General features: G+C 36.2%; 39 protein-coding genes and 1 other annotated feature. Of the genes, 16 read left to right on the forward strand and 23 right to left on the reverse strand.

What is annotated here, in order from left to right; translation table 11 throughout:
* The first annotated feature begins 10 nt into the window (after window positions 1-10).
* Window positions 11-230: a binding site (T-box leader), on the forward strand.
* A 60-nt stretch (window positions 231-290) separates the two neighbouring features.
* A complete protein-coding gene (gene proS, locus H131_RS18535) occupies window positions 291-1,727 on the forward strand; it encodes a proline--tRNA ligase (protein ID WP_010860657.1) in 1,437 nt (478 codons plus the stop codon).
* A gap of 272 nt (window positions 1,728-1,999) precedes the next feature.
* Here proS and H131_RS18540 read toward each other — a convergent pair whose 3' ends face one another.
* The 7 genes from H131_RS18540 to H131_RS18570 all read right to left on the reverse strand — a co-directional run bounded on the left by H131_RS18540 (window position 2,000) and on the right by H131_RS18570 (window position 9,202).
* A complete protein-coding gene (locus H131_RS18540; protein WP_010860658.1) occupies window positions 2,000-2,602 on the reverse strand; it encodes a class I SAM-dependent methyltransferase in 603 nt (200 codons plus the stop codon).
* A 93-nt stretch (window positions 2,603-2,695) separates the two neighbouring features.
* Window positions 2,696-4,579, reverse strand: coding sequence for a CotH kinase family protein (locus H131_RS18545; RefSeq protein WP_010860659.1), 1,884 nt, complete (start codon window positions 4,577-4,579; stop codon window positions 2,696-2,698).
* Window positions 4,580-4,621: 42 nt separating this feature from the next.
* Window positions 4,622-5,305: a DUF4956 domain-containing protein gene (locus tag H131_RS18550; protein WP_010860660.1), complete on the reverse strand. Its 684-nt coding sequence runs from the start codon at window positions 5,303-5,305 to the stop codon at window positions 4,622-4,624.
* Between the two features lie 24 nt (window positions 5,306-5,329).
* A complete protein-coding gene (locus tag H131_RS18555) occupies window positions 5,330-6,031 on the reverse strand; it encodes a polyphosphate polymerase domain-containing protein (RefSeq protein ID WP_010860661.1) in 702 nt (233 codons plus the stop codon).
* 12 nt (window positions 6,032-6,043) lie between these two features.
* On the reverse strand, window positions 6,044-6,928 hold the full coding sequence (locus H131_RS18560) for a peptidyl-prolyl cis-trans isomerase (protein ID WP_010860662.1): 885 nt from the start codon (window positions 6,926-6,928) through the stop codon (window positions 6,044-6,046).
* 179 nt (window positions 6,929-7,107) lie between these two features.
* Window positions 7,108-8,532, reverse strand: a complete 1,425-nt coding sequence (locus H131_RS18565) for a sensor histidine kinase (protein WP_010860663.1) — start codon at window positions 8,530-8,532, stop codon at window positions 7,108-7,110.
* Window positions 8,516-9,202 (reverse strand): response regulator transcription factor, encoded by a 687-nt coding sequence (locus tag H131_RS18570; protein ID WP_010860664.1) that lies wholly within the window; start codon window positions 9,200-9,202, stop codon window positions 8,516-8,518. The genes H131_RS18565 and H131_RS18570 overlap by 17 nt, the downstream gene beginning before the upstream one ends.
* A gap of 255 nt (window positions 9,203-9,457) precedes the next feature.
* On the opposite strand from H131_RS18570, the gene H131_RS18575 reads away from it, so the two are divergent.
* Window positions 9,458-9,793 (forward strand): heme oxygenase, encoded by a 336-nt coding sequence (locus H131_RS18575; protein ID WP_010860665.1) that lies wholly within the window; start codon window positions 9,458-9,460, stop codon window positions 9,791-9,793.
* Window positions 9,794-9,899: 106 nt separating this feature from the next.
* Here H131_RS18575 and H131_RS18580 read toward each other — a convergent pair whose 3' ends face one another.
* Window positions 9,900-10,916, reverse strand: coding sequence for a YeiH family protein (locus H131_RS18580; protein ID WP_010860666.1), 1,017 nt, complete (start codon window positions 10,914-10,916; stop codon window positions 9,900-9,902).
* Window positions 10,917-11,033: 117 nt separating this feature from the next.
* On the opposite strand from H131_RS18580, the gene H131_RS18585 reads away from it, so the two are divergent.
* A complete protein-coding gene (locus H131_RS18585; protein ID WP_010860667.1) occupies window positions 11,034-11,915 on the forward strand; it encodes a LysR family transcriptional regulator in 882 nt (293 codons plus the stop codon).
* Between the two features lie 46 nt (window positions 11,916-11,961).
* Here H131_RS18585 and H131_RS18590 read toward each other — a convergent pair whose 3' ends face one another.
* Window positions 11,962-12,876, reverse strand: coding sequence for a LysR family transcriptional regulator (locus H131_RS18590; RefSeq protein WP_010860668.1), 915 nt, complete (start codon window positions 12,874-12,876; stop codon window positions 11,962-11,964).
* Window positions 12,877-12,996: 120 nt separating this feature from the next.
* Here H131_RS18590 and H131_RS18595 point away from each other — a divergent pair, with 120 nt between their 5' ends.
* Window positions 12,997-14,187, forward strand: a complete 1,191-nt coding sequence (locus H131_RS18595) for a coenzyme F420-0:L-glutamate ligase (protein WP_010860669.1) — start codon at window positions 12,997-12,999, stop codon at window positions 14,185-14,187.
* Window positions 14,188-14,236: 49 nt separating this feature from the next.
* Here H131_RS18595 and H131_RS18600 read toward each other — a convergent pair whose 3' ends face one another.
* From H131_RS18600 to H131_RS18630, 7 genes are all read right to left on the reverse strand, one after another.
* A complete protein-coding gene (locus H131_RS18600; protein WP_010860670.1) occupies window positions 14,237-15,406 on the reverse strand; it encodes a M20 metallopeptidase family protein in 1,170 nt (389 codons plus the stop codon).
* Between the two features lie 52 nt (window positions 15,407-15,458).
* Window positions 15,459-16,871: a YfcC family protein gene (locus tag H131_RS18605; RefSeq protein ID WP_010860671.1), complete on the reverse strand. Its 1,413-nt coding sequence runs from the start codon at window positions 16,869-16,871 to the stop codon at window positions 15,459-15,461.
* Window positions 16,872-17,305: 434 nt separating this feature from the next.
* Window positions 17,306-18,061: an amino acid ABC transporter ATP-binding protein gene (locus H131_RS18610; protein WP_010860672.1), complete on the reverse strand. Its 756-nt coding sequence runs from the start codon at window positions 18,059-18,061 to the stop codon at window positions 17,306-17,308.
* Between the two features lie 13 nt (window positions 18,062-18,074).
* Window positions 18,075-18,776, reverse strand: coding sequence for an amino acid ABC transporter permease (locus tag H131_RS18615; RefSeq protein ID WP_010860673.1), 702 nt, complete (start codon window positions 18,774-18,776; stop codon window positions 18,075-18,077).
* A gap of 12 nt (window positions 18,777-18,788) precedes the next feature.
* On the reverse strand, window positions 18,789-19,496 hold the full coding sequence (locus tag H131_RS18620; RefSeq protein WP_010860674.1) for an amino acid ABC transporter permease: 708 nt from the start codon (window positions 19,494-19,496) through the stop codon (window positions 18,789-18,791).
* Window positions 19,497-19,613: 117 nt separating this feature from the next.
* Window positions 19,614-20,483: a transporter substrate-binding domain-containing protein gene (locus tag H131_RS18625; protein ID WP_010860675.1), complete on the reverse strand. Its 870-nt coding sequence runs from the start codon at window positions 20,481-20,483 to the stop codon at window positions 19,614-19,616.
* A gap of 13 nt (window positions 20,484-20,496) precedes the next feature.
* A complete protein-coding gene (locus H131_RS18630; RefSeq protein WP_010860676.1) occupies window positions 20,497-21,669 on the reverse strand; it encodes an acyl-CoA dehydrogenase family protein in 1,173 nt (390 codons plus the stop codon).
* 446 nt (window positions 21,670-22,115) lie between these two features.
* Here H131_RS18630 and H131_RS18635 point away from each other — a divergent pair, with 446 nt between their 5' ends.
* Complete coding sequence (locus H131_RS18635; protein WP_010860677.1) at window positions 22,116-22,862, forward strand: hypothetical protein; 747 nt, start codon at window positions 22,116-22,118, stop codon at window positions 22,860-22,862.
* Window positions 22,863-23,095: 233 nt separating this feature from the next.
* Here the strand turns inward: H131_RS18635 and H131_RS18640 are convergent, their stop codons facing one another.
* Window positions 23,096-23,470, reverse strand: coding sequence for a VOC family protein (locus tag H131_RS18640; protein ID WP_010860678.1), 375 nt, complete (start codon window positions 23,468-23,470; stop codon window positions 23,096-23,098).
* A gap of 323 nt (window positions 23,471-23,793) precedes the next feature.
* Between H131_RS18640 and H131_RS18645 the strand changes: the two genes are divergently transcribed.
* Window positions 23,794-25,743, forward strand: a complete 1,950-nt coding sequence (locus H131_RS18645) for a methyl-accepting chemotaxis protein (RefSeq protein WP_010860679.1) — start codon at window positions 23,794-23,796, stop codon at window positions 25,741-25,743.
* 222 nt (window positions 25,744-25,965) lie between these two features.
* Here the strand turns inward: H131_RS18645 and H131_RS18650 are convergent, their stop codons facing one another.
* Window positions 25,966-26,385: a VOC family protein gene (locus H131_RS18650; protein ID WP_010860680.1), complete on the reverse strand. Its 420-nt coding sequence runs from the start codon at window positions 26,383-26,385 to the stop codon at window positions 25,966-25,968.
* Window positions 26,386-26,694: 309 nt separating this feature from the next.
* Here H131_RS18650 and guaC point away from each other — a divergent pair, with 309 nt between their 5' ends.
* Window positions 26,695-27,678: a GMP reductase gene (guaC, locus tag H131_RS18655; RefSeq protein ID WP_010860681.1), complete on the forward strand. Its 984-nt coding sequence runs from the start codon at window positions 26,695-26,697 to the stop codon at window positions 27,676-27,678.
* Between the two features lie 201 nt (window positions 27,679-27,879).
* Window positions 27,880-29,613: a methyl-accepting chemotaxis protein gene (locus H131_RS18660; protein WP_010860682.1), complete on the forward strand. Its 1,734-nt coding sequence runs from the start codon at window positions 27,880-27,882 to the stop codon at window positions 29,611-29,613.
* Between the two features lie 591 nt (window positions 29,614-30,204).
* Here H131_RS18660 and H131_RS18670 read toward each other — a convergent pair.
* On the reverse strand, window positions 30,205-30,429 hold the full coding sequence (locus tag H131_RS18670) for a hypothetical protein (RefSeq protein ID WP_010860684.1): 225 nt from the start codon (window positions 30,427-30,429) through the stop codon (window positions 30,205-30,207).
* A 267-nt stretch (window positions 30,430-30,696) separates the two neighbouring features.
* On the opposite strand from H131_RS18670, the gene psiE reads away from it, so the two are divergent.
* From psiE to H131_RS18685, 3 genes are all read left to right on the forward strand, one after another.
* Window positions 30,697-31,149 (forward strand): phosphate-starvation-inducible protein PsiE, encoded by a 453-nt coding sequence (psiE, locus tag H131_RS18675; RefSeq protein WP_010860685.1) that lies wholly within the window; start codon window positions 30,697-30,699, stop codon window positions 31,147-31,149.
* Window positions 31,150-31,792: 643 nt separating this feature from the next.
* Window positions 31,793-32,815 (forward strand): HAAS signaling domain-containing protein, encoded by a 1,023-nt coding sequence (locus H131_RS18680; RefSeq protein WP_010860686.1) that lies wholly within the window; start codon window positions 31,793-31,795, stop codon window positions 32,813-32,815.
* Window positions 32,816-33,065: 250 nt separating this feature from the next.
* Entirely contained in the window at window positions 33,066-34,202 is a 1,137-nt protein-coding gene (locus tag H131_RS18685; protein WP_010860687.1) for a fused response regulator/phosphatase, read from the forward strand.
* 56 nt (window positions 34,203-34,258) lie between these two features.
* Here the strand turns inward: H131_RS18685 and H131_RS18690 are convergent, their stop codons facing one another.
* Both H131_RS18690 and H131_RS18695 read right to left on the reverse strand, forming a co-directional pair.
* Window positions 34,259-35,119, reverse strand: a complete 861-nt coding sequence (locus H131_RS18690) for a CheR family methyltransferase (RefSeq protein ID WP_010860688.1) — start codon at window positions 35,117-35,119, stop codon at window positions 34,259-34,261.
* A gap of 5 nt (window positions 35,120-35,124) precedes the next feature.
* Window positions 35,125-37,875 (reverse strand): ATP-binding protein, encoded by a 2,751-nt coding sequence (locus H131_RS18695; protein WP_010860689.1) that lies wholly within the window; start codon window positions 37,873-37,875, stop codon window positions 35,125-35,127.
* A 408-nt stretch (window positions 37,876-38,283) separates the two neighbouring features.
* Between H131_RS18695 and H131_RS18700 the strand changes: the two genes are divergently transcribed.
* Window positions 38,284-39,471 carry a M14 family metallopeptidase gene (locus H131_RS18700; RefSeq protein ID WP_010860690.1) on the forward strand — a complete coding sequence of 396 codons (1,188 nt, stop codon included), beginning with the start codon at window positions 38,284-38,286 and terminating at the stop codon, window positions 39,469-39,471.
* Window positions 39,472-39,606: 135 nt separating this feature from the next.
* Here H131_RS18700 and H131_RS25045 read toward each other — a convergent pair whose 3' ends face one another.
* The gene (locus H131_RS25045) at window positions 39,607-39,756 is read right to left on the reverse strand and encodes an ATP-binding protein (RefSeq protein ID WP_010860691.1); all 150 of its coding nucleotides are present in this window, start codon (window positions 39,754-39,756) and stop codon (window positions 39,607-39,609) included.
* A gap of 416 nt (window positions 39,757-40,172) precedes the next feature.
* Here H131_RS25045 and H131_RS18710 point away from each other — a divergent pair, with 416 nt between their 5' ends.
* The 4 genes from H131_RS18710 to H131_RS18725 all read left to right on the forward strand — a co-directional run bounded on the left by H131_RS18710 (window position 40,173) and on the right by H131_RS18725 (window position 42,495).
* Window positions 40,173-40,502, forward strand: a complete 330-nt coding sequence (locus tag H131_RS18710) for a PadR family transcriptional regulator (RefSeq protein WP_010860692.1) — start codon at window positions 40,173-40,175, stop codon at window positions 40,500-40,502.
* Window positions 40,499-40,906 carry a permease prefix domain 1-containing protein gene (locus H131_RS18715; RefSeq protein ID WP_010860693.1) on the forward strand — a complete coding sequence of 136 codons (408 nt, stop codon included), beginning with the start codon at window positions 40,499-40,501 and terminating at the stop codon, window positions 40,904-40,906. Before H131_RS18710 ends, H131_RS18715 begins: the two co-directional genes overlap by 4 nt.
* Before the next feature lie 2 nt (window positions 40,907-40,908).
* Entirely contained in the window at window positions 40,909-41,568 is a 660-nt protein-coding gene (locus tag H131_RS18720) for a hypothetical protein (protein ID WP_010860694.1), read from the forward strand.
* A 513-nt stretch (window positions 41,569-42,081) separates the two neighbouring features.
* Window positions 42,082-42,495 carry a MarR family winged helix-turn-helix transcriptional regulator gene (locus H131_RS18725; protein ID WP_010860695.1) on the forward strand — a complete coding sequence of 138 codons (414 nt, stop codon included), beginning with the start codon at window positions 42,082-42,084 and terminating at the stop codon, window positions 42,493-42,495.
* A 297-nt stretch (window positions 42,496-42,792) separates the two neighbouring features.
* Here the strand turns inward: H131_RS18725 and H131_RS24645 are convergent.
* On the reverse strand, window positions 42,793-43,081 hold a 289-nt coding region (locus H131_RS24645), incomplete at its 5' end, for a hypothetical protein (protein WP_010860696.1).

Below are 43,081 nucleotides of genomic sequence, written 5' to 3' on the forward strand. Positions count from 1 at the left end.
ATATTAAAAATATATTTCGATGATGTGACCAAGTAAGTAAAGGAAGTGTTACAGAGAGTATAGTAATTGCTGAGAGCTATACCACCGATTCTTTACCGAAACCTACCACGGAGAAGTTATGAAAACATAACCGGTTCGTTTCCGTTACAAAACGCTAGAGAGTTTTATTTATTTTATAAAACTAAAAATAGGTGGTACCACGTTTGCTAAAGCATAAAGACGTCCTTAGTTAGAAGGATAGCTTTGTGCTTTTTTATTTTACATTTATCAATAACTAAGGAGGAGCAATTATGACGATTCAGCAAAATGAGTTTACAAAATGGTATATAGAAACAATTCAAAATGCAGATTTAATGGACTATACACCAGTGAGAGGATGTATTGCATTTAAACCTGATGGCTATGAAATTTGGGAGCATATTCAAGCAGAAATGGATTATCATTTTAAAGAAACTGGACATCGAAATGCGTATTTTCCAATGCTAATTCCAGAATCATTTTTTCAAAAAGAAAAGGATCATATAGAAGGTTTTTCACCTGAATTACCTTGGGTTACTGAAGCCGCTGGAGAACAATTAGAAGAGCGCTTAGCATTGCGTCCAACTTCTGAAACAATGATAGGTTATTTGTATTCAAATTGGATTAAAAGTTATCGCGATTTACCACTGTTACTTAATCAATGGGCGAACGTTTTTCGCTGGGAGAAGAAAACCTTACCTTTTATTCGTACTTCAGAATTTTTATGGCAAGAAGGGCATACAGCTCATGCAGAGGAAGAAGAAGCGCGGCATGAAACGTTGCAAATGCTAAATATTTATAAAAAAGTAGTAGAAGATTTACTAGCTATTCCTGTACTTGATGGAACAAAAACAGAATCAGAGCGCTTTGCAGGCGCAATTGATACATTTTCAATTGAAGCGATGATGAAAGATGGAAAAGCTGTACAAGCAGGGACATCCCATTATCTTGGCACAAAATTTGCCGAGGCATTTGATATAAAATATTTAAATAAAAACAACCAACATGAATATGTTCACACTACTTCTTGGGGCACATCTACTCGCTTAATAGGCTCTGTTATTATGGTACACGGGGATGAACGAGGTCTGGTATTACCACCTAAAATTGCTCCAACCCAAGTCGTTTTAATTCCAGTTGGTCCATTTAAAAAGCATCCTGAGATACTAGAGAAGTTAGAGGACATATACAAGGTATTAAAAGCTAAAGGAATTCGTGTAAAATTAGATGATTCCGATTTAACACCAGGGTTCAAATTTAATAAATGGGAACAAAAAGGGGCATCACTTCGCATAGAATTTGGTCCTCGTGATTTTCAAAACCATCAAGTAGTAGTAAAGCTTCGTGATGAAGAAGAAAAAATAACAGTTGAGCTTGATCGATTAAATGATGTCATTGAGGAAGAATTAAATGTGATGCAAAAGCGCCTACTCGAAAAGGCCCGACAATTTCGAGATGCTAATTCACATATAACAATTGATTCACTACAACAGTTACAAGATCATATTACAAATAGTAAAGCCAATAAAAATATTCCTGGGTGGATTTTGGCTGGATGGTGTGGTAAAAATATTTGTGAACAAAAAGTAAAAGATGAAACAAAATTTACATCTCGAAATATTCCATTTAATCCTCCAATAAAAAAGTCGAATTGTATTTATTGCGGAAACGAGGCAAAACACACAGTTTGGTTTGCTCGCGCATACTAAACATCATAGAATTAGCATAATTTCACTAATTTTTATCCCTCCAGCTACAATCTTAGCTAGAGGGATTTTTCATAATAAGAAGTAAGAGTAAATTTGTACGCCGCTATTACATACATTGTCCAACCTCCCTAAAAATATCTTCATATGTCACATAACGCACCAGAACGATTGTGAAACAGATAATTCTTATATTGAACTAGGTGAAGCTTATCCACCTTCCTGTCATTGACACACAACACTAAAAAGCTTGGAGATGGGATCGTAGGCACACTCTAAGCTTTTTTCAATGCAAAAACGCAAAGTCGTTCATTGACATTTGTTTCATTTTCTAGATGGACCTCGTGGAGTAATTCAAAAGGGGTACCCTGGTGTAAAAATTGTAAATAATCATAGGGTGGATAATATAAAATAATATGAATTTCACGCCTATTCCGTTCATACGATTCCCATATATTGTGAATGACTGTACAAAAAATATTGATGGAAAACGGGTTAAAAAAGAAAAACACATTGTCTTTTGGTTTAATAGGGTATGCCTCTGCAATTGAATGAACAAAGGAAATAGAAGCTCGCGGACCCTTTCTTTTGCGGTAGCTTTCCTTATTGTGCTCCGCTTCTGCATAAAAACCTGCATCCATTTCGATACCTACCGTTGGAATATGGAACTTATCGTTAATATAAATAGGGACACGCCCTTTTCCACATCCTATATCGATAAATACTGGATTTTTAGGTAACTCATACTGCTGAAATAGTTGGTCAAGTCCTGTATATGGGGTAGGTTCATAGCGATGGTAATGGGCAAGTTTTGGAAAACCATATTGATCGCCTACCGTATTAATATGCAAATATTTATCAAATTGTTGATCATTCATAACTTTGTAGGACTCCCTCGAAAAATGAATGCTTTATTTTAGCATGTGAAGCGCTAAAAACCATACCCTAAAGTTTCGGATATGGTTTATTTTTTATATGCCTCTTCGATTGAAACGGAAAACAAATGTAAGTGCTAGAAGTAATACAATACATAAAACACCTGACGTAATGGTTGTATTCTTATCAATCCCTGATGGTTGTACCACTTGTTCATTACCTTTGTTGGGACCTATCTTGCCACCTACTTGCCCTTGCTTATGAATGTCTCCATCTTGATTACCCTCCACATTCATTTGCGGGGGTCCTTGGGGCATTTGTGATGGATCAAAGTCTTCTGGTAATTGAGAGTCAAATTTAAACGCAAAATCCTCCGGAAATGGTTCTCCCCCCTGCATATCGTTGCCTGGGTTCGCTTCTATGACTAATTCACCTGAGAGTTGCTTTAAAATAGACGCTGACCGTTGTTTAGCAAATTCAGGTAGGCTATTCTCTCCTTGTACACCCTCTAGAAATTGTGCTGTTGTTGAAAACTTAGTTGGATCCGCTTCTACATACGTTGTCAGCATAGCAGATAATCCATTCGTTATATTCTGGAAATATTCCTCTGTTAAATACTTTTTCGCTAGTTCTTCCAAATAGTTTTCATAGACCTTACGATATTCGTCATTTGAAAGAAGCACGTTTAATAAAGGACGCTCTTCTAACGTCACACCAAACACTGGATCCTTTATGCTAAAATTAATAGCACTATCAGACATTAAGTTGGATGACATATCCATGAGCATATCCATGTTCATAGTACCTTGTGGAAGACCTCCATTTTGTTGTGAACCATCCTGTGGCGTGCCATCATCTTGATTAAGATTATCTTGACCAATATTCCAACCGTCTTGATCATTTATCAGCGGTGGTGTATCGTTAGCTGGAAATTGTTGTTTTTGTTGGATGGTATCCTTGTTAACTATAGAATCAGCTGAATCCATACTCTCCATTTCAAATGTTTCATCATTATCAATTGATTTGTTTAAAATATTTGCACCACCAGCCGTTTTTATATCTCCACCAAGGCCTCCAAATGACATATTATAATCCCATGGAATAATTGAGAATACACCCTTATCCTCATACAAATAGTAATTGTGCTTCAATCTCCCTTGATAGCTATCTAAATTTACAATAGCAGTGTTGACAGCAAAATATCGAAGCATTTCATCGACATCGATATATTTCTCAATATCACCGTCATTATTAATAGCATCTAGCATTTCAACTAATTTTGACTTATCACTATTTCCCTCATTTGTTTTTAAGTTTATTCCCTTATAATCTGAGATATTGTCACTAATATATTGCAAATCACTGCCTACACCGTCTGGCTTGAAGAGGAAACCACTATTTGAACCGTAGTTATTTGCGAGAAAAGTTTCATCCACTGCTTCTACACCTAAATATAAACCACGTTCCTCACCATTAACTGTAATGTACATATACGAATGTGCCGGAGTTGGTAGCCCCATTTTTTCCATTAATTCATATGAAATGTATTCACGCATTAATGTTGAATCACTATAGTTATTGTTTAAATTCATTTTTTTTAAGCCAAATAGGCTCTTTGTATGATCATAGTAGTCAAAGTCAATTTTTAAACTATAACGATCTGAATCGCTATTAACAACTGAACTCAGTGAGATATTGCCTTTTGTACGAATAGCTACGTTTTCAACTCTTTTCCCATTCACAGTGATATTTGCTTGCTTAAATTCCTCTTCCTCAGCATTTTCAAGCATATCTTCCCAATCTTCTTCAGCGATTTCAATGTCTACTGTTGTAACTTTATTCTTATTAAAAACAAGTGTTTCATAGGAAAATTCATTGCTTTTTGTTTTTATTCCTATATTCGGGAGTATTGCTAACATCACGATAAAGAGCGCGAGTAGAATTGCCATACATGAATAAACAACTCGGTTTTTAATCATAATGTGTTACCCCTTTCTCTTTATTTAAACATACTTTACTTACTAAGCTGTAAAGTTGCCATCATAGCTAAGCATTACTGCTGATTTAACACCAGGCACTTTAGTAATTAGTGCCATCATTTGGGCATCGTTTTGTTTAACGCGAACCTCATATGTTGTTTCAATTTCATAATCTTGAATAATCGATTTTGATTTTAATGCATATTTTTTAGATTCCGTTGAAATAATATGTTCTACTTCTTCACAAGCAATGTCTTCTTCAAATTTCACAACTAATAAGTAGGGATTTTCAATAGTAATTTTGTTTACGAACACTAGTAATACTAGACCGATTAAAATAGCACCCACAATAACAAGTGGAATGAAGCCAGCACCGCATAAAATACCTGAAACTATTGCCCAGAAAATATACACTAAATCCATAGGATCTTTAATGGGTGTACGGAAACGCACAATGGATAATGCACCGACCATACCTAGAGATAATAAAACATTCGAGCTTATTCCCATAATGACCAGTGAAGTTGCCATGGTCATAATTAACAGTGAGATATTAAAAGAATGAGAATATATAACCCCATTGAATGTTTTTTTGTATACAGCATAAATAAATAATCCTACAAAGAAAGCTACCACTAATCCAATAATAGAATCCGTTAAAGAGAACGAAGTGGTCTTTTCTAAAAAGCTAGATTTAAATATGTCGCTAAAATTTACTTTGTCCATTGTCACTTGCTCCTTTTTCAGTAATTAGCCAAACATACGGCTAAGTTGATATTTTGAATATGCTTCAGCGCGTGTATCAACGGCTTGCAGCATAAATTTAATAATGTCAGGCAAATATTCATCATACTTCACCTCTAAAATAACGAGGTTTGGTTCAAGTACATCCACCATAGGGAGGTTTTGATTAAACATATCTGTATTGCGCATGCTCGACTGTACTTTACTATCAAATGTCACTCGTACATTGCCATACGGGAATGTATATGCTTCACGCTCATAATCGACAACGGTCATGGGCTTTAATTGGTTATATTTTATTTCATAGAATAAGTCACGGATTAAAACTCGATTATCTGTTTCCATCCATTCAACATCATTTACACGTATTTTTTCAAACTCAGTTCTTGTCACCGAGCATTTCGATTTATATGTTAAATTATTGCGTTTACTTTTACGTTCTAGATTCACTATATCTAACGATTTGCCATAAATACGTACTCGGTATTTATCACGATTTAAAAACCCCTCTTTCTTTTCAATAAGAACTTTGTTCATGAAGTTATCAAAATACGTACTCCTAATAAAATATTTACCATTTAAATCTGCATTGACATCTAACTTCATGACATGTTTTAGTTTGCTTTTTAAAATTGCGTAATCTGTATAAGAAATGGCATGCTTAATTTCTTTACGGCCATTGGGGTTAAAGGAAGTTTGTTCCGACATGCTTAACACTCCTTACATTAATAATTTGTTTTCGATATCATACTGCTCTAATTTTTCTGCAATCCATGTTGAATATTGTTCATCAATACGTGATTCAAGCACGGTTGCAAATATTTCATCCTTCACGTTTTCAAATATTGCTTCTTCAGCAGGCACCTTAGCTGTCACCTTTATCACGTGATAGCCCTCTGCAGATTGCACAATATCGCTAACACCATTCACTTCAAGTACAAATGCCGCTTCTTCAAAAGCCTCATCCATTTGACCTTTGCTTATGTAGCCTAAATTTCCACCATCTTCACTTGTTACAGTATCTATAGAATAGTCTTTAGCAAGTGTTGTGAAATCCTCGCCGGCTTGTACTTTTTTCAGTACCTCTTGAGCTGTGACCTCATCCTCCAATAAAATATGACGCACCTCAACTTGCTCTTCCTGACTATAACTATCCTTGTTGTCTTTGAAATATTGCTCTACCTCTTCATCAGTAATTTCTATACTTGCTGAAATAACCTTTTTTCCCAACTGATATGTGCGGATATTATCTTTTACAGCGGCCTCTGTTAAACCATTTGACTTTAATACTTCTTTAAATGTATCTCCATCACCATAGGATTGAATAAGCTCTTCATACTCACTTTGAATCACTTCATCTGGTACCGTTATATTTTGCTTTGCTGCTTCAAGTTCAATGATTTTATGTGATATTAAAGTTTCGAGTACTTCCGCTCCATATTGAATACGTAGCTCCTGATCTAAATCCTTTTGTGAAATCTTGATTCCATCCACTTTTGCAACATAGTTACTACCGCTTTTACTATCTGAACAGCCTGTTGACAATATGGTTAATGCTACTAGAGCCAACATTAGGAATTTCCTTTTCATGGTTGAGTTTTCCATGCCCTCCTCCTTCACTTATATTGCTATTTCTTATATTTCCCACTATAGGGAGCCAATGTGTCAGCAAGATGTCAAAACGATCTTTTCTTAAATTTGTTTACAATTTTTGATTTTTCTATTTTGGTTTACAATAAAAAAGTTATTTGCAGATTCACTTATCATGAATCCACAAATAACGTTTATCGTACTTTTATCAGTGTTATTTCAAAGGTTGTACCATTATCGCTGCTCTCAATTAAACGCAGGTCACCATCAACAGACTGCGCCATCATTTTACTTAGAGGCAGGCCCAGACCTAAACCTCGTACCGTATATTTTTTATTTTCCCCTCTGTAAAAACGCTCAAAAATGAAGGCCTGATCCTCTTTCGGAATGCCTACACCTGTATCCTGTACTGTTACCTTCACTGCTGAATCTGTTTCCTGCAGCCTAATCATAATGACCCCTTCTTGCATTGCCTGTATCGCATTTGTCAAAAGGTTCGTTAAAATTTGTTGAAAACGCACAATATCTACATGCACGTAAATAGGCTTATCAAGTAATATAGCATCTACTTGTACAGTGTCTTCCTCCTGCATCACTTCCCATTGTGTTACAGCATCCTTCACTAAACGATTAATATCAGACTTCACCAACTTCACAGGAATTGCGTCAACTGCAAAAGTATTAAAGGCAAGTAAATCCCCTACCATAGTTTTCATCTTCGTCGTCTCTATGAGCGCCATTTTAATAAACTCATCTGCATCCTTCCCTGTGATAATGCCATCCTTAACAGCTTGCAGCAAGCCACTAATAGATGTAACAGGTGTTTTTAGCTCATGCGTGACTCCCGCAAGGAGCTCTGTGCGCGTTTTTTCTAATTGTTCAAGTTTTGTTGCCATCTCCTTAAAAGAAGCAACCAGTTCATATACTTCTTCTTCCTTAATATGAATTGGCAAATCAATTTTATAATTACCTTCTTGGACTTGCCTTGCTGCAACTGCGACTTTCTTAATTGGACGAGCCAATCTTCTTGTTAAAAAATATATCGCCAGCCAGCCAAGCAGAGCCATACCCACTATTAAAATAGCTAATTGTCCATACGCTTGATTAACCTTCGTCAGATTATTTTTTTTCTCTAACACAAGTACCCAGCCGACAACACGTTCATTCTGCTCAATTTTCTTGCGCACTACATATTGAACGGTTGCACCTTTCCCTTCACCCGCTGTAAACTTTTTCACACCTTCTTGTCCATCTAGTACGTCCCCTATATTTTTACTACTTCCTGGGGGAATCAATCGATTGCTCGTTATAATGTTTCCCTCTGTGTCTAAGATATACAGTATGGGATCAATATCACTCATGTTGAAACGCTCACGATCACCTATAAAATCCGGATTAGTCGGCCCTCCTGCCCAACCAATTTGTCTACTTGTATCAGTCAACCTATAAACGTATTCATCTGCAAGAAACTCCATCATTTCTAATCGTGTTTCCAATGCTGTATGGCGAATCCAAAAGGCAAAGATAAGTGAAATAATAGCCAAACCAACAAAGAGTGTTAGTAAATAGCGACTTGTCCAATAGTTAAGTAAAGAGATTCGTTTATTTTTTGTGAACACTTAATTGATACCCCAATCCACGCAATGTTTTAATTTCGCCCTCTGATTCATCCCAGTTTACAAGTGCTTTACGTAGTCGTTTTACTGCTAAATCAACAGCTCTATCGCTTCCTTCATATTCCCAGCCCCATACTTGTTCAATAAGCTGATCACGTGTGAATGTTTGATTCGGATGCTCTGCTAAAAATAGAAGCACCGATAAATCCCTCGGTGTTAACACAATTTCTTGCCCATTAAGAACAACCTGATGCGCCTGCATATCAATTTCAAGCTGTCCAAATTGCTTCTTTACAGTAGTTTCATTTTTACTTTCAGATCTCCTTAGTACAGCTTTAATTCGGGCCACTACTTCATCTGCTATAAAAGGTTTTGCAATATAATCGTCTGCCCCTTGATGAAAACCATCTAAACGGTAATTCACATCACTTAACGCTGTTAACATAATCACTGGACAAGCGCTAACCGCTCTAATTTCCTTTAAAATAAGCCAGCCATTTTTCTCCGGTAACATAATGTCTAATAATACTAAATCGGGCTGATACTCCTTATATAATTCCATCGCTTGCCTACCATTAAAACACTGCTCAACATCATAGCCAACCTTCTTCAAATACACCTTTAGTACTTGGCTAATTGCAAACTCATCTTCAATTACTAAAATTTTCGCCATTCATTCTCCACCTTGTTCATAGCTCGTTCTAGTTTTTGTTGATTATAGCATTCAATTATGTCAGGTCCATGTCAAGCGACATAATGGTTAACGCTGAACCCTTTCGCCCTATAAAGAATATCTCAAATTTATAGGCTATCTATTGACAATGACTTCCTATGCCACTTATCATTGATTGCGAATGATAATCATTGATAATTCATTCAAATAGCAGATTTTTTCTATTTTAAAGAAAATGATTAGGGGGGTAATAGCATGATTATTGTTACAAATCGTATTCAAGTAAAACCCGGCTTTGCAGCGAAAATGGCACCTAACTTTACAAAACCAGGTCCTCTTCAAAAGTTCGAAGGTTTTCATAAAGTAGAGGTACTCATTTCAACAGATGATCCTACATATGACGAAATGAGCGTCAATATGTATTGGGAAACAAAGGAACATTTCCAAGCTTGGAGAAATAGTGATGCCTTTGCAGCAGCACACCATCGTCCTGAACCAGGATCTGAAGGTGCAAAGCCTGAAAATAGTCCGCTCATTGGCAGTAAAATTGTTATTGCTGAGCTTGCTTCTTCAATCGAAGCTTCACACTAATCGCTTATTCGAATCCTGTTAAATCATCTTCTGATTCTATCTAAAAAACCCTGCATATTTGTCTAAATATGCAGGGTTTTTTTATTGGATAATACCAGAACGTCCATTATAGAAATAGCATAACTAATACGTAACCAAGCACAGATAAACAAACAGAACCTATCAATCCTGCTATAAATGCTTTAATGCCTAATTGTTTAAAGGTTTTTATATCTACGTTTAAGCCCAATCCAGCCATCGCCATAGCAATTAGAAGATAAGCGCAGCCCACGATAGACTGAGCAACAGCAGGCGGTACAATACTAAGTGAATTAAAGGCACTCATCACTAAAAACCCTAAGATAAACCATGGAATTATTGAAAGAGAAAATACCTTTTTATCTTGTCCTTTCTCCCGTCTTTGATACAAGATTCCAATGATGATTGCTACTGGTACAAGCAATGCTACACGAGTAAGCTTGACAATTACCGCCATATCAACCGCTTCATTTCCACCAGCAGCAGCTGCTGCTATGACATGGGCAATTTCGTGCAATGTACCACCTGCAAAAATACCATATTGCGTCGGTGATAATCCAAATAACGAGTACAGCAAGGTGTAAACAAGTGTAAATACTGTACCAAGTAATGCTACAATCGCAGCACCTACCGCTGTTTCTTTTTCATTTGCTTTAATTTGTGGTGCGATGGCCACAACTGCAGCAGCACCACAAATAGCTGTTCCACATGCTGTTAAAATACCGAGCTTTTTTTCTACATGAAATATCTTTGTTAACCCATATACAACCACCAATGCAAATACTAAATTTATAAATGCGATGAGAAATACACTTGCCCCTGCATGATAAATATCCATTAAATTCAAGCGCATACCAAGTAGAATAATACCAAATCGTAATAACTTTTTACTCGAGAAGGCAATGCCTGTCTGCCATGAATCTGGTACATTGAAAGTTGCCCTCCAAGCCATCCCTATGATTATCGCTATGACAAGCTGCCCCAAAATAGAGAAGAAAGGAAAAGTTGATATATATTTTGCAACTAAGGCAATTCCAAGTGTCAATATTATGCCCTTTATAAAAGGTGGTGTTAGAAATTTCTTAATCCCCTGTTGTCTATCCATGCTGGTCACTTCTTTCATCCTTTATAATGATTACTTTATTAAAAAGTTAATCATCAGTAAAATACATATATATAATCATAATTATTAATATTTCTAATCATAAGGGGAGGACGTACTATGCAGTATGATGCGTTAAAAACACTTATCACACTAGTGGAAGTAAAAAATTTTACGAAAACCTCGGAAATTTTACACATATCTCAACCAAGTGTCAGTTTGCATATAAAAAATCTAGAACAAGAGTTCCAAACAACTTTATTTATACGCTCACCAAAGTCCGTACAGATTACACCTACTGGTGAAATACTCTATAAACGAGCAAAGCAAATAATGGCGATTGCTGAAACAGCGAAGGAAGATATTTTAACCTTTCATCATGCCATTCATGGTACGCTCGTAATCGGCGCTAGCTTCACCATTGGAGAATATATTTTACCGCCCATTTTAGCCAGCATACAGCAACAATTTCCTCAACTAGAACTACAAGTTATTATTGGCAATACCAATGAAATCATTCAGTGCGCAAAGTTATTACAAGTCGATATTGGGCTCATTGAAGGACAGGCACACGAGAATGAGCTCATTATCAAGCCATTTATGCAGGATGAGTTGTTTATTGTCAGTGCCCGAAACCACTCTCTTGTGAAGCAATCGAACATTACTGTTGCAGATTTACAGCAGCAAAATTGGGTCGCACGAGAAACTGGTTCCGGCACACGCAATTATTTGGATCATCTATTCAGAACAAATGGTCTCCAAGTGCAATCTCTACTGACTATCAGTAGCAATCAAGGCGTGAAAGAAAGTGTAATGCAAGGGCTAGGTCTATCCTTACTATCTCGCTGTGTTATTGAACGTGAACTCAAAAATGGCGACATTGCACTTTTGCCATTTGAAGGACAACATTTCATGCGGACATTCTCTTATCTGTACGCACCTACCATGAAAAATAATCGAAATGTTGAAACACTCATTGAATTTATAACGAAGAAAGGCTAAAAATTGAAAAAAGCTTAGCTGGCTATTTCTAGTCGCTAAGCTTTTTTTAGGTTCTTCGATTGATCCTTTTACGGTCCTGTTTATTTTCAATCATCTCCACAAATTTTGTAGCCGCTCGAGATAATGGCACACTTTTTAGATAACACATACCAATACTACGTTTCGGAATACTTTCCTTTAATGTTAACTCATAAAGTAGTCCTCTCTGTAAGTAATCCTTTGAAAATTCCTTTGTTACACAAGCTATCCCTAAATTACTACGTGCAAATTCAAGTACGAGATCATGTGAGCCAAGTTCAAATTCAGGTGCGATTTGAATACCTTTAGCAAATAAATAGTTCTCCACATACTTCCGTGAATTCGATTTTTTCTCAAGAAAGATAAGTGGAAACTTCATTAAATCCTCATAACTTATGCTCTTTTTCTCGAGAGTTCTGTACTTCTCACCACACACGAATATATCTTGTACCTCTGTGCAAAATGATAATTGTAATGTCGGATCTTCTATCGGAAAATTACACAGTCCTACATCCGCCTCCCCTGATTTAATATAGTTACAAATTTCAGAAGTCGTGCCATTAAACATTTGCAATTTTATATTTGGATACATTGTGTGGAATGCTTCCAGATAGGGCATCAAGAAGAAACGAGAAATAGTATCGCCTACACCTATTTTCAATTGCCCTGTTGTTAAATTTTTAAATTCAAGAAGCTTTTCTTCTCCAGCATCTAAAAGACCTAAAGCCGAATTTGTATATTCATAAAGAAGGCTTCCTTCTGTGGTTAAAGTTACCCCTTTAGGTGTGCGATTAAAAAGACGTGTACCAAGCTCCTTCTCCAACTGCATCATTGCTTGGCTAACTGCCGGCTGTGTCATATATAAATCTCTGGCAGCACTAGAAAAGCTATTATTTTTAGCTACCACACTGAAAACACGATATAAATCTAATTTGCCAATCATATAAGCACTCCTTATAACTATTATACGAACTATTAATTTTACTTATATCATTATACAGGGGTATAGTAAAATCATGTTAATTTATATATATACTTATATATATTTAGAGGAGAGATTATTTTGGAACGTGTAGTTGGTACAGTCGTAAGAGGTCTTCGTGGTCCAATCATTAACGAAGGCGACAATATTGAACGAATCGTTGTTGATACTGTGTTAAATGCAGCAAAAATTGAAGGCTATTCAATTGAAGATCGTGATATCGTAACAGTAACAGAATCTGTTGTAGCTCGTGCACAAGGTAACTATGCATCGATCAATGACATAGCAGCGGACGTAGCTGCTAAATTCGGTGATGATACTGTCGGTGTTATTTTCCCAATTCTTAGCCGTAACCGTTTTGCTAACTGTCTACGAGGTATCGCAAAAGGTGTTAAAAAAGTAGTGTTGATGTTAAGCTATCCATCTGATGAAGTTGGTAATCACTTAGTTGATATCGATGAACTAGATGTAAAAGGTATTAACCCATGGACAGATACTTTAACAGAAGCAGAGTTCCGCGAACACTTCGGCTATAAAAAACACACATTTACTGGTGTAGATTATATTGAATACTATAAAGAATTAATCGAAGCTGAAGGCGCTGCTTGTGAAGTTATCTTTTCAAACAACCCAAAAACCATTTTAGATTATACAAAGAGCGTATTGACTTGTGATATTCACACACGCTTCCGTACAAAACGTATTTTAGTGGCAAACGGCGCTGAAAAAGTTTATAGTCTTGATAATATTTTATGTGAATCAAACAACGGTTCTGGCTTCAATGCAGAATACGGCTTACTTGGTTCAAACAAAGCGACTGAAGAAAGTGTAAAGCTATTCCCACACACTTGCCAGCCAATCGTTGATGGCATCCAAGCACAAATCAAAGAAGCTACTGGAAAAACAGTTGAAGTAATGATTTATGGCGATGGTGCATTCAAAGATCCAGTAGGTAAAATTTGGGAGCTTGCAGACCCTGTTGTCTCACCTGCCTTCACAGCTGGCTTAGACGGTACACCAAACGAAGTAAAACTTAAATACTTAGCAGATAACGATTTTGCTGATCTTCGTGGAGAAGAATTAAAAGCGGCAATCTCTGCGTATATCCAAAACAAAGATGAAGATTTAACTGGTCAAATGGCAGCTCAAGGTACAACACCTCGTAAACTAACAGACCTTATTGGTTCTTTATCTGACTTAACTTCCGGTTCGGGCGACAAAGGTACACCAATGATCTATATTCAAGGTTACTTTGATAACTATACAAAATAATATGATATAAAAAAATGAACTCCCGCTTATGTTAGCGAGAGTTCATTTTTTATGGACATAATGTACGTGCTATATTTTCAAAATAGCGTACACCGTAGATAAGTGCGTCCTCATCAATTTTAAAGCGTGGATGATGCAACGGATAAGCTACACCAAAATCTACATTATGCACGCCTATGAATTGCATGGAAGAAGGTACAACCTCTGAAAAATCTGCAAAATCCTCTGTTCCAAACATCGGTTCAGGTAACTCTCTGACGCCCTCTTCTCCTACAATATCACCAGCTACTCGACGTGATAACACTGTAAGCTCCTTATCATTTGTCACAGAAGGACAACCAAGCTCCCATTTAATCTCCGCTGTCGCTCCATGCATCGATGCAATACCATTAACAATTTTCACTAAATGTTCACGGGCATCTACACGTACCTTCGCATCTAATGAACGAATTGTCCCTCCAAGTTCTGCCGTTTCAGCAATAATATTTAAAGCCGTGCCACAATGGAATTTGGCAACCGTTAAGACAGGTGCATGGATGCTTGGCACTTTCCGCGATACAATGGTTTGCAATGCCATGACAATCTCTGAGCCAATTAATAACGGATCAATCGCTACCTCAGGAGTCGAAGCATGTCCACCTCTTCCAAAAATCTTAATCTCAAAATCATCTGCCGCTGCCGTAAACTTTCCATCCTTCATCGCAAACTGACCGACTTCATAATCTGGGCTTACATGAAGTGCAAATGCGTAATCTACATTATCTATTATACCTATACTAACAAGCTGCGCTGCCCCACCTGGTGTTACCTCCTCAGCATGCTGGAAAACAAAACGTATTTCACCATTGAAGTCTGTTCCACGCTCGGCTAATGCCTTTGCTGCACCAAGCAGCATGGCTGGATGCGCATCATGTCCGCAGGCATGCATCACGCCTGGATTTTTTGATTTAAAGGGTAAATCAGTTTCTTCCTCTATCGGCAATGCATCGATGTCCGCTCGTAATAAAATGGTATGCCCCTTACCAGCTGTTTTCACACCCCTTAAAAATGCACAGACACTCGTTTCAGTTAAACGTTTCACCTCTAAATGCGGAAACGTTATTAATTGATTATAAATATATTGTGCTGTTCGATGCTCTTGATGTGACAGCTCTGGATGCATATGCAAATGTTGTCGCCAGGCAATCACCTGTTGTTCTAACGTACTAATTTCTATCATCAGCCATTCCTCCTATCACTTTTCAGTACATAATCAGTAGAACTATATCAAGTCAAAATGGTCCGTAATTCATGACATGTGCAATTACTAATAAAATAATTGCCAGACCTGTTTGTATAAGGAAGTATGGAAAAACCCATTTTACCCATTTTGAAAATGGTATACCCGCTATGGCTAAGCCTGCCAACAAAACACCACTTGTAGGAATAACCATGTTCGAAATACCGTCCCCAAATTGGAAGGCCAATACCGCTGTCTGTCTTGTCACGCCTATTAAATCTGCTAAAGGTGTCATAATTGGCATCGTTAAAGCCGCTTGGCCGCTTCCCGATGGCACTAAGAAATTCAAACAAAGCTGCAGTAAGAACATTCCCACTGCATTAATAGAAGCGGGTAGAACACTTACCGCATTTGCAACAAAATGTAGTATTGTATCAATTAGCCCCCCCGTAGTAGTAATGACTAAAATCGTTTGAGCAAAGCCTATGATTAAAGCGCCCTCTACCATATCTCTTGCACCAGTAATAAAACCTTCAGCCATTTTATTTGGGCTAAGTTTACAAATTATTGCCATAATAATACCGCTTAAAAGAAAAATCCCACCAATTTCACTGATATACCATTGAAATTTAATCACGCCAACAACTAATGCAACAAAGTTTGCTAATAAGACAAGCAACGCCAATAAGTGACGCCCATTCATTTTAAAATTCAAATCGATTTCAATACTTTCTTCTCGCTTATATTTCCCGTAAATACCTTTAGAAGGATCATGTTTAACTCGTTTCGCATGCCTAGATATATATATTACCGTTAAAATATAAAACACAAAGAATACAATAATTCGATAAGACATTCCTGAATACATTGGTAATTCAGCAATCGTTTGAGCGACCCCAATGTTAAATGGATTGGTAATCCCTGATGTAAAACCAGTTGCTAATGTGCCTAGCATAACGATAGCAAATCCTGTGATTGCATCCATACCAAGTGCCATCGTTAACGGAATAATGATGGCAATATACACTAATGTGTCCTCAGCTGAACCAATTAAAGTTCCTAAACTAGCAAAGATTAATATGAGAATAGGAATTAACACGTACTCCCGTTTCCCAAATTTAGAAGCCATTACTTTAATAAATGAATCAATTGCTCCTGTTTTTTGCATGATACCCAGTGCTCCACCAAATAAAAATACAAACAAAATAATGGAAGCACCTTCAAGCATACCTAAATGAACACTATTAAACATTTCAAGAAAACCAACAGGACTTGAATCGATATAGTGGAATGATTCTGGGTCTACTACCATCCGTCCATTACTCTCCACACGATCATACTGACCGGCCGGAATAATGTAAGTAAGTATTGTCATTAGCAAAATGATAATAAACATTAATACAAATGCATTGATTCCTTTAATTCTTGGCTCTTCTACTATTTTATTTTCTTGCAGGTTTGCCATATACTTTCCCCCTAACAAGCAGTATTAAAAGTATTCTCGCGACTCTGTTTCAAATAATCAGGTATTTATTCAATGCTTTCCACAAGTAGAATTTTGCTATTCACATAACCCCTAAAAACTGACTATTGCTATTTAACTACTAAATAGTATTTATCGTAGAGAACCTTATACACCCCTCGCTTTTCCGTACAACGGAAATATATTCCGACAAACGGAAATATTATATGTAAAAATATAAAAAAATAAAACTAATTTGTCAATATTTTTTGATAATTCTGTCTAATAAAATTAACTTCTAAGAAAGAAGATGCCCTTTAGCAAACACAGTTCGAAATAATTTCATTTAAGGCAAGCGAACCAAGCCCCTTTCTCCTATAAAAAATAGTAGTACAAACCAAGGCCATGGTTTGTACTACTATCGTTGTGAGTATGTTTTAAATATAGAATGTATAATCCTCTGGAATAACACGCTTTAAAAATTTCTTTGTACGGTCCTCTTTCGGACTGACGAAAATATCGTGTGGACTGCCTTCCTCTACAACTACGCCGCCATCCATAAAGATAACGCGGGTTGCCACATCTTTAGCAAAGCCCATCTCATGTGTGACCACAAGCATTGTCGTACCTTCTGTGGCAATGTTTTTCATGACAGTTAGCACTTCTCCTACTAGCTCTGGGTCAAGTGCAGAAGTCGGTTCATCAAATAAAATAATATCTGGGTTTAATGCCACGGCACGTGCAATACCAACACGTTGCTGTTGTCCGCCTGATAGCTGACTTGGGTATGCATTATATTTTTCTGATAGCCCCACTTTATCGAGCGCCTTTTTCCCAATTTCAATCGCTTCAGCTTTGGCTACTTTGCGACCGATAATAAGCCCTTCCGTGACGTTCTCTAACGCAGTTTTATTAGTGAAAAGATTATAATTTTGGAATACAAAAGCTACACGCTGTCGAATCGCATGGACATCCTTCTTTTTTACATTTTGAAAATCGACATCAATATCACCAAACGTCGCATGCCCTTGGTCAGCTTTTTCTAAAAAGTTTATGCAACGCAGTAAAGTTGTTTTGCCTGAACCACTTGGGCCTAGAATAACCACCACATCTCCCTTATCAATTGATAGGTCGACACCCTTTAAAATTTCATTGTCGCCAAATGATTTGTGAATATTTTTTATCTCTAACATGCTGATTCACCCCTTAGGCACTCGCCACTTTGAATTTACTTAAATGTTTTTCATATCGTTTAAAGATGTATTCAACTGTACTACATAAAATTAAGTACACAATGAAAATATCGATGTATGCTTCTACATAATTGTAGCCAACATTGGCTGCGACTTTTGCCTTCAATGTAATTTCTGGTAAAGACATCGCATACCCTAGTGATGTTGCTTTTATGAGATTAACTGTTGCTGTACAAATATTCGGCATGGCCACTACTAGTGCCTGTGGAATAATAATACGGCGATATGCTTGGAATGTTGTTAAACCAACTGCATGTGCTGCCTCTAATTGACCTTTTTCAATGGTAGCCAATGCAGAGCGAAATACCTCTATTAAAATCGCTGTCGTACTAAAAGCAAAAACGATAAACGCATACCAAATAGGATTGATTTTATAGATATCATAAGCAATATTATATTTTTCAAAAATAATTTTCAGTAATAAAGGAACGCTACTATAAATGATAAAAATTTGAATAATGATTGGTGTACCTCGAACAAAGGATACATAGATTTTCGCTAAATGATGAATGACAGGAATTTTATTAATTCGTGTCAATGCGAGTAAAAAACCTAGTGGTAAAGCAACGAGTAAAGCAACAATCGTCACAAGAAGCGCGATAGGCACACCTGATAATGCTACAAAAAATGTTTCAATCAAAAATTGATAATTCATGAGTACGCCTCCTTACGTTGTTTCCAATGTCCTTTTACCCTTGCTAAAAACCTTTTCTAACATAGTAAAGAATCTTTCAATAATAATAGACAGCACCCAATAAACGATTGCTAGTGCTATATATATTTCTAGAGCATGTGCATTAATATTGCCCGCAATAATTAAATTTGCCTTCCCTACAATGTCAATTAAACCAATTGTGTATGCAAGGGCACCCTCCTGTAATAACGCAATCATGCCATTTCCAAAGTTCGGCAATGCTATGACAAGTGCCTGTGGAAAAATAATACGGCGATATGCCTGAAATGGCGTTAACCCTACACTAACAGCCGCTTCAAATTGCCCTTTATTAATGGCCAAATAGGCAGAGCGAATAACCTCTGACATGATTGCTGCGAACTGCAATGTGAAAGTTACAACGACAAAAATGGCTGTTTCAATCGAATGGAGATTTAAGCCGAAGTTTTCTGCTAAAGCAGGCACGCCATAATACACGAGGAATAATAAGACAATAGATGGCGTACACCGCATAATAGTTGTATATAAATTTGCGAATATTTGTAATACCTTTAGTGAACTCAACTTTGCAGCTGCTAATAGCAAGCCAAACAATGTGCCCAGCACAATGGAAGACCCTGCAACTAAAAAGGTAACTTTTAAAAACGGCAATAATATGGGTATTGCGTTCCAAATATACGATGCATCAAAATACTTATCCATTTCCTCACCAACTTTTATAAATGATTAACTAAAAGGCATCCACTTCTGAATCTTGCCTTCATGTTCCTTTTATTAAGAAAGACTGCTGAGTTTACTGACTCAACAGCCTTTAAATAATTATCGATTTACGTTTTCTAACACTTCAAATAAATCACGGCCATAAAACTTTGTGCTTAATTCACTTGTTTTCTTTTGCTCTTTAATTTGTGCTACAGCTTTATCAAATGCATCTGCAAATTCTTGTTCTTTTTTATTGAACAAAGGCCATGTTTTAATTACTGCGAATTCGTTGTAAACTACTTCATCTTTTAAATTATGATAAGGGCCATTTTCTGCTGATACTTGTTGTTTGAACGGACCTTCGATCATCACACCACCGTCCACACGTCCTTCATTTACCCATTGCACGACATCGACAGTGAAAGCATCTCCAGCTTGCAATTTTACTTCATTGTTCGGATTTGCTTTATTGTACTCATCAATAATTGTATACTGTGCATTGTTTGCAGCAATTGGCGCTAATGAATAACCCTTTGTTGCAAAGTCAGCCAATGTTTTTATGCCTTCGTCTTCTTTACGTAACACTAAACCTGCACTACTTAACCCTAAAAACTCTTTAGGGAAAATAAACTTCTCTGTTCGTTCCTGTGTAAAGAATGCATTTTTCACTCCTACTTGGTATTTCCCTTGCTCAACACCAATTAGTAAATCATCACTTGTAGTGCCTACATATTCAAACTCGTATTCTGGTAATAATTCATCTACTAGCTTCATTACTTCCACATCATAACCAGTTGGATTCCCATTATCGTCAATATAACTTATAGGCTTGGATGCTTGATCGTAAGCAACCTTTACTGTACGAACCTTATCGCCATTCTCTGTATCTTTTTTGGAAGTTTCTCCTGCGTTACATCCAGCTAAAATAGCAATTGAAGCTAATCCGATTGCAGCAAATTGGAGTACTTTGTTCTTTCCTTTAAACATATCTCATTTCCCCTTATTGTGGATTTTCATGTGATTTCTGTTGCTCAATAGCAGCTGTTGCTAATTTGATAATTGTCATATCATCCATCGGTGGATTATGTAATCCCGCACGCACATTTCGATAATAGCGTTGCAATGGATTTGTAAGTTGTAAACTTTTTGCACCTACAACACGCATTGCCTTATCCACTATATCTATAGCAATATTCGTCACCGTGTGCTTCGCAACTGCCATTTCATTCGTTAACGTATTACGTCTAGCTGGATCATCATAAGCCTCGGCTACGCCATAAAGTACAAAGCGTGCTTGATGGAGCTTCAGTTCAATATCACCTAAAAGCTGTTGCACATTTGGTAATGTACTGATTGGCGCATTTAAACTATTTGGTTGGTGATGATTAGCAAAATGCAGGGCATAGTCCCTTGCAGCCTGCGCGATGCCTAAATATGTTGCTGGAATATGTAATATCCAGCCGTTAATCTTGCCACCACTTGGATGGTTCGGCAATTCCACTAAATACTCCTTAGGGACAACAACATCCTTTAACACTAAATCATGACTACTTGTGCCACGCATCGCAGACATTTCCCAGTTTTCTTCAATGGAAATCCCTTGCACACCTTTATGAATGAGGAAGAAACCGATTTGTTCCTTTTCCTCAATCCAAGCAGAAGTTAAGAAGTAATCGAGCACAGGTGATGCTGTTGTAAATATTTTGCGTCCATTTAATAGCCAACCATCAGTTGTCGATACAGCATTTGTTCCTGGACGACCACCACGAGTTGGACTGCCAGTTGCTACTTCACTAACAGCTCTGTTCACGATAGCGCCCTTTTTTACTTCCAGTGCAAATGCTTCCAGTAAGTTATCTGACCATAATTTCTTTTCATATATTTCACCGACAACACCTAATGTCCAGCCCAAAGAAAGTGATGCGTTTTCGTCATAACTAGCTAAAGTTTCTTGAATGAGTACCATATCGTAAACGGATAAACCTTCGCCGCCATATTCTTTCGGTAATGTGTATTTGGGATAACCAATTTGTGAAAGCAGCTTATGTGCTTCAAAAGGAAAACGAGATTGTTCATCGACCTCTACAGCCTCAGCTTTAATTGACTCTGCAATCGATGCTAGCTCCTCTAACCAGTGACGCTGTTGCTTTGTTTTAATAAATAAATCCTTCAAAAAATCTCCTTCTTCCTAAATTATATAAAACATATATATTTACTAAGAATTAATGTTGTAAAAAAAACCTCTAACTATATGTAATAGTGAGATCATGAGCGGAACTGAATTTTCTGATTCATTGACATTATGATACTTTCAACATGTTAAATTGTCAATGATTAATTACAAGTTTTTTTGTAAGTATTATAGGTTTTAAATTTTATTTATTACAATACTGAAATTCCTTTAGGCGCAAATTTGATACCTGAGTGTAGCTCATTTCTATGGCGTTTAAATACTTCCATAAAGAATCCGTTGGAGGACATTGCACAAGACTAATTCTGTACACTTCAAAATCCCTAAACGATTACCCGGGGAATATTGGCTTTTTGATACTTGTTTCTTATTTTATGCACCATGCTGTATTCACAACATATGCTAAAACTAAAGAAAGAGGTGTATGTATGACCAATAATATAAATCCATCGCCAAGTATTACCTCTATTCAGCATATGGCTCCTCAAATTATTCAAACAAAATTTGGTGATATTAACGGGGATGGTTTTTTTGAAACAGTATTTTTAATGGGGACTAAAACGCCTGATAGTCCACTTTGGCGTAATCTAACGCTTGCTATTTTTTACGGACAAACACGCCAATTTGAACAAATGATGCTGAAGGAAAATGTGGGCTATAATCCTACTATTTTTCTAGGTGATTTTACTGGTAATCATATAGAAGATATTTTAGTTATTTCTGATACGGGTGGTAGTGGTGGCATTATCAATGGTGAAATCTTTTCATCAATTAATGGAAAAGTGCGCTCTATTTTTGACACAGAATCTTTTAATACTACGCTAAAGTATACGGTAAATTATGAAAACAACTATAAAGCCTCCGTCCAAAGCATGAACCCCAAGAAACTATACATTCTCGATTTACAATATAAAGGACAGGAATATTTAGATGAAATTTATAATAAAGATGGCACATTGAAACAACCGATTGAAGGATGGGTTGATCCAATTAACGGATTGTATCCAATTGATTTTGACCGCGACGGCACATATGAAATTTTAGCTTTTCAGGCGATAGCAGGCCGATACCATGCCGACGGTTTAGGTTATATTGAAAATGTTCTAAAATGGAATGGTAGAGAATTTGTCGTTGAAAGACAAACAGCGTCAATTTATGGCAAGGATTTAACATAAAAAAGTTCTTTTCAAATAGAAGTATCTATATGAAACGCGTTGCTTTCCGCTACGCTTGGAAAATCCAAAAACGGCAGAAAATAGTCGAACGTACCGTACTACTCTCATTAATAGGGGCTATTTGTAACTAAATTTCTGATAAAATTTCAAAAGGTATTCGCAATGTGATCATTTCCGAATACCTTTTGTCGTCAATCTGAAAAAACGGCTTCTTTATGAGCTGTTTTTTTATATTATTTTTCAACTAATGCAAAATAATTATTTTCGTGATCAGCAAAATTAAAAACTCTACCCATTGGCATCATGACTAAATCACCGACTTTTATTCCCTTTGCCTGGAAATCCTGATACATCTCTGTTAGATTATCCGCGTAAAACATGATAGAAGGTGTCTCTAAATTTAATTCCGGCTGCATTTTTGCAATCACTTCTTTATTGTGAAGAACGAAGCTCGTTTGCGCTTTCTTAGATGGCGCAATTTCAATCCATCGCATCCCCGCTTCTTCCTGTTCAGCTACTACGATAAACCCGATTTTCTCTGTCCAAAACTTTACGGCTGCATCTTGATCATTTACATATAACATGACTTGTCCGATTTGTTGAATCATAAAAAACCCCTCCTCCTTTGAACAATAGTATACAGCAATCTGCTAGTTATCCTTCACATAAAAAGCTTAAATCATTCAGTTTTTTTCATCATTTATTCTTTTTATCACTACTTCATGTTGAATCTACCAAAATTACTCTGATATGAAAATAATTGTTTTAAAACCATTTCAGCTTGTTTTTAGGATGACTTCTGTCATTTATGTATCTCTTTCTCAAAATGCTTATCTTCTCTATTATATTTTTGATAAAATGAGTTAGTTATATTTATTTCCTTCTAAGGAAAAGAATAGAACAATACATCATAATAGTGAGGAACAAACAAGTGAAACTACTAAGTCTAAGGAAAAAGCTCATCTTTTCGTTTTTGGCTATGCTTATTATTCCAACATTACTTGTAGGCATCTTTTCTTATCATAGTGCTGGTAAACAAATTTTGAAGGAACAGCAAGCAAGCACCGCTGAAAGCATTCGCATGCTCAATACTAATATTACGAACACCATTGAACCGAAAGTGGAAGACGTTCAATATTTTACAGAAAAGCTCAATCAATCTTATTTACAAGAAGATAGGAATTCCGAGCTTAAATCGCTATTACGCGAATATGTCCATATGCACCCAGAGGTCGAACTCGTCTACATAGGCACTGATGATGGAAAACTATTGGACGAGCCGGCTCAGGACTACCCTAGTGATTTCGACCCTCGAACAAGACCTTGGTATAAACAAGCATTAGAGAACAAAGGCCAAGTAGCTATCACTGCACCCTATGTCACACAAACTTCAGGTGACATTGTTATTACCATTACACAGGCTTTACAGGACGGCTCAGGTGTAATCGGATTGGATCTCAATATTTCTACATTAAGCAACATCACGAATGATATTCGCATTGGAGAAACTGGGTATGCTTCTCTTTTAGATAGCAACAAAATTTATATTGCCCAGCCCGATAAAGAAAGTGGTATGGAAGCTACCGAAAACTATATCGCAAAGATTTATGAAAAAGAGAGCGGTGCTATCGTTGAAAATAATCGTCAGCTACAATTTACGACAAATAAGCTAACAGGTTGGAAGGTTGTTGGTACAATGTTTTCTGCTGAGGCAACGAAAGCTGCTGCCTCAACCTTTAATATCAATTTAATCATCATTGTTGTTTCAATTGCTGTTGGTGTTGTTTTTATGCTTTACATGATACAAAGCATTGTCAAACCGATTAATCGACTAAAAGAAAGTGCCTTAAAAATTAGCGAAGGCGATCTCACAGAGTTTATTGATATTCATTCAAAAGACGAAATTGGACAGCTTAGTCAAGCATTTATTTCGATGAAGGTTAGCCTAAAAAAGCTAATTCGTAACGTTGATCAAAGCGCCAATCATGTACAAATCTCAGCTCAAGGGTTATCTGCAAATGCTGAACAAAATATCGATTCTTCACAACAAGTTACACAAGCCATGCAACAGGTGGCTATTAGCGCAGAAAAGCAAACAACGGGTATTGATCAAAATGCAATTTCAATTGAGGAAATTGCAAAAGGAATTGTTGAAGTAGCAGATAGCTCTATGCTGGTTTCAGATCTTTCTAATCATGCTATTCAGCAAGCAGAAAAAGGTGGTAAATCTGTAGAACGCACCGTTAACCAAATGATTTCTATTAATGAATCTGTTGCACAATCCGACTACATGATCAAATCTCTCTACGACCGAACAAAAGAAATTGGTTCTATTTTAGAGATTATTAGTGCTATTTCAGACCAAACAAATCTACTTGCACTTAATGCAGCCATTGAAGCTGCACGAGCAGGAGAACATGGTAAAGGTTTTGCTGTAGTTGCCGATGAAGTACGGAAATTAGCTGAACAATCACGTCAATCAGCTGAACAAATTTCATCCATGATTACCGGGATTCAACAAGATACGGCGAAGTCTGTTCAAACAATGATAAAAGCTTCTACAGATGTTCAGGACGGTTTGAAGCTTTCTCAAGATACGAGTGAAAAATTCGCGAGCATAATAGAAAGTTTACGTAATATTACACCGAAAATGGAGGATATATCTGCTTCTGCTCAGGAAATGTCTGCGGTAGTCGAAGAAGTAACGGCAACTGCTATAGAGCTGACAGACCACGCTAAACATAACGCTGCTGCTTCAGAGGAAGTCGCTGCTTCAACTGAGCAAACATTGTCCTCTATGCAAGAAATGGCTACGGCAGCAAGATCACTTCTCGATATGTCGGACGAATTACAAGCCTTTGTAAAACGCTTTAAATACTAAGGACAAATGTCCAAAGCGCTCGTCTAAATGCGACAAGTGCCGGCGAGCTCGAGACACAAAAGAGTGCCCTCACTATACCTAGAGGGAATAACGCTTTAACCTTGACGACAGCTTTGCCTTAAGCTATCCACTGAAAAAAATTGTTTCTTAAACAAAAAGAAAGCACGATGTTGAGGATCTTTCCCCTCTTCATCGTGCTTTTCAAATCATGCGTAATGATGATTAATTTCTATCTTCATGACTAAGTTGCCATTCAATTCCAAACTTATCAGTTAAAGAGCCATAGCATTTACTCCAAAATGTTTCTTGTAATTCCATACTGACCTTACCGCCCTCTTTAAGCCCTTCATAGGCTGATCGTAACTGAGCTTCATCATTAGAAACAATTGCTAATGTCACATTGTTTCCAACTGTAAACGGCGAGCCTGGAAAAGTATCTGAAAACATTACATTACTACCCAAAATCGAAAGTCGCGTATGCATAACAAGATCCTTTGCTTCCTCTGGCAATTGATAATCTGGATTCTGTGGTGAGTCACCGAATGTCATAATTTCTGCCTTGTCCGTTTTAAAAACTTTCTCATAAAAAGATACAGCTTCACGACAATTTCCATTAAAAATTAAATACACCTCTACTGCCATTTCCAACACTCCTTTGTCATTTAGAAACAATTCTATTGTACATGGATGATAAACCATAAGCCAAATCTTACGTTAAAACTTTTCTGCACTTTCTTAAAAATAAGTAGTAAATCTTCATAAAATTCTTTTTTTTCTATAACAAAAAGTATTTTTAATGCTCTATAATTGGTCCTTTTCATGTCTCTAAAGTAGATTATTAAGTTATTTTGATAAAAACTTTGACATTTCCTTAAAAATGATGTAAATTACCAAATGACGAACGATTTAAAATAATTCTTTAAAAATATTCGTATTTTAGGAGTGTATATAATGGATAACGTATTTGACTATGAGGATATTCAACTAATTCCCGCAAAATGCATCGTAGAAAGCCGTTCAGAATGTGATACTTCTGTTATGCTAGGTGACCACACATTTAAGCTACCTGTTGTACCTGCAAACATGCAAACAATCATCGATGAAAGTATTGCTGTGAAACTTGCTGAAAACGGTTACTTTTATATCATGCATCGCTTCAACCCAGAAAAACGAGCTGATTTCATTAAAGATATGCAAGGTCGTGGTTTAATTGCTTCAATTAGTGTCGGTGTGAAAGAAGAAGAATATTCATTTGTAGAAGAGTTAGCTACTACAGGTTTAGTACCTGAATTTATCACAATTGATATTGCACATGGTCACTCAAATGCTGTTATTAGAATGATTCAGCATATTAAAAAGCTTTTACCAAATAGCTTTGTCATCGCTGGCAATGTTGGTACACCTGAAGCTGTACGTGAACTTGAAAACGCTGGTGCAGATGCTACAAAAGTGGGCATTGGACCTGGTAAAGTTTGTATTACAAAAATCAAAACAGGCTTCGGTACAGGAGGCTGGCAGCTAGCAGCACTGCGTTGGTGTGCAAAGGCAGCGACAAAACCAATAATCGCTGACGGTGGTATTCGGACAAATGGCGATATTGCAAAATCAGTACGTTTTGGTGCTTCAATGGTGATGATCGGCTCCCTTTTTGCAGGTCATGAGGAATCACCAGGCGAAACAATAGAAATCGACGGTAAATTAGTGAAAGAATACTTTGGCTCTGCTTCAGAATTCCAAAAAGGTGAGAAGAAAAATGTTGAAGGCAAAAAAATGTACGTAGAACATAAAGGTAGCCTAAAAGATACTTTAATTGAAATGCAACAAGACCTTCAATCATCTATTTCTTATGCAGGTGGCAAGCAGCTAGATGCAATTCGAAATGTAGATTATGTAATTGTAAAAAACTCAATCTTTAACGGTGATAAAGTATACTAACATTAATAAAAGTTAAGCCCAAACAAGAATTTTATTTCTCGTTTGGGCTATTTTATTTTTACTGATAAAAAGGAAAATATTCTACATATTTATTTTTCTGAATTTTCAATATATTATTTTCTATTATACTATTTTATACTATAATTAAATGAAAGTATTAATACGTACTTTGGCTCTTTGAAAAGAACGGAGGGTATGTCCATGTTGAAATCAGTGCGAAATAAGCTAGTTGGGTTGGCCATAATCGTTATATTAATCCCTACGGTACTTGTAGGAACTGTCAATTATTTTGTCGCGAAAAATGAAATTGACAAAGTAGGGCAGCTTAGTCTTAAAAACGGGACTTTAGGACTGATGGAATTGATTGCAACATTGGATGAACAAGTTCAACAGGGTAATTTAACGTTAGAACAGGCGCAGGAACAGGCAAGGACGCAGATTGTCGGCAAAAAAACAGAAGAGAACAAAAGATCAATTGATAACCCAGTTAAATACGGTGAAAACTTCTACTTTTATGTCTTGAAAGATGATGGGATGATGGAAGCTCATCCATCACTTGAAGGTGACAATGTTACTGACCTCCAAACAAAAGACGGTCGTTATTTTGTACGGGAACAGATTGCTGAGGCAAACAAGGGCGGTGGGTACGTACGTTATGATTGGGCATTACCGTCAAACCCTGATGTAGTTGCACCTAAGATTACATATGTAGCAAAGGACGAGCATTGGGGATGGATTATTGCTGCTGGTACCTATGAAATGGATTTCAACGAAGGCGCTACAAATGTTCTCTATTACACACTTGGTATGACATTACTCGCGACAATCATGGGTGTTACCCTCTTTTGGTTCTTCTCGGGTAGAATGACTTCGTACATACGACGTATTATGGTGATGACCTCTGATATTGCAAAAGGAAAGTTGACTGGCGAGGATATTCCGATTATCACAAATGATGAATTAGCGGTTCTTGCTAATAACGTTAATGATATGAAGTATAGTTTAAATGAGATGGTTAGCAATACCAAGGACAGCTCTACACAAATGAGAATGTCCTCTGAAATGCTCAGCGCTATCACAGAAGAAACGACTGCCTCAGCCGACGAAATCCACCAAGCTATCATAGAAATTTCTAGAGGTGCGGTTATTCAGGCTGAGGAAGCAGAAATGGCAAGTAGTAAAGTGGATACGTTATCTTCCCTTATTTCCAATGCGACAGATAAATATGCTGAAATTACACAAAAAACGAGTATCATTAACAAATCACAGGAAAATGGACGACAAAAAGTAGCAATGCTACAACAAAATTCTAATGAGTTTACTCAGGTTATTGAAGAGCTAAGGGAAAATTTTTCTAGTTTGATGGGGCAAATGCAGGAAATTCAGAATGTAGTACAGACAATCACATCTATTTCTGAACAGACTAATCTGTTAGCGTTAAATGCAAGCATCGAAGCTGCTCGCGCGGGCGAACACGGTAAAGGCTTTGCAGTAGTCGCTGAAGAGGTTCGACATTTATCAGAAGATACAAACGAAGCAACGAATCGTGTGAGAAATTTATTGAAACGAATTGAGTTAGATACAGTGAATTCCGATGCCAAGATGATGCATACGCTCCAACTTTCTCAAGGTCAGGTTACATCCATTAGTGAAGTACAAAATGCCTTTACATTTTTATCGGATTCAATTGAGGGTATTACTAGTCACCTCGTTTCCCTTGATCAGGGTATGATTGAAATGGCAGAAAATCGACTTATCGTTGTAAACGCTATTAATGAGATTGCTAGTGTAGCTACACAATCAGCAGCTGCCACTGAACAAATAAACGCTTCTATTGATGAACAAAAGTCTGCAATCACTTCGATTATGCATTCTTCGGTGGAGCTTCACACAGAAGCAGAGAGAATGCACGAATTAGTGGATCGTTTTAGTTAATTAAAGTCTATTCATTTAAATATCCACCCTATAAGATAAGCACCCTTGCAATGTCTACCTTATAGGGTACTTTAGTTTTAGCTTTATGTTATCTAAAGTTGGAAGAGTACTTAAAATAAAGTGCATGCTTCTCATTAAAGTACCTTGTTTATTAAAATGCTCATTCCATTTACATTGGTATCAGGATTATATAGCATGAAAGATCCTAAATGTACCATACGTCATATTGCAGTCAGTGGCGCATGGATTCATAACCTTCATCGTCCCTATCCACATCTTGTTCCATTGCATTATTTTCACCAGCGACTCTTTCGACCTCAGTCGTTTCCTACTAGCTCCTTCGTAAATTTCAATACATCCTCTTCCAACATATTGCTTCTTAAACGTCTTTCCTCCTTTTCTTTTTTTGCCCATGAACTGCAGTTACAGCATCATTATTTTCTAAACAGGTCGAGAATAATCAGCTAAGTACGTATGCTGCCTATTTAAAGGCAGAAGTATGCATTCCAATGAACATTTAAAAGGGATTATAAAAAAAAGGCCACGAAAGATTCGCAGCACTTTTCTTTACATATTGTCATTACGCGGTTTTTACAGCTTATTAATAACAGCCGTTAACGTTTCCTTTAGTTCTGCATCGTGATTAGAAAGATCTACAAGATTCCCTAAACGCTCACGCAATACAGGACGTTCAATTACTAGCTTCTCGTCGAGGACTTGCACTAGTAATTCAATAATAAGGCGATCACGAACGTTTAACGCTTCTTCTAGACGCTCTGGTGTAATTTTCGCATCTGATTTTGCTGATTTTGCCATTTTAAAAACCCCTTTTTTATATATTCATGCACATCTATTTTAGCATACAGCCTAATTTTTTTAAAAACTTTCTTTTAAGATTAAGCAATTGGAATTTACAGTATTGCTAATTTAGAATTTACAATAAAATGTTATATTCAATAAATCAAAGCATAAATACGCAAAATTATCACTATTTTTCCACAAAAAAGTATTCTCTTTTTTCTAGGCTTTTCATATTCTATAAAATAATTATTTTTAAATAAGAAGATTGGAATGAGGGATTAGATGAATCAAAAAAACAATACGTATCTTCAACTAATTAAAACTATATCTAAAACTTTACAGTTATTTTTAAATGTATGCCTTGTGCTACTTGCGCTCATTTTATCCTTCTTGCTTATAATAGAGCTGATTGAATTCCTAAAAATTTTAATTGCCGATGACGGCGGTGACTACAAGCTTTTCCTCGCAAATATTTTAATCTTTTTTTTGTATTTTGAATTTATAACAATGATTATTAAATATTTTAAAGAGGATTATCATTTTCCATTGAGATATTTCATTTATATAGGTATCACTGCCATGATTCGATTAATCATTGTGGAACATGATCATCCTCTAAACACATTAATGTATTCACTAGTTATTTTAATATTAATTATTAGTTATTTTATTATTAATATTACGCCATTAGAGAGGCCTGTTCGTTCTTCCTCACTCTTTATGAAAAAAGAATAACTAACACTGTATTTAGGGGAGCCATAAAGAATAATGGTTTCTCCTAAAATGCTGTGACAAAGATTGGCTTTCCATAGACGAAAAAGAACTGATTTAACGCTATTGTTCATTACTCACTTTTACTTTACCCCGCATGAATAATTCCTTTATCGTTACAATACCCATCACAAGGGATGAAAGTTCTGCAATATCGTGAAGGCGCATACCACCAATTAATTTTCCATCTGTCCACAATCATCCATAATAATAATGACTGGATTATTGTGCTGGTTTTGCACAAAGAACTTCGTCAATTGTTCCTTTGATTGCTGTGAAGCATCCGACATTCCCGGATAAGCACCCACCAAAATATCTACAAATTTTGTAAATGCTCTTCTTTCAGTTTCTCAACATACCTCATTTAATTCCCCCTGTCCATTAGATGTGTATGGTATTAAAGCAATTTAATTTTCGTACAATTCTTTACATTAATTTCTGTTATGATTAATAACATATATTACCACATAACAAATAACTGGAACATGACAGAGAAATGGCCTCGGAAATTTTATGTGTTTTGTACGTCTGACATTAAATTTTAGAACTTCTAAAATGGTCTCATTGTTTATAGAGCTGAATACATTGTTGGGGGGAGATGACAAGGATGAATCTGATTGATGTCTATATTTATGAAGTGACGAGAAGGCTACCAAAAAAAATCCGTGATGATATACGGCTAGAGCTAAAATCAAAAATAGAAGACTCGTTACCGGATACTTATTCCGAATTGGAAGTAAAAGATGTTCTCTTAAAGCTTGGAGACCCCGCTGAACTCGCAGCTAGTTATCAAGATATTTCCAATCATCTAATCGGGCCACTTGTATATGACACTTATATTAGAACCATCAAATTAGTTATACCATGGGCAATTTTTATTACTACTCTGGTGCAAATTATTGAAAGCATTGTGTTTTACACAGGGGAGGGGGCACTACTTTCTACCATCATTAAAACAATTTCCATAACAATTGCCACCATTATATCCGTACTATTTCATGTTCTATTTTGGGTAACCATTGCCTTTATTGTTATTGAACGTACAGGCAACTTTGACAACTTTAAGGTTCATATGCCCTTTTTAAAAGATCAACAACAATGGACGCCTGATGATTTAAAAAAAGTTAAAATCATTGCTAATGACAAGAACATTCCGCTAAATGATATTGTATTTAGCTTTTTAGGAATAGCTATTTTTTCTGTAGTTTATTTTAAAGCGAATCATCTCATTGGCATTTACACTTCGGATGAGCGAACTGGTTTGAAGTTCGTCATGCCAATATTCAATCAAAACACCTTACTTTCTTATGAACCGTTCATTCTGTTTTGTATTGTGCTCAGTATTGGATTAACATTTTATAAATGGAAAGTTAGACAATGGACCATTCCACTTGCTGTCATAAATGCTTTCCTTCAAGTTGTAACTACGATTGTTTTTATCCTAATGGCTAGGCAACCCGACTTAATACACGGTCCCGCCATCCCTTATATAGCTGCTATTATGGAGACAACAGCTTCAAAAGTTGCATTTTCTATCGATCGAATATTGTTAGTGATTATTGCGATCTCCATTGTAGCAAATAGTATTGATATAGTTAATCGCTTTAAGAAAGCTAAAATTAAACCTTAATAAAATAATGTGATTTCTTCTCAAATATAACCCGATTTACATTTTTTAACTATACACTACTAATTCTCACCTACTCTGCTCATTGTCCCTTTATTTATAGCAAACTAATTGACTAGTATAATATACCTTTGATTCGTTAAAATACCGTTATTCTCTAATGTTTTGTATAATAATAAGATTGAGAGTATTTTTAATTATTATGATAATCTACACTTCATCAATATTCAAATCAGAATAAGGGGAAATAACTATGACAATTCTTCTTGTAGATGACAACTCCGTCAATCTATTTGTAATTGAAAAAATATTAAAAAATGCGGGTTATGATAACTGTGTTTCTTTATCATCAGCTTATGAGCTTTTTGAGTATTTACAGTTGGATGCTGAAAATCCAACTGGTAATTCAGTAGATTTGATTTTATTAGACATTATGATGCCAGAAATTGACGGTATCGAAGCCTGCAAACGTATTAAACAAAATGAAAGATTAAAAGACATTCAAATTATTTTTGTTACGGCACTTGAAGATAAAAACAAACTGGCACAAGCATTAGATATAGGTGGCGTAGATTACATTACAAAACCGATTAATAAGATAGAACTACTTGCTAGAATTCGGGTCGCCTTACGCTTGAAAGCTGAATTAGACTGGCACACTTTACATGAAAAAAAAATACAATACGAATTGGATTTAGCTACGCATGTTCAAAGAAGCTTATTAAGCCCTCCTTTAAAGGAAGAGGACATTAAAATTGAAGTTTCTTATCTACCATCCTCTAATTTAGCAGGAGATATGTATTATTGGCATAAAATAAATGATCATCGCTATTCCATCATTTTGCTTGATATGATGGGGCATGGTATATCTGCTGCGCTTGTTTGTATGTTTATCTCCTCTGTGCTCAGAGAAGCAGTTAAACAGCTAGTCGAGCCCGAGCTAGTCATTAAAGAATTAAATCGATATATGGCACTTTTACAGGATGGAAAAGATGAAAATTTATTTTATTTTACAGCCATTTACTTAGTCATTGATACAGAGAATAAAACCATTGAATATGTAAACGCTGGTCATCCTTATGGGTATGCACTTGTTGACGAAAAAACACTAGTTCCCTTAAGTAAAGGTAGTTGTGCGGTCGGCTTCTTTGATGAAATAGAGGTGCAAAAGCAACTTATTGAATATCAGGAGGATGTACAAATTATTTTGTATACTGATGGCGTTCTTGAGGCTATGGGCCCCTGTGAAATAGAATCGGAAGAGCATTTGCGCACCTTAACATCTTCAAAGTGGGATTATTCTCAGTGCCTTATAGATAATCTTCTACCAAAGGAAAAACAATTGAATCAACCAGATGATATGTGTGTCTTAATGATTCAAGCTCAATAACCTATAATGCAGAACAATAAAAGGGGAGATCTCAAATCGAGACCTCCTCTTTGCTATTAATATAACTTCTGATAAATCCGTTCATTTCCTACGATTTCTTTATACTTTGAATTAATCCCTTCACAGCGGAGTGTTTCCTTATCCCCTAAACATAAAAATCCATCCGGGCTTAAGCTATCATAAAATAGCCTATGAACTTGGCTTTGTAAGCCCGGTGAAAAGTAAATTAACACATTGCGGCACATAATGACATGAAACTCATTAAACGACTGGTCTGTTACTAAATTATGCTGTGCGAAAATAATATTTTTTAGTAAAGAAGGATGAAAGTAAGCATATTGATAATCGGTACTATAGTATTCTGAAAAAGCATCAATGCCCCCTGCAAGCATATAGTTTTTTGTGTATGCTTGCATTTTTTGAATAGGAAAAGCACCTTGTCTAGCTTTTTCTAAAACATGCTCATTCATATCCGTTGCATAAATCACGCTTTTTTCAAGTAAACCCTCTTCTTGTAACAAAATAGCCATTGAGTACACTTCTTCACCTGTTGCACACCCTGCATGCCATATTCGAATTTCAGTGTAATTCCTTAAGTACGGTATCACTTCTTTACGGAAGGCTTTAAAAAAGCTAGGATTCCTAAACATCTCTGTTACATTAATTGAGAAATCATTTAGAAGTTGCTCTAAGAAACCCTCTTCATGAATTACTTTTTCAAGTAAACGAGAAACCGTTGGAATATTACTAATCCTCATCCTGTTATAAATTCGTCGTGATATAGAGGAACGATTATATTGACGAAAATCAAAACCTGATAAACGGTAGACCGCTTCGAGTAATAAATCAATTTCCATATTTATATGTTGATTGGTCTCCAAGCTTAGCTCTGAGTTGTTGTGAAAGTCATTTGGCATACCTATTAACTCCTTTTGGAAACTAGCCATACTCGTAATACAGATACTAATTGGTCTAAATTCAATGGCTTACTAATATAATCAGAAGCGCCTGCCTCTAAAGATTTATCTCGATCATTCCTCATGGCTTTCGCAGTTAAAGCTATTATTGGTAAATCCGTAAGCTTCATTTGCTTACGAATGATAGACATCGTTTCATATCCATCCATATTCGGCATCATAATGTCCATGAGAATTAAATCAATTTTGGCATTAGTTTGCATAACATCTAAGCATTCTAAGCCATCTTTTGCGACGAGAATATTCATACCTCTTTTTTCAAGCGCCGTTTTTAATGCATAAATATTACGATAATCATCGTCGACAATTAATATTTTTTTATCATGAAAAACATCCACTTCATTTTGGGCATCCTGATAGCTTTCATCAAATGTTTCTTCTATTACTTCTATTTTCTCATTAACTACGGTTGTAGCCATAACCTCGGCAAAAGTAAGGTTAGAACATGTCTCCTCGTTGATGCCATTCGGTAAACTTGGCAGAGTAAGCGTAAAGCTACTGCCTTTCCCCTCTTCACTTTGTAAGGACACCCATCCTCCAAGTAATTTGGCGAATTCTTTACAAATAGATAAACCTAGACCAGTTCCGCCATACTTACGCACAGTAGCACCGTCTGCCTGCTGGAATGATTCAAAGATTAGTTGATGTTTGTCCTTCGGAATACCTATACCGGTATCTGACACAGTGATTTCCAGCCATTCATTACTAATCTCTTGCATATTATTTGTTAACTGTTCATTTGCAAGTTGTTCAATACTTAGATTTACAGAACCTTCTTCCGTGAATTTAAAAGCATTGGATAATAAATTCTTTAAAATTTGCAAAAATCTCTTCTCATCCGTAAAGAAAACATCCACTACATTTTCAGCTATTGTCATTTGAAAATCTAGCTTCTTTTTGTGTGCGACTGGCGAGAAAATTTGCTCTAATTGTAGTGGCACTTCACTTACATTTACTTCTCCAAATATTATATCTAATTTTCCAGCTTCAACTTTTGATAGATCCAATATGTCATTAATTAATGCAAGTAAGTCTTCCCCCGAGGAATGGATTACACTAGCAAATTCTGCTTCCTCCTCTGTTAGACTGTTACGACTATTTTCAGCTAACATTTCAGATAAAATTAAAATACTATTCAGTGGTGTTCTCAATTCGTGAGACATATTGGCTAAAAATTCGGACTTATAATTAGAATTAAGTAAAAGCTGCTCAGCACTTTCTTCTAAATCTCTTTTGGCTATTTCTAGTTCTCTTGATTTTGTTTCTGCATCTTTCGTTCTTTCTTCCAGCTGTTCATTAATCATTGTAAGTTCTTCTGTCTGCATTTGTAATTCTTCCGATTGCGTTTGTAGCTCTTCGGATTGTACCTGTAATTCTTCTGTCATCGCTCTCGAGTCATTTAATAAACGGACGATTTCCATGCGACCTAAAATACTATTCACAGTTAGTCCAAAAGTTTCAACGATTTGTTTTACTAATTCCTGTTGTAACTTTGTGTAGTTGGTCATTGTCGCCAATTCAACAATAGCTATGACCTCCTCTTCAAATATAATCGGAATCATAAAGATGCTCTTAGGAGGTGCTTCTCCTAAGCCTGTTCCAATTACTCGATAATCATTAGGAATATCGTTATAAATATATATCTGTTTGTCAGAAGCACATTGTCCAATTAAACCCTGTCCTATTTTGAAACGTTCCATTCCAATATTATCGCTTGCGTCTGCAAACGCAGCCCTTTTCACAAAATGGATTTCATTATTATTCATTTCACGCACATAAAATGCACCAAGTGAGGATTGTGTCTTTTGCGCTATTTCTGACAGGAAGATTTCCGCTAATTGCGTAATTGCGGATATCCCTTGATATTTTGTGACAATTTCAGCAACGTTGGACTGCAACCATTCCCGTTTCTCAAGTGTATCTAAAAGCTCATTGGTTGCATCGGCAAGAGCGTTAATCTCATCGTTTGTTTTTACATGGATTCTTCCTTTATGCTTGCCCTTTGAAGCAGCAATTACTTTAATTGCCTCTGTAACTTCTGTTATTGTTTTTACAATGGAACGAGAAATTCCACTAGCGATTACAATAGCAATAACCGAAACAAGTACCAATAACCCGAATAACCCGCTTGTTAAATTACTATTTTTTTTATCCAATTGGTTTGCTTTGGTTTGAGTCAAAACATTTTCAGCTGTACGGAACGATGCAAATTGCTTGCGCATCGTCTCCATATCCTTACGACCAATATCCACTTTAAAAAATTCCCTTAGCTCTGCTGTGTTATTATCTTTTTTTAGCTTAATTGTTGTATCACCTGATGTAGCAACCCAATGCTCTATCGTGGCCTTTATTTCTTCTAACTTCTCTTGTTGATTTGGTTTATCATCTAATAGTTGATGAAGCTCATTAAAATCAACCTTCCAATTTTTCGAAGCATTGTCGTATGGTTCTAAGTAACTTAATTCACCTGTAATAATATATCCCCGTTGACTGGATTCCATATCCAATATATATTTTTCAATACTATTTGTTAGCGCTTGTACCTGAGAATCATACTTTATAATAAAATTTCTTTCCTTTTGTAGCGATGTAATTTGATTATTTAATATGATAACCGACGCAAGTAAACAAAGAATGATAACTATATAGCCTATAGTAATCTTAGAACGAATACCTAATTTTAATTTACTATACATGTAATTCCTTCCTTTTATCCCGTATTAACGGTCAGTAAGATACTCTCCTCAAGTGGAGAGCACAACTGTCCGTAAAAACCCGATTGGTTCAACTATCTATCAGCGGGGATAAAACTCCCACTGATTGAAGTTTCACTTTATCCCGTATTAACGGTCAGTAACATGCTCTCCTCAAGTGGAGAGCACAACTGTCCGTAAAAACCCGATTGGTTTAACTATCAATCAGTGGGGGAAAAACCACTGATTGAAGTTTCACTTTATTTGTCTTGTAACTATCTTATCAGTATAATAGGCGAAACAAAAATAACAAAATAACTTCTCCTTGCGCATTTTATGTATTGAACGAAGTGTTGTAGAAATTCATATACTTCTATGATGCACTATCTTGAAAATAAGGGGAGAAAAGATGTGGATATATTTGTAAGTCCGGGGGATTCATTTTGGCATTTCAGTGAAGTATTTAAAATTCCCCTCCAACTCATTATTGATTCCAACCGACATATTAACCCACAAATACTTCAGGTTGGACAACGCATTCGAATTCCAGGATTTGTTACAACCGATTATCAAATCCAACAAGGGAACACTTTATGGCAAATTGCTCAAAATCGAAATCTTCCTATCCAGGCCATTCTACTTGTCAATCCCAATCTTAATCCTAATCGTCTGCAAATCGGCCAGACCATTCACGTCCCTCAGAGGATTACCTGGAGGCTCGTAAATGGCAAACAAGATTATGACTATAACATTATGATGAGCGATCTGAAAAAACTACAAATCGCCTATCCGTTCATCCAAAGTTCTTCCATTGGCAATTCTGTATTAGCACGAGAAATTCCTGAGATTTTAGTCGGGAATGGCTCTAAACGAGTTCATTATAATGGCTCATTTCATGCGAATGAGTGGATTACTACTCCTATCATTTTGACATTTCTAAATGATTACTTGCTCTCTCTGACAAACCAAACTACAATTCGTGGACTTTCTACCTCTCCTCTATACCAGCAAACATCGCTATCCATTGTTCCGATGGTTAATCCGGATGGCGTCCATTTAGTACTAAATGGGCCGCCAGACGATGAATTAGGAAAAAAACTAATAGGTTGGAATAATGGCAGTTCCGACTTTTCTGGCTGGAAGGCGAATATAAATGGTGTCGATTTGAACGACCAGTTTCCCGCCCAGTGGGAATTAGAAAGTGCGCGCAATCCGAAAACGCCAGGTCCCCGTGATTACGGAGGTAAAAGTCCCCTTTCCGAACCTGAGTCCATTGCGATGGCCGAGTTGACAAGAAAACGTGATTTTGCAAGAGTCTTGGCTTTTCATACTCAGGGAAGAGTCATCTTTTGGGGATTTGAAAATCTTGAACCACCTGAGTCTGAAGTATTGGTGAATGAGTTTAGTCGAGTAAGTGGCTATGAGCCTGTTCAATCAGCTGGCAGCTATGCAGGCTATAAGGATTGGTTCATTCAAGATTGGCGACGACCCGGTTTTACCGTGGAATTAGGTAGCGGTACAAATCCACTGCCATTAAACCAGTTTGATGAAATCTATCAAGAAGCATTAGGGATCTTTCTTGCAGGGTTGTATTTATAGTTGTAAACGAATAATTCGGCTTTATATTAGTCAAAAATCCGATAATCTTTAGGTTAAGGTAACCTTTGTTTATCGGATTTACTTTTTCAGTAGTCGTTATAGAAAGTCCGTGAGATGCAGTGTACTACAGAAATTTTACAGTCGAAACCTTCGTACAATTTCCGTACCATGTCCCAGTTTGCTGGATTCGAATATTTCTCCCCCGTGTGCAACGGTTAATTGTTTCGTAATACTCATCTTCAAGCCAGATCCGCTCGTTTTCTCTCGAAGTGTACGCCCAATCATCTGAAATTCTTCTTGCGACCAGTGGATAGAGAGCAGATTTAAGCACATGAGCATAGCCCTTTATGGAGGATAAGGGTGTTATCAAATCACGGGAAACGCCGACTATCCATTCCTCTCGTCTGAAGAACACCCTATAGTTGAACCATTACCTCAGCCAAATGCCTAAGTATTTAATTTAGCTATACCGGCAAAAATTTCACTGGATGTATATCCTGTGTAATTTTTTTATTCCTTGTAACACCGTACATAGCTAGACGACGAAAGTTGCATCAATATTTTTTTAGTCCATTTCATAAAACCTTTGTGGGTGCTCAAATTTATTTCCAGAATTTTTTCATTTATTACTTTGACAGGCAGAGTAATCTTTGCTAATATTACTCTACCAGATAGAACAATATTATCTAAGTAGGTGACTTATGGTTCGAAGTGATATCATCCGCGGACACTTGGATTCAATTATTTTGCGGCTAATTTCAGAGAAAGATCGATATGGCTATGAAATATCTCAAGAAATTAGTCTCCGTACAAATAATCGTTTTCAAATCAAAGAAGCAACTTTATACGCAATTTTTCAGCGTTTAGAGAAAAGAGAAATTATTGAAGCCTATTATGGTGATATTTCTCATGGAGGCAAACGAAAGTATTACCGTATTACCCCATTAGGTAAAGCCTATTTAAACGAGCTAGTAAAAGAATGGATGGAAGTGAAGGAAATTATCGATTTATTTATGGAGGGCTTAGAATGAAAAAGATAAAAAATCATATTGATGAGTTGTTTAAAGATATTCCTCGTAATAATGAGACAGAAATGGTGAAACAAGAAATTATTCAAAACCTTGAAGAAAAAGTATTTTATTTGATGGAGCAAGGAAAAGAAGAAGATGACGCGATTAATAAAGCCATCGTTGAGTTCGGAGATATTGAAGATTTAAGAAATGAATTAGGTGTGAAAAAACCAGAAACTAAAAACATGGCTAAATTAAATTTAGAATTTTCGGTTTGGGGCAGTACTTTAATTATTGCTTTATTTCTTTTTATCAATCTTTACTATACACCAAATACAATTTGGGCAATCTACCCAATCTTCGCAATATTATGGTGGCCTCTATCCATGTACTTCGTTTGGTCACGTAAGAAATGGAGGGAGTAATTATGAAACATTATATTAGTTTTTCCGTAGCAGGTAGCCTGATGACCATGATATTTTTAGCAATGGTGAATTATATAACATCACCACAAACGATTTGGTTTATTTATCCTTGTTTACTTCTTTTACTATGGCCGATCACTATATATTTTATGTCAAAGAAATTATACAAACAGTATTCTGTATTCTGTAGTATTATGGTCATCGCTTTCCTGACAATCGAAAATTATTTATTTTCACCTAATCATTTATGGATTATGTATGCCTTTTACCCAATATTATGGTGGCCCATCCTCATGTTTTTAGAGGAAAAAGCAAAATCGTTGAAAGTCGCACTTTTTGGCTGTGCGAGCACCATCATTTATTATTTTATCTTAAATCTTGTCATGTCCCCTCAATATCCATGGGCTATTTATCCAGCATTTTTAGTCATATGGTGGCCCTTGGCTCTATATCATGCTCAGAAAAAAACATTCGTTGCGTTCTCTATTTACGCTAGCATACTCATCAGCATCTTTTTTATTACAGTAAATGCAGTTTCCTCACCAGGAACAATATGGGCTATTTATCCAATCTTTTTAGTGATGTGGTGGCCACTAAGTATGTACTTTTACGTCTATAAAAGAAAGATGTATAAAGCTACAACTTTTCCGAAAAGGGTATAGCTTGTACTAAAAATGCAATCGCCAATATTTTCAGCTTGATATTAGCGATTGCATGTTACTTTATTTATTTTTGTATGTTCTTGCAATTCCAATTTAATGACACAGGAAATCATTGTCCGATAAACTTCTTCAACTATATCAGTATTTACATCATTTTCATGTGCAGTCTTTCTTTTTCAATTACTGCCTCGATTCTATGTGTAAGAGAAAAGATTATTAACGTCATGTTCATTGTATATAATGATAGACCTAACTTTCCCCAGGAAATACTTCCCCAAAGATAATAAAAATTCTTATTCATCTTTACTCCCATTTGCTGTAAAATTACTTACTTTTATCTACAGTTTATATCGTTTGCCCAAAAGTGAAACTTCAATCGAGCTTTTACAGTCCGTTCATCGACCGCCTCGTTCACTCGGGATCAAGAGACTAAAGTATATTGGCAGTACGATAAATTAATTATATACTTACTATATAATTTAAATTGTAAATATTTTAACGGGCTGTGATCAAATGTCAAATAATAGTCAAATGAAACATGTGGAAATCATTATGAAAGAAATGCTTGAAATACAACAAAAATCTATGATGTTTGTCAACCTTCTCTCAGAAGGTGAGTCTCTATCTCAGAACCAGCTGATACTTCTTCTTCAGCTAAAAATCAATGGTGGCATGAAAGCAACTGAAATAGCTGATTTTTTCACTGTAACACCTGGAGCTATTACATCGATGTGCGATAAATTGGAGAAATTAAACTTAGTGCAACGGATTAGAGAAAGCAAAGACAGACGTGTCGTGAAAATGGTGTTAACGGCTGATGGGGAAGTGAAGGTACAAGAAATATTCTTGAAATTACCACAAGAAAAACTAATTGATATTGCCAAAGTGCTAATTGATGTTAATCAGTTAATGAAAAAAATTTTTTAGGATTTCATTTTTATGAAATGCTCTGACTGTAGACAAACTCAAAAAAAATTTGAGTTTGTCTACAGTCTTTTTTCTTTTAAACATAGAAGATCTATATGAACATGTTGCTTTCCGCTACGGCGGACGCTTTTCGCGGGCATGGCGTCAGTCCATATCTGTCAACTTTAGATTTCCAACCATTCATTTGTTTAATTTTTCAAGAAGAATGGTGTGTTTTATTTCTTTTGAAAAAGGGTACTAGTATTTTTAGGAATGCCAAATAGACCATCTGATTCAAGATGGCATTCTATGGTTTTCCTATATGAATTGAAGGTGTTTAAAGGCGGTTCCTTTGCTGGATTTTGTTTTCCAGGCGGTTTTTAGAAGTAATCGGGTGGTCGCTTGGACTAAGTCTTTAAATGCCTTCTCTTTTTTTATGCTCATTTCATAAAGTTTAGGCAAAACCTTTGTAGCGATACTACGCATAGCGACCATCTCACTAATTTCTATTTGCTTCTCTTCCCAAATGAAATTTCTTAATTGATAGGCAATCAATTGACTAATTAAATAAACGAGAATGGTGCCATATATGTGACAGAGCCATCTT

Source organism: Lysinibacillus sphaericus OT4b.31 (assembly GCF_000392615.1).
In the GTDB taxonomy this organism is placed as follows: domain Bacteria; phylum Bacillota; class Bacilli; order Bacillales_A; family Planococcaceae; genus Lysinibacillus; species Lysinibacillus sphaericus_B.

Coding starts and splice junctions, on each gene's coding strand:
- H131_RS18725 (WP_010860695.1), top strand. CDS start 42,082: ATGTCAAATAATAGTCAAATGAAACATGTGGAAATCATTATGAAAGAA.
- psiE (WP_010860685.1), top strand. CDS start 30,697: ATGAATCAAAAAAACAATACGTATCTTCAACTAATTAAAACTATATCT.
- H131_RS18660 (WP_010860682.1), top strand. CDS start 27,880: ATGTTGAAATCAGTGCGAAATAAGCTAGTTGGGTTGGCCATAATCGTT.
- H131_RS25045 (WP_010860691.1), bottom strand. CDS start 39,756: ATGATTGGGCGTACACTTCGAGAGAAAACGAGCGGATCTGGCTTGAAG.
- H131_RS18685 (WP_010860687.1), top strand. CDS start 33,066: ATGACAATTCTTCTTGTAGATGACAACTCCGTCAATCTATTTGTAATT.
- H131_RS18635 (WP_010860677.1), top strand. CDS start 22,116: ATGACCAATAATATAAATCCATCGCCAAGTATTACCTCTATTCAGCAT.
- H131_RS18590 (WP_010860668.1), bottom strand. CDS start 12,876: ATGATTGGCAAATTAGATTTATATCGTGTTTTCAGTGTGGTAGCTAAA.
- H131_RS18570 (WP_010860664.1), bottom strand. CDS start 9,202: ATGGCGAAAATTTTAGTAATTGAAGATGAGTTTGCAATTAGCCAAGTA.
- H131_RS18625 (WP_010860675.1), bottom strand. CDS start 20,483: ATGTTTAAAGGAAAGAACAAAGTACTCCAATTTGCTGCAATCGGATTA.
- H131_RS18615 (WP_010860673.1), bottom strand. CDS start 18,776: ATGAATTATCAATTTTTGATTGAAACATTTTTTGTAGCATTATCAGGT.
- H131_RS18640 (WP_010860678.1), bottom strand. CDS start 23,470: ATGATTCAACAAATCGGACAAGTCATGTTATATGTAAATGATCAAGAT.
- H131_RS18610 (WP_010860672.1), bottom strand. CDS start 18,061: ATGTTAGAGATAAAAAATATTCACAAATCATTTGGCGACAATGAAATT.
- H131_RS18575 (WP_010860665.1), top strand. CDS start 9,458: ATGATTATTGTTACAAATCGTATTCAAGTAAAACCCGGCTTTGCAGCG.
- H131_RS18605 (WP_010860671.1), bottom strand. CDS start 16,871: ATGGCAAACCTGCAAGAAAATAAAATAGTAGAAGAGCCAAGAATTAAA.
- H131_RS18690 (WP_010860688.1), bottom strand. CDS start 35,119: ATGCCAAATGACTTTCACAACAACTCAGAGCTAAGCTTGGAGACCAAT.
- H131_RS18715 (WP_010860693.1), top strand. CDS start 40,499: ATGAAAAAGATAAAAAATCATATTGATGAGTTGTTTAAAGATATTCCT.
- H131_RS18710 (WP_010860692.1), top strand. CDS start 40,173: ATGGTTCGAAGTGATATCATCCGCGGACACTTGGATTCAATTATTTTG.
- H131_RS18600 (WP_010860670.1), bottom strand. CDS start 15,406: ATGATAGAAATTAGTACGTTAGAACAACAGGTGATTGCCTGGCGACAA.
- H131_RS18545 (WP_010860659.1), bottom strand. CDS start 4,579: ATGATTAAAAACCGAGTTGTTTATTCATGTATGGCAATTCTACTCGCG.
- H131_RS18720 (WP_010860694.1), top strand. CDS start 40,909: ATGAAACATTATATTAGTTTTTCCGTAGCAGGTAGCCTGATGACCATG.
- H131_RS18620 (WP_010860674.1), bottom strand. CDS start 19,496: ATGGATAAGTATTTTGATGCATCGTATATTTGGAACGCAATACCCATA.
- H131_RS18580 (WP_010860666.1), bottom strand. CDS start 10,916: ATGGATAGACAACAGGGGATTAAGAAATTTCTAACACCACCTTTTATA.
- H131_RS18695 (WP_010860689.1), bottom strand. CDS start 37,875: ATGTATAGTAAATTAAAATTAGGTATTCGTTCTAAGATTACTATAGGC.
- H131_RS18585 (WP_010860667.1), top strand. CDS start 11,034: ATGCAGTATGATGCGTTAAAAACACTTATCACACTAGTGGAAGTAAAA.
- H131_RS18650 (WP_010860680.1), bottom strand. CDS start 26,385: ATGGCAGTAGAGGTGTATTTAATTTTTAATGGAAATTGTCGTGAAGCT.
- H131_RS18555 (WP_010860661.1), bottom strand. CDS start 6,031: ATGTCGGAACAAACTTCCTTTAACCCCAATGGCCGTAAAGAAATTAAG.
- H131_RS18670 (WP_010860684.1), bottom strand. CDS start 30,429: ATGGCAAAATCAGCAAAATCAGATGCGAAAATTACACCAGAGCGTCTA.
- H131_RS18560 (WP_010860662.1), bottom strand. CDS start 6,928: ATGGAAAACTCAACCATGAAAAGGAAATTCCTAATGTTGGCTCTAGTA.
- proS (WP_010860657.1), top strand. CDS start 291: ATGACGATTCAGCAAAATGAGTTTACAAAATGGTATATAGAAACAATT.
- H131_RS18550 (WP_010860660.1), bottom strand. CDS start 5,305: ATGGACAAAGTAAATTTTAGCGACATATTTAAATCTAGCTTTTTAGAA.
- H131_RS18540 (WP_010860658.1), bottom strand. CDS start 2,602: ATGAATGATCAACAATTTGATAAATATTTGCATATTAATACGGTAGGC.
- H131_RS18680 (WP_010860686.1), top strand. CDS start 31,793: ATGAATCTGATTGATGTCTATATTTATGAAGTGACGAGAAGGCTACCA.
- guaC (WP_010860681.1), top strand. CDS start 26,695: ATGGATAACGTATTTGACTATGAGGATATTCAACTAATTCCCGCAAAA.